This window comes from Lactococcus petauri, assembly GCF_023499275.1.
Classification (GTDB): Bacteria; Bacillota; Bacilli; order Lactobacillales; family Streptococcaceae; genus Lactococcus; species Lactococcus petauri.
The window spans coordinates 1,210,308-1,267,759 of the sequence record NZ_CP094882.1; the positions used below are offsets into that span (position 1 = coordinate 1,210,308).

Here is a 57,452-nt window from a genome sequence, read left to right on the forward strand (position 1 = left end):
AAGGGCTAAAGCACCGAGCACTTGTTCATCTGTAGGATATAAACCTAGCACCCTTCGATCTGCTTCGCGAACTACCGCAAATGCCTCGGCAATAATATCAATTTCTTTCTCATTATTTAAAATACGTTTTTTTAATTCATCGGTTTTATTCCTGAGTTCTTTGTCACTAAATTTCATTACAATTTCTGATAAATTATTTATTTTTTTTAGCAGCTTCTTGTACACTCTCTACTCTTCCTTCTTTAACTATTTATTCACTCGCATTTTTTAGACAAACCTTAATTTTATTGCCAATTAACCTGTATAAATAAAAAAATATACAGAAAAAATGAAATAAAATTCACTTTTTTGTATATCTATTCACGATATTTTTCTCAAATAATAATAGAAAAGTTATTTTGAAAGAGAAAATCATATAATTCAATAAAAAATGGGCTAAAAAATAAAAAAATATTGAAAAAAGCCCCTGAAAACAGGAGCTTCTTTCAATAAAATTAAGGTTTTTTTTACAGATGTTCATAAGAAAATTTTGTAGCGAAATATTATTTCACAAAAAACTTCTCATTTATCTCACACTTACATAATATCATATATTTAAAATGAACACAATAAGCAAATCTTTCCAAAAAACAAAAATACGAAAGTCCTTTTCTTATCCAAATATTTTTTTGCACTTTAACAGGATCAAAAATACAACAAAATTCGCTTTTACCTTTCTGACTTATAGGTTGTATGTCAAATGGAAACAAGGTTCTTCGAGACTGTTATTTAAAAATTAAAAAAGCCCTCGCAATACGAGGACTTGGGAGTTTTATGAAAAATTTTGGAACAAGTAAAGTATAACCTTTCTTTCTTAAATCAAACAAAGGATACTATTTTTTAACCACAATAACATTGCAAGGTGCGTGATTAATGACGTAATTTGTTGTTGAGCCTACTAAAAGGCGGTCAAACATATCTGTTCCGGTTGCACCAATGACGATTAAGTCAATATTTTTATCTTCTTCTTCTGCAAAATTAACAATTCTTAGTTTTGGCTTACCTGCGATTTCGTAAGTTTCATATTCAACTTGTTCGCGGATAATATCTTTACAGTTTGCCAAAATATCTTGCGCAAGTTGATCCAATCCTGGTGTTTCTACAATACCTTTATGCACAGCACCATAATATTTATTGATATCTTTTACAGTCAGAACATGTAGTTTTGCATGATTGAGACGGGCAATGCGAATCGCTTCATCTACTGCTTTGTAAGATTGTTCAGATCCGTCCACAGGAACCAAAATATTTTTATAATAGTCAGTCATAAACATTCCTCCTTTTATATCTTTCTCTACTTCTATTGTACATTTTCTTCCCCTAAAAACGAAATCATTTCCTTGAAAGCAATGCTCGACCGAAAAAGGCATAAAAGAAATACGCCCACAAAGTGAGCGCATTGAAGTGATAAGATAAACATCTTACTGGAATACTTGTATTATATCGCCACTTTCTTAAGTAACACTAAAAATTAATGCTTTTAAATAAGACTATGACAAGCTACTTTTTGGATCTATTTAACGACCAAGACATTACATGGTGCATGATTTACAACAAACTGGGTGGTTGAACCTAACATGAGTTTATTAATCATACCTGCTCCAGTTGCGCCAATAACAATCAAATCCATCTTCTTATCTCCGGCAAATTGGACAATCATATGTTTGGGCGCACCAACAATTTCATAACTGTCATAAGATACTTCTTCACCAATAATCTCCGCCGCTTTCTTCAAAATATCTTGTGCCATTATATCAATTTCAGGATTTTCGACGACACCAAAGCCTGTCATGCCATAATGATGCTCCATATCCTTAACAGTCAAAACATGAAGTTTTGCGTTGTTTCTCTTTGCTAAAGTAATTGCTTCGTGCACTGCATTATAAGATTGATCTGAACCATCTAGTGCAACTAAAATATTGTGATATTGTTTTTCCATCATTAGTACCTCCGCTTCATTCTTTCCTTAAGTCTATTATCGCTCTTTCCTCGTAACAATTCAAATATTTCAGTGAAAAATTAGAGCAAATGTTCAGGTTTACTTTTAAAAGTAGCTTTTTTGTACTTTTTAAAAGAATGTGTTACAATGATTATGGAATTTCGTTATGTACGTTATAGTGTCCTTTCGTCGATATAATATAGAGAAAGGAGAATGCATTATGACATTCACTAACAAAAACAAAAATTTCAAGTATACTGTATCTTTGGATACTTCAAAAGATATTTTTAAAGTATTTTTGGCTAATGATCCAGCTGTTTTTGGGCTTGGTCGTACCATCGAAGAAGCAATGCAAAACTTGGAAGAATTAGCATAAGGAGCTCATAGCAATGGATGAATATTCCTCGTGATGGTATCTACTTCACACGTTTAAGTAGATGCCTTTTTTTGTACTCAAAAATCTAATTCTCTTCCCCTAAATATATCCTCAAAAATTTACTTCTTACCCAAATTATGGTTTAATGGCATCATAGACATCTGAATAGAAAAGAGATTGTACACATGATTTCAAAAAATATTCAAAGAGCAATGCTCAAAGCAAACCATATCGGCGCTGAATCTAAGGGCTTCCCCTATCTAGCCGAATGTTTAAGGCAGGAAGGAATTGTAAAAAATATATGGTACCTCCCTTCTGGAGACAGCTTCTACTTTTCGCAAGCTGGCTCACTTGTAAATCCGGGGAACCCTTTAATTGGACGTGTTGGGCCTTGCCCAGATTTTGATCAAATTGCTCTGATCAAAAATATTCGTGCAAACCAAGCTGGTAAAATTTCCTTCCCTGAATTCTTGGTTTCACTTTGGAAAGCGGGCGTAATCCGATATGAGATTGATTTCACTACACGACAGATGAGTTATTTTGGCGCATTTGACCAAGTCTATCAAGAAAACTATCCCACTGTTGAAATCGAGACTTCATCTACCGAATCTTTTCTCCCCTAATTAAAAAGCTCTTGAAATATCAAGGTCTTTTTTTATTACCGACTATGCAGAGTGTGATGTTTTTTCATCTTCATAAGATAAACCATTATCACAGAAGTTTTGCTTCTCGTTGCCATTTTTGTTAAAATTCATCTATGATAAAAATTTATTTTAAGGCATTAATTCAAGCACTGCTTATTTTAGCAGTTTGCCTCTTTCTTCTTATTTATGTAGGCACAAAAATGCTGGCCTTCATTGCTTAAAAAATTTTAAGCTTCTTTTGCTTATCTTCTTTCTTTTTGATAGAATTAAGGAATGGTTAAAATTTTATTTACCTCAATTATTAAAGTAGCGATTGCTCTTTTCATCATTATTTCTTTTGGAATGATGATGTTAACTTCATTCTTACCTATCATGTAAGCAAAAAAGTACCGGTAAATTACCGGTACTTTTTTATTCAGGAAAAGGTTCTACGTGTACGTCAATATCAAAAACTTCAAACTTTTCGGACAGTTGTTTTTCAATTTCCTCAGTAATCATGTGGCTTTCCGCAACTGAAAGTTGAGCATCCACATAGATAACGATATCTAGAAAAATATTGGCACCATAAGTTCTTCCTCTAAGAAAAGGTACTCCTTTCACACCAGGAATTTTTAAAATATCCTTCTTATATTTTTCCAAATCTTCCTCAGGAAAACCATCAGATAAAGTAAAACTACTCTCTCTGAAAATTTCAGCGGCCGTTTTGATAATGATAATACCAATAATAAAAGCCGCTACTGTATCTAAAATATAAAAGTGAAGATAAGAAGCCGCAATTGCTACAGCCGCACCAATTGATGTATAAGCATCACTTAAGTTATCCTTTGCTGCTGCCATCAAAGCTTGCGAATTAACTTTTTTTGCTAATCTACTATTATAAATGTACACAGCCACCATGATCAAAGCAGAACCAATACCGACTAATGCAGATAAAGGATTTGGTGGTGTAAAAGAATTATTGACAATCTTTTCAAAAGAAGAATATAAAACTTCAAGCCCAACCATTAGCATGATAAAGGAAGTAATCATACTCGCAATATTCTCAAATTTCCAATGTCCATAACGATGATCATTATCCTTTGGTTTGCGGGCAAGTTTCAAGCCTATGAGTACGGAAACTGAAGCAATCACATCTGTAAAATTATTCAAACCATCCGCACGCAACGCTTCCGAATTTGCAAATATCCCCATAAATATCTTTGTAAAAGCTAAAATAATATATGCTGAAATACTAACCCACGCGCCCTTCTCAGCGATTTTCAGTTCTTTATATCTCTTGTTTTCCATATCCTTCTCCTTCTGAAAAAAGTAACCTTTCTATTGTATCATCGACTATTGTAAAAACAAAATGAAATGTTGTTTTAATTTAATCAAGAAAGTTTAGAGCATTATTTTTAGGTTTCTCACATCTTTTTTCCTTTTATTCTATAAAATTACTCTTTTACAGTAAAAGAAAGCGTACTCTTTCCATCTATGATATACTGTAACCAGGAGATTAATTTATGAAAAAAATTATATTAGTGCTTATTCCACTACTTTTACTTGTTGGTTGTGGAGCGGATAAAAAAGAGGATACTGCCAATTTTGCTCAAGATAAACAGTCAAGTGCTCACAGTTCCTCCTCTACATCCACTCCTAGTTCTTCTCAGAATACTGTCGCATCAAGTGAGCAGCAAAATAATTATCCTGAAGCTTTAGAACAGTTTGCTAAAGGAGACTATTCAAACTTTCATGGGCTCTATAAAAACAGCAACAATGACTTTCTAATCATCACCAAAGACCACATTGAATATTATTCTCATACCGGAAAAGATATTGGCTCTGTCATTATCAACGAAAGTACTTTTAAATCTAAGACCGAAAATCAACCCTTTAACCAAATTTATCTTTTTAATCAAGGCCAGATAGAGATCAACTTTAATGCAACAGCAGATAAGATTGAAACAATTCAGATTACAGATAATGCTGGTACTACTGCTGATTTTACTTTAGCTGCCCAACTTGACAGCAATAATTTTACTAAGGATACTGTACTTAATTATTTTAAGAGCTATCTTTCTAATCCAGATGATTATTATTTTGATACTGTGAATACGCAAGATTCTTTTGTAATTCAAGTTTTTTCAAAAGAAATGCGAGCAAATGGTGGGAGCGGAACCGTTGGTTTATACAAGGTTTTACCTGATGGCACTATTTATCTTGTAACTTATGATGTAGCAACAAATACATACCCCAAAGCCGAGTAACCAATTATTCCTACATTATAAATAATAAATAAAAAATCTACGTTCTTAGACCGTAGATTTTTTATAAGTAAATTTTTCTAAATTTTATTCTGTACTTTTTGAGGAATATCTTGCTTCTGAACTTCCTCCCAGCTGGTTACGCCTTTCTTATCGTTATATACTAGCCTTAAATAAGCATCATGTCTGAGATTATGACTTCCAGTGAATTCCATTTCTTTGGCTTCACCCTTTTCATTATAACCGGTCAACGTATAATAGTACCTCGTAAATTCTTGCCCTGAATCGTCTTTTTCTTTTTTAGCAACACCATCTTCTTGAATATGAACGTAGTAACTGTCGCCACCATATGCTGTGTGATACCAAGCATAACCTCCGCCGACAACAATTAATACAAGTGCCATGATTCCTACTAATACTTTTTTCATATTTCATACCTCATTTATTTTTCTTCTATAAAATTATTTTACCTTTATTTTTGCAGTTACAACTTACATTTTCTTAAGAAAGTAATGTTCATTTTTTATTAAATTTGAAAAACCCACTATTCATCAAGTTTATCTAATGCCGATCTAGGGATTTCATACTCTTTCCTGATTTTCCAGCTGGTTGCGTCCTTTTTGTTGTCCGCGTGAATTTCTAGATAAGCCCCAGCGTGGAGTTGTTGATCCGTTTCAAGATGAATCTCCCTAAGAGCTCCTCTAGAGCTCACTCCCTTTACCGTATAATTATAGTGACCTAAGGTACCAGCCGAATTTTTAAGTGTTTTCGTATTTACCTTCCCTTGAACATGTGCAAAGTAAATCGTTTGTGTATAGCTAATATTTTCCCAAAAAAAGCCAATGTCTAAAATTAAGAGTACACCTAAAAAACCAAACAATATTTTTTTCATTTTATTTTTCCATTCAACTCACAACATTAAGTTGCTAGCATTATTTTACTCCAAATTTGTCTAAAATAGACTTACATTATTGTAATAATCAAATTTGAGCCCCCTTAACTCTGGGCGAATTCGCCCACACAAACTCTTGATTTTATTTATGATTCTATAATTATTTCTTCTATATAAATGTCTCTTTTTTGTGTCTTTATTTTAGAAAATATTTTTAAAAAAATTATCAAAAATATGCAACTTTAGTCGTATAAAAAATTGCATAATCGGTATTTTTTATCTATAATACAGGTATAAAAGCCCAAGATTAAATAGACAGAAAATGTAACTCATTTTATCTCCAAGGGAATTTTCTGTTCAGTTTAAATATGGGACCACTATACTTATGGGAGTAATCATTCTTGATAAAGAATTCAAAAAAAATAATCACTAAAAAATTTTTTCTATATGAGGCACTATTTGTAGCAGCTTTTCTCTTGAGTTCTTTTTGGCTTTTCAGTGCTATTCGTTCAGAAAATTTTTCTTTAGAGCAAATTTACTCAAAAAATGGAGCTTATATCTTCATACTTAGCTTAATAGCATTGATCGTATCTTATCTGAATCGCGATAATTTAAAACATGGGTTATCCTCTGTTATAAGATTTTTAGGTAATAATATTGTCGCAGTATTTGGGATTATGGTTCTCTTTCAAATAGTTACCCTTTTATTTGCTTCAGGCCTCTCAGGATATGATGTTTATGGAGTATATCATGCTGCTATGGGCGATATAAATTATCAAAAATGGACCTATCTCCAGAACTATCCTAATAATTTTTTACTTTTCTTATTCATGAGAGTCGTTCATAGTCTAACTCTTTTACAACTTTTAAATATCATAGCAATAGATTTTTCTATAGCAATGTCATATTTTACAGCAAAGCATCTTTTCGATAAACAAACCGCTCGATACAGTATCTTAATTTTTATAGCAACACTCGGTTTTAGTCCTTGGTTTTTAAACACATACAGTGACACCTTTGTGTTGCCTTTTGTGAGCTTAGGGATGTTCTTTTTGACTCGATGGAACCAAGACAATATTTCGGCTCACTACAGACTTATATCTTTACTCTCTGCTGGTTTTTTCAGCTCCATAGCTTACTATCTAAAGCCCTCTGCAATTATTTTTGTGATAGCATACTTTTTAATTTCTATACTTAAGCTAAGAAAACTCAAACCTTTCTTTATCTCCTTCTCAGTCTTTATTATTGGTGCTTTAGTGTTTGCAATGCCTTTTACACTTTATAAAAACAATCAAAACTATGTTCAATTTGATAAAAATAAAGCGTTTCCTATGACTCATTTTTTGATGTTAGGTATCTCTAAAAATGGTATGTATAATGTACCTGACGTGAGACTTACCAGATCAGCCAAAACTGCTAAGGAAAAGAAAGAGGTGAATATTGACGTCTTCAAGCAAAGACTAAAACAATTAGGAACTCTAGGATATGTCAAATTCCTATATGGAAAGTATTGTAAAACTGTCCGTGATGGTGCCTATGCTTGGGGCGCAGACGGTGGAGGTAAAACTGGTTTCCTTGTCACACAGAATCTCAATCCAAGCAAAAAACTCTCACCTTTTATTCATTCAAATTTCGGAAAGTTTTTAAGAAGCTTTATTTATACTGATAGCAATGGTAAAGGTTATGCCAATGGAAAAAATACTTTTTTCTACAGGTTCTTTGCACAAATTATCTATATCGTTATGATTTTTGGGATTTTACTTTCAACTCTAAAATCAAGCTATGATTTTAAAGTTATGTGGTTACTTTTATCTATGATTGGACTTATACTCTTCTTGCTTCTCTTTGAAGGTGGGAGAAGTCGCTATCTTATTCAAGCCTTGCCTGTATTTGTTATCTTAGCAGCTTATGGATATCATTCAAAATTTAGCACTCAAGATTTAAAAAAGGATTAATAAGTAAATAAAAATCTAACAGTCAAAAACTCTGCTTACTCCTTATACAACTCACAACTTCATAAATAGATAAACTCCTACTGTGTAGGGGTTTTATTTATGAAGCTTTAGTACACAATCTTGCAAAGATTTTTTGTTAAAATATAAATTATATTAAAAGGAGTCATTCTATGTTTTCATTTACTATCCCTAGCGCTTCTCTTCAGGAAATAATTTTTCAAAGTATCTGGTATGGCTTTATTTCAGGTATGATTTCTGGAATGGTTAAGATTGGTTGGGAAGCAATCCTTCCACCTAGAACCTCTGAAAGGAATGCCACTAATCCACCCCAACGTATGCTGGAGCAATTTGGAATACCTTCTTCACTTACTCATGCTTATGTTTTGTATTCGCGTGATCAAAAAGTGTATTGGTTTTCTTTAATTTTGCATTTTAGTTTTTCCATAGTCTTTGCTACATTATTTATTTTCATTGCACAATATTGGCCATGGATTGCCCTTTGGCAAGGTGCTGCTTATGGAATCATCATCTGGTTCGTTTGGCATATCGTTTTATTGCCTGTGATCAAAACCATCCCTGCACCTTGGAAACAGCCTTTCGCAGAACATTTCTCAGAGTTTTTTGGACATATCGTTTGGGCATGGTCCATCGCTGCCTGTCTATATTATTTAATATCAAAGGATAGCAGTGGAATTTTAACAAACATTTAAGTAAATTAAGTTTGTGTTTTAAGTTTATTGTGCTACAATAAGGATAGAATTTCGTTATATTCGTTATAGTGTCCTTTCGATGAGAAACAAGAAAGGGGAATGCATATGACATTCACTAATAACACTAAAAACTTCAAATACACAGTATCTCTAGATACTTCAACGAATTTATTTAAAGCTTCTATGGTAGATGCGACTACTTCATTAAGTAGTCTCGGCAACACCATTGAAGAAGCCGTGTATAATTTAGAAGCGATAGCATAACTAACAGCGCCTATTTGATTAGGCGCTTTTTTGTATGAAAAAAAACCGCTCAATAGAGCGGTTTTCTAGTCTATAAGAATCTATATAAACTGGTCAATGGAGGCGAGGGGAGTTGAACCCCTGTCCAGACACCTTGCTACATCAACGTCTACAACCATAGGACTTTCTCTAGTTTAACAAATTTCCAAAGCCAGTCTCAAACAGCAGAAATTTGCGGTGCTTTAAAATCTCTTTTTTTATGTAAAGCCACCATAAAAACGTATCCGACTGAGGTTTAGAGCTTCAGGCCGCCATCGGCGAACGATCATCAGCTACGCAAGCTGGTGTTTAGGCAGCGAGTGCGTAAGAAGTGTTATTTTTAGCAGTTATATTTATCTGCGATGGATTTAGGTGACATCACCACCAGTTGCAGTTCATGCGCGACAATGCCTGTCGAATCCGTAACGCCCCCGTTACGGTGGAATAACTTCCAGACATTAATTATAGCACAAGTCATTTAATATTTCACGCGCAATGGTCGAACCAAGATAGCAATAATTGAGAGTACTATAATGCCAACGCAAATGCTGACAGTACCAAAATTAACTTGCCCTGGCGCATTTAACACATTAATTGGAGAAAGCAAACTTAGAGGCAACCAGTCGGAAATATCACTCAGTGTCTGAATAATCGAACTCACTACCATCAGTACTATTGCGGAAACAACTGCTAGAAATGCCTTCCGTGTCCAGACAGCAACAGCACTGCCAAATATGACCAAGGTAAGTAGAGCTAGACTTTGGAGCAAACTCGCTGAGAGCACTCTGCCCAACTCAATTTCAGGAAAGAAAACCCAAGTTACATATGTGGCACTTACCACACCTACCAAATTGCTCACTAGGGTTACTAAAAAGGCGAGGATAAGCTTAGGCGTCCATAGAATAAACGAATTACGAGCTACTGTTGAGTAGTAGAGTCCGAGAGAGCTCTCCTTTTTCAGCTTAAAAGTATCAGCAGTAAAGTAAACCAAAACAAAAAGGCCGATCTGAGAAATATTACTAAAATACGACTCCATCAAAGCTTTCCAGTTGGGATCGGGCATGAGAATAATCGTCCCTTCTGTCCCACCAAAAGTCGCCAGAAATTCCTTCATATAATAAATCAAGACAGGTGAGGTAATACCAAAAAAAGCAAATAAAAAGAAAAGAATGAGGAGCCGGCTATTGCGCCACCACATTTTCGTTTCCAAAAGAATTAATCTTCTCACTTTTCTCCTCCTGTAATCGCACGCTCAAAAGCCATCTCAAGACTGTTGCTCGTAGCACGATAAGTACTTATTTTTTGCCCAATATCCGGGAAAATTTGTAGCAGTTTCTCTGTGTACTCACTTTTAATCATCAATTTTCCCGTAATTTCAGGATAGAATTCAATATCATTTACCTGAAGAATATCCATGACTTCTTGTTTGACTTGCTCACTTTTAATCTCTAGTTCTGCAAACTCGTCCATCTGACTATTTTCAATGAACTGATAAAGTGTGCCTTGAAAAATAAGTTCCCCATGATTTAAAACAAGGAGACGATCAGCAATATTTTCAATATCTGCAAGAAGGTGACTGGAAACAACCACTGTTTTTTCCTGTGATACTTTAGTAATCAGTTGCAAAATCTCAATTCGTCCAATAGGATCTAGAGCACTTGTTGGTTCGTCTAGAAATATCAAAACGGGATCAAGTAAGAGTGCCACAGCTATTCCCAGACGTTGCTTCATCCCCCGCGAATAGCCACCCACTTTCTTATTGGGATACTCTGATAAACCGACTTTTTCGAGTGTCGACTCAATTTGTTGAAGGTCTTCTGCTTTTTCGTTCAAGGCGCAACTTTGTTGCAACACCTCTGTTGCGGTAAGGTAGGCAGGAAATTCAGGTGTGTCCGGACAATAAGCCAAAGCTTGATTCGCAAGCTTAATTTCTCCCTGACTAGCTTTATGTTGACCTAAAATCGCATGAATTAAAGTTGTTTTTCCGGCACCATTAGGACCAATTAACCCAATAATTCCTGGTTCTGCACTAATTGAGCATGTCACGTTTTTTAAAGCGTCAAAATTACCGAAAGAAACCGTTAAATCTTCTATTTCAATGATTTTATTCATATGTGTCCCTTCCTACAATAAAATAAAGAATTCCGCCTAAAGGAATCGAAATGATACAGACAAGTGCCCAAGCCCATCTTGGCAGGTACTTAACATGTGCACTTTTAAAAATATTGTAAAAACAAGCCCCTAAGTAGAGACAAACTAGCAAAATTAAAGGAACAATTATACGTGTATCCATTTTTTACACTCCATTCTTTGTCTTTTAAAACTCATCTTCATCGATTTTTTGAATTTCACGCAATATTGTTGTTAGGTGTTGATCCGATGCGTACTCTGCTAAAAGCTCATCAATCAACTGATTGCGCACCACATAATTAGAAAAAAGATGCAACTTCTCCTCATAACCTTCCAATACTTTTTCTGTTCGCTTAATATTATCATATACAGCTTGACGACTGACATTGAATTCCTCAGCAATCTCAGCTAAGCTATAATTATCTGCATAATAAAGTTCAATATAATTCATCTGCTTGTCCGTCAAAAGAGTCGCGTAGAACTCAAATAGCGTGTTCATACGATTTGTTTTTTCGATTTCCATAATTTCCTAATATTCTAAGAAAACACCTGATTTTTAATCGCTGTTTTCATCCTTATTTATAACTTAATTGTCCGTTATCTTTTATAATTTTATCATAATTATCGCCGTAATCATAAGGACATCTTCCCAGATTTGTAGCTTTGTTTTGAGATAGAAACTTGTCATGAACCTCAATGTCCCTAATAGATCAGAAAATCTCAACATAAATTTATGCAAGTCACGCAACTTCATCCTCTCTCAAAAATAGTTTTGCTTCCCTCAGTCGAAAACTCTCTTTGTCTTGTTATCAATATGTTATAATGGAGGAATGAAAAAGATTTTAATTGCGGATGATGATCGTTCGATTTTAACCTTACTTTCTTATAATTTTAGGCAGAGTGATTTTGAAGTGACCACAGTCAGTGATGGCAAACAAGCTCTGGATAAAGCTAAGAGAAATCATTACGATTTAATTTTGCTGGATTTAATGATGCCCGAACTCTCTGGTATTGAAGTGACAGAAATTTTGCGAAAAAAGCAAAACTTCACGCCAATTTTGATACTTACAGCGCGTGATGACGAAGAGATGAAACTGACTGGTCTTAATTCAGGTTCTGATGAATACTTGGATAAAGCAACTCCTATGAAGGAGATTATTGTCCGAGTAAATGCACTCATTCGACGCCACCAGCACTATAATAAAACGATTGAAAACGAAAAATCCGCGGAAAAATCTGGTATTAAATTTGACCGATTGGAGCTTGATTTCACTAAAAAAGTTTGTATCTTTGATGGACAACCTTTAGAGCTAACTAAACGTGAATTTGAAATTTTAGAGCTTTTAATTGAACGCTCAGGCGATGTGATTTCGCGTGAAGAATTGTTGCAGCACTTTTGGGGCATTTCTTCCGCTGCCGAAACGCGAACCATTGACGTTTTAATCAGCAAAATTCGTAAAAAGTTAGACAATCAATTTATAAAAACAAAACGAGGATTTGGGTACTACTTCTCTGATGAAAAAGATTAAGCTAAAAAATATTGTCATCTCGACAATCATTTATCTTGTTGCGACTGTGATTCTGCTTGTTTTTCTCAACATACAGATTCTAAAAACCGACACCAATCGTGTCTTGCACACTATCGACACTACAAAAACACTCCTCGCAGAAAATCCAAATTCTGCGCTTCCTAACAAGTTTCAGTATCTTCCAGCAGGTACACACAACCAGGAGACCGCAAAAATTGAAGAGGGTGCAGACTATGCACAGTCTGTCAGCCGTCATACTATTGAAATTACAAGCCCTATCCGTGTTGACGGTGTGATAACAGGTTATCTTCATGCTGAAGACAGTCGAACTTCGCCTTGGTTTACCAACTTAATGGTCGGTGGTTTTGCTTTAATTGTTTATCTTGCTTGTGCTTCTTACGTCTTTGTTCATGCCAGACGTAATTATCTTTTCACTCAAGATATTGTTGCTAAAATTAAAAATATCGAACGTAGCCCGCTCACGCAGAGTTACTTGATGAGCGAAAACGATGATAAAGTAACTCTGGCGCTAAACTCTCTAGGCGAATACATCCAAAATCAGATTTTATCGCACAGTGAAAAGAAAGAGAACATTTACGAATTCATTGAACTGTTTCAATTTCCTATTTTCATTTACAATGCTAAAGGAAAAATTCGTAAAACAAATGCTGCTTTCAAAAATGAATTTGCGGATACACATAACCTTGATATTTTCAGTCCTTATGCTGACTTTTTAAGTTTCTTAGTGGATAAGATGCTCAATCCGACAACACAAGAAAAGAACTTTTACTTTGAAAACATCAACGCTTATTATCAGGTACGTATTTCTCCTCTGCCAGACTTGGACAATCGTTTTTTAGTCACTTTACTTGATATAACTGCGTTTAAACGAACACTAAATGCCCACAACGAACTGATTGCTAATGTTAGTCACGAACTGAAGACACCTCTAACTTCAATTAAAGGATTCGCTGAGTTACTAAAAGACGACACACTTTCGGAAGCAGACCGTCACGAGTTTTCTCATATTATCAGCAAAGAAAGTTCACGCTTGATTGCTTTGGTTCAAGACACGTTACTCCTAACCAAGCAAAACATTCATATTGACAAGAAAAAAATCAATCTCTCCGCCCTTGTCGAAGAGATCTTAAACACTTCACAACCCTTGCTTGATGAAAAGCACCTGTCACTTCAGACAGACATTGCTCCTATCTCTCAAGTTACCAACCGTCAGATGGTGCATAGTATTTTTGAAAATTTGATTGAAAACGCCATCAAATATACAGATGACCATGGAAAAATCTACGTTGGTCTCCATCAAAACAAGAAAAAAGTTGTTTTCACCGTCACAGATAACGGTCCTGGTTTAACAGAAATTGAAAAATCACGTATCTTTGAACGCTTCTACCGCGTAGATGAAAGCCGTGCCCAAGTCACAGGAACTGGTCTAGGATTGTCTATCGTGGATAAAAACGTCAGAGAACTTCAAGGACATATTGAGGTAATCAGCGTGCCTGGTAAAGGAACGACATTTACTGTTACTTTATGAAAAGAAAAAAGACTTCTCTAAAGAGAGTCTTTTTTTCTTTTAGCGTTCCAAATAAAACTCAAAACGCTCCCCAACATACTGAGAGAGGACATACTCAAATGCGCGACCATCGGACAAATAAGAAATTTGCGTCAATCCTAAAATAGCATCGCCCGACTTAATCTTAAGGTATTCAGCAACTTCGGTGCTGACTTTTTTGGCAGAAATAATCTGTTGACTGCGATCAATTTCATAACCTGCTTGTGTCAGTGTATTAAAAAAGTTAGAGGTAATATTTTTCTTCTCGAAAGATTTTACCAAATCATACGGAATGCTTGCAACTTCATAACAGATCGGTACTTGATCTGCATAACGCACACGTTCCATCCGGATAATCATTTGTTCTTTCGAAATTTCCAGCTTCTCGCACTCGACTTCGTTAGGCAAAGTTTTGAGGTAACTTAAAACTTCAGTTGACGGTGTTTTTCCCTGAGCAGTAATAATTTCTGTGAAGGATGTTGTGCCCCGCATCTTTTCGCGCACTCGGCGGCTGGCAACATACGTCCCACTCCCCACACGGCGCTCTAGGATTCCTTCCTCTACAAGTGACGTTACTGCTTGTCGCGCAGTCATTCGACTTACACCAAAGCGCTCAGCCAAATCTCGTTCACTCGGCAGCCGCTCACCAATCTTCCAAACTGTTTTTTCAACTTCTTCTTTTATCGCGTCATGAATTCTTATATAATTTGGAACATTGCTTCTTTGCATGGTGTCTCCCTCTGCCTTGTTTTTTTATTATTATATACCAATTTCAAATAAAAAACCAGCTATAATAGCTGATTTACATAATTGGTATAATTATTTTGCAGGGACTGTGATTTCACCATTGATGATTTTTTCTTTAGCAGTTTCAACAGCTTTCCATGCTTCATCTGAAGTATTGTTACGAGCGAGAGCTACACCTGAGTTTTTCAAGTCGTACTTAAGAATTTCACCACCAGGGAATTTGTCGTCTTTAGTTTTGTTTGAAACGTCTTTGACAACATTACCTACTTCTTTAAGTGTAGAAGCTAATACGAAGTTAGATTCTTTACCATCTTTAGATTTAAATTTACCTTCGTCTTCTTGGTCACGGTCAACACCGATAACCCAAACTTTATCTGCTTCGTTCTTTGTTTCGTTAAGAACACGTGCTTCTGTAAATACACCTGTACCTACACCACCGGCTGCTTGATAGATAATATCTGCGCCACCAGAGTACATTGCTGAAGCGATAGTTTTACCTTTACCTGCATCGCTAAATGAACCTGCATATTGAACATCTACTTTGATGTTTGGATTGACAGATTTAACACCTTCTTGGAAGCCAACTTGGAAGGCTGTGATGATATCTGACGCAATCCCTCCGATGAAGCCAACATGGTCAGTTTTTGTTGTTTTTGCTGCTGCAACACCGGCAAGATAAGCTGATTCTTGGTCAGCAAATGTTGCTGAAACAACGTTTTCTTGATTTTCAATCACAGAGTCAATAATTGCAAATTTAGTATCTGGATTGTTTTTAGCAGCTTGTGAAGTTGCTTCTTGGAGGCCGAATCCAATACCAAAGACTAAGTCATATCCACCAGATACAGCTGAGTTGAAGTTAGCTGTGTAGTCAGAAGCTGAGTTAGATTGGAAATAGTTGATACCTTTACCTCTTGAAAGGTTGTTCTCTTTACCCCATGCTTGCAAACCTTCCCAAGCTGATTGGTTGAATGAACGGTCATCAACACCACCAGTATCGGTAATCATCGCTACATTGAGATCTGTTTTGGCTTCACCACCTGAAGCTGCGTCACGTCCACGGCAACCTGCCAGAACTGCTACTGATGCAAGTGCAAGAGCACCAACTGCGAAAATACGTTTATTCATGGAAACGTTTTCCTCCAAATTTAAAAATTTTTAAAACTCTCGCAAGTAAGAGTTTTTATGTATAAGTTCATTTTAAGATATTTTGCATATTAATTCAAGCCAAAAAGAAAGATGTGGGATTTATCCACATCTTTGTTCGGAAATAGCTTTTTTTCTGTCAATTTTAGAATTTTATTCCAGTTCTTTAAAGGAATAAGGCAACAATTGACCCACTGATGTCTCTTTGACTTCTCCCGTTTTTGAGAGAAGATACACTGGCATATCAGCTTCACAAAATTCAGAAACGACTTGGCGACATGCACCACAAGGACTGATTGGAGCGGCAGTTTCTCCATAAATATACAGACTTGAAAATTCCAAATGATCTTCGGATACAGCCTTAAAAATAGCTGTTCTCTCCGCGCAATTGCTCAAGCCAAAGCTCGCATTCTCAATATTACACCCTTGGTAAACTTTACCATCGGTAGTTACAAGCGCTGCACCTACAGGAAAGTTGGAGTAAGGGACATAAGCATGACTGCTCGCTTCACGTGCTGCTTCAATAAGTTCTTTAGTAGCTGGCATTAGCAGTTTCACCTTCCATGATTGCGACACCTGAAGAACAGCCCAAGCGGTTTGCACCAGCTGCGATCATGGCTTTGGCATCCTCAAGATTGCGGATACCGCCTGAAGCTTTGACACCCATATCAGGTCCGACCGTTTCACGCATTAATTTTACATCTTCAACTTTGGCACCAGCTGTTGAAAATCCTGTTGATGTTTTAACAAAATCTGCGCCTGCACGTTGTGCTGCTTGACAAGCTTTGACTTTTTCTTCATCTGTCAAAAGACTTGTTTCGATAATAACTTTAAGGATACGGCCATCTTTAACAGCATTAACTGCTGCAATATCACTTTCCACTAAGTCCCATTTACCGTCTTTAGCTGCACCAATATTAATCACCATATCCACTTCGTCTGCACCTTTTTTGATTGCATCTACAGCTTCAAAGGCTTTGACTTCTGAAGTGTTTGCCCCGAGAGGGAAACCGATAACTGTACATACTTTTGAAACTTCATCTTTAAGTTGTTCAGCAGCAAATGCTACCCATGTTGGATTGATACAAACACTTGCAAACTCGTATTTTTTTGCTTCATCAATGATAGCTTGGACTTTTTCTTGTGTTGCATCTGCTTTGAGGATTGTGTGGTCAATGTATTGATTGATTTTCATTTTTAGGTCTTCTCCTAGTTATTATTTATTATGCGGACTTTCAAGTACGCTTTAGTTGTGAACATTAAAATTTATTTGGGCTTGCGATTTTTAAGGTAAAGCATACCAATAATCGTATAAACCGAGATAAAGATAAGGATAAAAAGTGTAACTTTAAGCAGCGTATTATGTGCCCAAAGATTCATTCCAATTGCGCCAAGTACAGCAGCTGTTACACTTTGGAGAGCTTTTATTCCGTTAGGAATAGGGGGAAGTTCATTTTTCATCAGCGAATAACTTCCAAAATTTCAGGTGCATGGATTTGCTGGTCAGAAATTTCGATATTATCTTTAAACTCCGCAATCAAATCGGAAGAAATTGCACGATTGCTATAAAGTGTAGCAATAAGATCGCCTTTTTGGACTGAATCGCCTACTTTTTTCGCAAGATTAATACCTGCTTCAAAATCGATTGTATCTGTCTTGGTTGCTCTTCCAGATCCTAGCTTCATCGCAACAATACCGACTCCCATTGCTTTTTCTTGTGAGATAAAACCATCACGCTCAGCATAAATCTCAACAGTATGTGCCACATTTAACTCTGCAGTCAAATGGTTAAATGCTGTTGCATCTCCGTGTTGCGCTTCACACATAGCAAGGAATTTACCATAAGCTTTACCATTATCAAGATTTTCAATGATTTCTGGAATGGTTTTTTCTACACCTGCTAATCCAAGCATAATTTGAGCCAGTTCCGCAATAAAGTGACGGAATTCTGGTGTACCTTTGCCATTTAGCGTATTTACGGCTTCCGTAATTTCATTACGATTACCAATAGCATAGCCTAAAGGCTGGTTCATATTGGTCAAAACTGCTACCGTTTCACGGCCAACAGCTTTTCCTAAGTCTACCATCGTGCGAGCCAAGAGACGCGCATCTTCGATATTCTTCATGAAAGCACCGTCGCCGACAGTCACATCAAGCAAAATGGCATTTGACCCAGAAGCAATTTTCTTAGACATGATCGAGCTTGCAATCAATGGGATAATATCTACTGTGGCTGTCACATCCCGAAGGGCATAGAGAAGCTTGTCTGCTTTAACCAACTCATCAGACTGACCAATCACCGCAATTCCGGAATTCTTCACTTGGGTGATAAAGTCTTCTTCTGTTTTTTCAATTTCAAATCCGGGAATGGATTCTAACTTATCTAATGTTCCACCAGTATGTCCTAAACCACGGCCGGACATTTTAGCGACAGGGACATCAAAACTTGCCACTAAAGGTGCTAAAATAATCGTTACTTTATCACCTACACCGCCAGTAGAGTGTTTGTCTACCTTCACACCAGGAATAGCCGATAAATCAAATTCTTTACCTGAAGCAACCATGGCCATGGTTAAGTTGGCTGTTTCTTCTGTCGTCATGCCTTTAAAATAAATTGCCATAGCAAGTGCTGCCATTTGGTAATCCGGAACCTCACCCGTTGCATAACCAGAGATAAGCCAATCGATTTCTGCTTTCTCAAAGTGGCCGCCATCACGTTTTTTTTGAATCAGGTCTACCATTCTGTAGGTCATAGTTTCTCCTTATAACTTTTTAAAATGTAATATCCTTTATCTTTGGCGACAATCTCACAATTGTCAAAGACATCCTTCATTTTCTTTTGCGCACTGGGCGCTCCCTGTTTTTTCTGAATGACGATCGTTAAATGCCCACCGTCATTTAAATGCTCATAGGCGTCGGATAAAATAGTGTGTACCACTTCTTTCCCCGCACGAATCGGGGGATTAGAAATAATAGCATCAAACTTTCCTTCAACCTGATCATATATGTTTGATAAAAAAATATCATTAACTTCTATATTATTTTTATCAGCATTTTTCTTAGCTAAATCAAGAGCACGGCTATTTACATCTACAAGTGTGGCTTTCAAGCCATATTTTTTTGCTAAAGTTAAAGCTAGGGTACCATAACCACAACCGACATCAAGCAAAGTCTTCGCTCCTTCTGGTTGAAAATTATCCAGTAAAACACGTGAACCGTAATCAATAGCGTTTTTAGAAAATACACCTGCATCTGTCAGAAAGTGGAGGGGAAGCCCTAAAAGTTCAACCGATAGTTCCTGCACGTCATGTGCTAAATCTCGATTGTCTTCATAATACATATTTGTTTTTACCATTACAGTTTATTTTATCACAAAATATTTCATTTTTTCTGGGAAAACCTTTACAGATAGAGAGGAAGGATTAGAAAACCCTTACATTATAATCTTGTTTTTTCAAGCAAGTCGGAGCTTCCTACCTTAGATACTGCTTAGGTTTAGGGCTTTATTGATAATTTTATAAAGTTAATCTTGCTGTTAAAACAAGTCTCTAAACACAGCCTACAAGCAAAATATGCTAAAATATCCTTATGAATAAATTCATCAATTATGATGAAATTTCGCGAGAAACTTGGCAAAATCTCTACCTTTCTTCAATCGTGCCTTTGACAAATAAGGAGCTCGATGCCATTCGTTCACTCAATGATGAAATTTCACTCCAAGACGTTATCGATGTATACTTGCCTTTAATTTATCTGGTCCGCCTCTATAAGAAAAATATTGAAGATTTAAGCTTTTCAAAAGGCTTATTTTTACAAAAAATTGTTAAAACGCCGCCATTAATTATCGGAATCTCCGGTTCTGTTGCAGTTGGAAAATCGACTGCAGCACGCCTTGTTCAACTTCTTTTGTCCCGTGAATTTAAAAAATTAAGCGTAGAGCTTGTGACAACCGATGGCTTTCTTTATCCTACAGCCGTTTTAGAAGAGCGAAACATGTTAGACCGTAAAGGATTCCCTGAAAGTTATGACATGGAGCACCTCTTAAACTTTCTTTACCGCGTAAAGAACGGCGAAACTTGTGAGATTCCGATTTATTCGCACGAAAATTACGATATACTCAAAGATCAAACTCAAACAATTGATCAACCTGATATCTTAATTGTCGAAGGGATAAATGTTCTCCAAAATCCACAGAGCGAGCATCTGTATGTTAGTGATTTTTATGATTTTTCTATTTATGTCGATGCGGATGAAGCTGTGATTGAAAGATGGTATTTGGAGCGTTTTGACAGTCTACTCAAACTTGCCGAAAATGATCCAAATAATTATTATCACCAATTTACAAAAATGCCTTACGATGAAGTGATGCAGCTAGCGCGTCAGACTTGGGCCAATACAAATTTGCCTAATTTGCGTGACTACATTGAGCCCACTCGCAATCGTGCAGAAGTCATCTTACACAAAACAGAGAATCATTACATTGATAAAATTTATTTGAAAAAGTTTTGAAAAAACATAACATTAATTTACTCTTTAATTAAAAATGCTGTATTTTTGTATCAAACGTTTTTATAATCCGTTCTTTTATGATAAAATATTTTAATATTAATTTTTAGGAGGCCCACTTGTCTGATAAACAACTTGAAAAAATTATCGTTCTTGACTATGGTAGTCAATATAATCAATTGATTGCGCGTCGCATTCGTGAAATCGGTGTTTTCTCAGAGCTGATGAGTCACAAAGTCACAGCTCAAGAAATCCGTGAAATAAACCCTTTGGGGATTGTACTTTCTGGGGGTCCTAACTCTGTTTACGACGAGGGTTCATTTGATATTGATCCTGAAATTTTCGAACTTGGATTACCTATTTTAGGTATCTGCTATGGTATGCAACTGATTAGTCACAAATTAGGTGGTAAAGTTGAGAGTGCTTCTGAAAGCGAATATGGTGTTGCACCTATCGAACTTAAAGCAAAATCTGAACTTTTCGCTCATACTCCTGAAACACAAGATGTTCTCATGAGCCACGGTGACCGTGTTGTTGAAATCCCTGAAGGCTTCCATGTGGTTGCTACTTCTCCAAACAGCCCATTTGCAGCGGTTGAAAATACAGAACGTAACATTTACGGTATTCAATTCCACCCTGAAGTACGTCACTCTGTATACGGAACAGATATGCTTCGCAACTTTGCTTTAAATATTTGTGGCGCTAAGGGTGATTGGTCAATGGAGAGCTTCATTGACATGCAAATTGAAAAAATCCGCGAACAAGTGGGAGACAAAAAAGTCTTGCTTGGTCTCTCTGGTGGTGTAGACTCATCTGTAGTTGGTGTGCTCTTACAACGTGCTATCGGTGACCAATTGACTTCAATCTTTGTGGACCATGGTTTCCTTCGTAAAGGCGAGGGTGATCAAGTGATGAACATGTTGGGAGACAAATTCGGCTTAAATATTATCCGTGTTAATGCTGAAGAACGTTTCATGAATAAGTTAGCTGGTGTGTCTGACCCAGAGAAAAAACGTAAAATCATCGGTAACGAATTTGTTTACGTCTTTGATGATGAAGCTTCTAAACTTAAAGATGTTAAATTCCTCGCTCAAGGTACACTTTATACAGATGTCATTGAGTCAGGAACAGATACTGCTCAAACAATCAAATCACATCACAATGTTGGTGGCTTGCCAGAAGATATGCAGTTCGAATTGATTGAACCTTTAAATACTCTCTTCAAAGACGAAGTTCGTGCCCTTGGTACAGAACTTGGTATGCCTGATGAGATTGTATGGCGTCAACCATTCCCAGGACCTGGTCTTGCCATTCGTGTTATGGGTGACTTGACACCTGAGAAAATCGCGGTCGTCCGTGATTCAGATGCTATTCTTCGTGAAGAAATCGCTGCTGCTGGATTAGACCGTGATGTATGGCAATATTTCACTGTTAATACTGGCGTTCGTTCAGTCGGTGTAATGGGCGATATTCGTACTTATGACTATACACTCGCTATCCGTGCCATCACTTCTATCGATGGTATGACAGCAGAGTTCGCCAAACTTCCATGGGATGTTTTACAAAAAATTTCAGTACGTATCGTTAATGAAGTGGATCATATCAACCGCGTCGTCTACGATATTACCTCTAAACCACCTGCAACTGTTGAGTGGGAATAATTCCTAGGTAAAACAAATAAAATAGAAATAAAAAATCGCTCAACAGAGCGGTTTTTCTTTTGTCTGAATCATTAAATTTGGCACAAAATAATCCCCCAACCTTATTGCTGAGGGATAGAGTTTATTATTTTTTACACTGCTATTATAACATCAAGAAAGCGTTATCGCAAGTGTTAAATAATTTTATTTTATCAAAGAATTAATGCAAGTTAACTTAAGCTTTTTCAAGTTCGAACAGGGGGTTTTTAGGAATTTCTTGCTTTTTAACTTCTTTCCAACTCAAAACGCCTTTTTTCTTATTGGTTACGACTTTCAAATAGTCATAATGTTTTAAACTATATTGTGCCGTAAGCTTTATTTCTTGCTATTTTCCTTTTTCATCAAATCCAATGACGGAATATTTATATTTTGTAACATGACCATTATCCGATTTTTTCATTTCAATTTTTTCATCTTCTTGAATTTTAACGAATAAATTCTTGCCACCATGCTCTGAATTGTGCCATACAGAATTTCCAACTATTAAAACTATAATTGCAACCAGGCCAAATACAACTCTTTTCATTATAAAATCCTTTTACTTATTTTTCCTGTAAAAACTATTATATAATGCTTCGCCCTTTTTTTTAAGGAAAACGACTCAGAATTCAGAAAAAAATTTTATAAGCAAAAAAGCTCTCCTTGGGAGGGCTTTTTTGCTTATTTGACAACCATAACGTTACAACGCGCATGATCAATAACATATGCTGTTGTAGAACCAACTAATAAACGGTCAAAGGCGCCTTTACCAGTAACACCAATAACGATCAAATCAATATCATTTGCTTGAGCAAAATCTACGATTTCTTTTTTGGGGGAACCTTCCACTCGATATGCCTTAAACTCTACCTGTTTCTTGATAATTTCAGAAGCTCTTTCAATGATTGCCCGTGATTGCTCTTCTAAATTTTCCAAGATAAGTGGTACACCATAAGCTGAACCATAAAGTCGCACATCGTCTTTGACATTCAAAACAAATAGCGATGTTTCATTGCGTGCTGCAATTTTTACAGCTTCACGTACTGCTTTGTCAGATTGTTCTGAACCATCAACAGCTACCAAAATGTTTTTGTATTTTTCTCTCATAAAAAGCCTCCCTTTTCTAAAATTATCAATTTAATTCCTGTATAATTATATTTTAAATTAAAAAGAGAGAAAAAGATAATAATATGGTTGGAAAATTAAAGAAAAATTTAGTTTCTACTTTAATTAGAAGCACTTACTTTGTTGGTCGTGTAATTTCAAATGTATGACCTAAGCTCGTATAGGCTCTCCCTGACAAGCGCGCAATGGGATCAAGTTCTTTCGCTTTAATATAGAGTCTTTCCTCATCAATGACAGAATCATCCATAAGAATATTTTTTACTTCTAAGAGCATTAATTGGCTTGTTTTTCCTACTGGAATATGCTGATGGAGCACAACCTCTAAACGGGCTTTAGCATTTTCTATAGCAGGTACTTTTACTTCTTCTGATGCTGTAATTTTAATGTCGAATTTTTCAATTTCACTTTCTGTAGCAGTGAGAGGTGCTGATGTTTGATTCATAGCTTCAACATTATCCATATTGACCAGATGGATGACACCTTCCTTTGTTTCCAAAAGGTTTCTAACAGAATCTTTCATCTCTGTCATAGCAATGGATACAATGACTGGATCTTTTGATACAACGTTAAAAAAGCTAAAGGGCGCTGCGTTGACAAGCCCTGTAGAATTTTGGGTTGTCAGCCATGCAATCGGTCTTGGAATAACGAGTCCTGAAATTAATTTGTAAGCATCAGTACTGCTCATATCTTCTGGTTTAAATACTTTCATTCTTTCTCCCTATACGACGTTCTTTAATTTTTTCCATGGTCCACAGTGGTTCTAATTTTCTATCTCGAAATGCATCTGACGTATCCAAACGTCGTAAAGCAGCTGCAGTTCGTGCCTTTTCCGCTTCTGCTCCTGGAAAGAGATGCGGAGGCAAACTTAGTGAGAGACCTGCCTCGTCTGAAGTCTCATCTATCCAAAAGCCTGAGGTTACGAGCGCTTCTTCGTAACTATCAACCTTGGCTTGCCCGGATCGTACCATATCTAAGGCAGCAATACCCGGAGTATCTGTAGCGATTTCGAAAAGCACACCGGGTGCAACATTTACATATTCACTGGAAAAATAAAAACGTTCTACGAATCCCGAGTGAGGCATCATATAAGATTTGACACGCTCAATCCAATATCTAAGGGTATCAGGATTAGCTGTACGAAATGCGACATGATGAACCGTGCCATAGCCTTGATATGCTCTCTGTGCTTCTTTATCCTGATCAATGATAATAGAAGCACCATTGCCCCCCTTCGCTACCTCAAAAAGAGTGAAATTATTTTCAGTAGCACTCTTGCGAAATCCAAAAACTTCTGCGAGCAATTGATGGATAATATTTACTTCTGCGAGCTTAATGAAAACAGGTCCTAAGCCTACAATAGCATGCTCAGCTTCTACATTTGAAAGTTGCCAAGGTTTACCTGGAGCAAGGACACCTTGATTTTTTTCGTCGGAAATCAATTGGTACCGCTGACCATCAAAATCCTCAAACTCAAGATATTTTTTACCAAAGCGTTCTGCCACCAAACTATGTGGCACAGCTGCCGCTTCAAATCTTTGATGCCAGTATTCTAAAGATATATCTTGAGCAACACGAAAAGAAATACGGTCAATGCTATTGATACCGTGGCTACCTGCACCTATTCCAGGGAAATCAAAAAATGTCATATCCGTTCCAGGATTGCCCTCTTCATCCGTAAAATAAAGGTGATAGGTGTCGTAGTCATCCTGATTAACGGTAAGTTTTGCCAGTCGCAGTCCTAAAATATTTGTAAAAAAATCATAGGTCTTTTGGGCACTTGAAGTAATCGCCGTAACATGGTGTATCCCTCCCAGTGCAAATTCCGAATTTAGTTTTGTCATAATTATTTTCCTTGAGTTAGTGTTTACACTTGTAAATCTTATCTTCATTATATCATGTCTTACATAATTTTCAAGCAACTTGCATTAAAAAAATGCCTCTCTTCTGAGACACATTTTCTATATTTTAAAATAATTTAATAGGAGCTGGCAAAAGTACAGTTCTGATAAGCTTCCTACCACTTGTTCTTGCTTTATCTTTTTAAGAAGCTCGTTGAGCACTTCTTCTTTTTTATAAGAAGATATTGTATCGATTCCTTTTTGAAAAAGCTCCTGGTCTTCAGATATAGGGATACTTTTCGTTTTTTCTAAAAGAGTAACAACCCTAGAGGCCTGGTTTCTTAAGTCAGTGTGTCGCGTAACATTGCTAAAGATTTCTGCTAATTTAGTGGCTGCCTCGATACATAGATTCTTTCCCATCACTCCATTTAAGTTTGAACGTATTATCCCTTGTTCCCAAACGTTTAAAACTCGTGCTGCAGCTGAAGTGAAGAGCAGACTAAACTGACAAATTTCCTCTGTCCGTAAATAAAAGATATAAGCCATCTGTAATGTATACGCTAACTGATAAATTTCCGAGCAACTTAAAGGATTGCACTTTGTTTTTAAAGAAGAATAATTTGCATTGATAAACTCAAAATGTAGCTTTAATAAGTGGACGATAATATCCCTAATTTTTTCATCATGTGAAGCCAGCGGTACAAATAAAGTTGCCTGCATAGCGGAATGTTGTAGCCAGAAAGTTGTCTCTCCTTGAAACAAAAGACCACGCTTCATTTTCTCTTGCTCTTCTAAATAACTTACCAGTCTATTTTTGAATGTCCTGCGAAAAATAAGTGTCCATTCGGGATTTATTTCTTCACTCAGCGTTTCGATTCGAAAAATTGTTTTTCGACTTTCCATCGACAGCCTGATTGTGTGCATCCTCTTCTTCCTTCCTGTAAATCATTCCCATATTTTTAAACGGGATATTTCTTTCAGACTTTCTGTAAAATCATCTGTCAGTATCGTCACATGACCCATTTTTCTGTCAATCTTCGCTTCTAGCTTTCCATAATCATGAATATGCCATTCAGGCCTTTTATGAGCCAATTGCTCCATTTGGGGAACATCTTGTCCCAGAATATTGAGCATAATGGCTTTTTTCAATAGGCGAGGTTGCGGCAATTCCTCGCCGAGAATTCCCTTGATATGTAAGTCAAATTGTGAAAAATCACACGCCTCTATTGTATAGTGTCCAGAGTTATGAGGACGTGGGGCAAGCTCATTTACATAAATCTCGCCCGCTGCTGTCAGAAACATTTCTACACAAAGTGTCCCTGAAAGCTGGAGCTCTTTAGCTATCGCCAGCGCCAAAACTTTAGCCTTTTCGCTGACCTCAAGAGGTACGGGAGCAGGAGCAATGGTACGGTGTAGAATATTATTAATATGTTCATTTTGACAAAGGGGGAAGGTCACAAAATCCTTACCATTCCCACTAATAATTAAAGAAATCTCACAATCAAAATCAACAAATTCCTCCAGTACACATTCTGCACTCTCTGCTAACTTCATGGCCTCTTTCAAATCCTCATCAGATTTCAAAACAACTTGACCGTGTCCATCATAGCCGCCCATTGTTGTTTTTAATACTTGTTTTTTTGTTACTTGCTCTGGAAGATCTTGAGCATTTTCTACGAGTTTCCACGGGGCTATTTTCACGCCACATTGTTCTAAAAACTCTTTTTCTAACCGACGATTTTGCGTAATTTCTAATAATCGAATGCCTTGCGGAATAGCGACACAGGCATCAAGCTGATGTAAAGCGCTAGCCGATACATTTTCAAACTCATAGGTTATCAGATCACAAGCATAAGCTAGCTTAAGAAGCGCATCAACATCATCATATTCCGCAATAATCAACTCATCCGAACACTTTGCTGCGGAACAGTTCGGATTTGGATCGAGTGTAATCACTTTATGGCCCATATATTGTGCAGAAATAGCCATCATTTGGCCCAACTGCCCACCACCAATAATTCCAATTGTTTTTTTCTTATGTTGCATATTCTTATTATAGGCCATTTTTCTTTGTTCTCCCTATTCTTTTCGGATAGTTTAAAAATAAATCCGCATATTATCCGGATTTTTGTTTACTAAAATCAAAATATTTTTACAAATATTACGCTCGTTTTTAAATTAAAAGTTTACAACAATTCTTTAGTTGAAGAGACTGATATATCGGCTGCTTCTTTTCTATATTTTTTCAATTTTTCTACTAAGCTTTTATCAGCAAGTGCCAAAATCTGAATAGCATAGAGAGCTGCATTTTTGGCTCCTGAAGTGCCTATAGCCATACTAGCAACAGGAACTCCACCTGGCATCTGGACGATGGAGTAAAGGCTATCTAAGCCAGATAAGGCACGTGACTGAATAGGCACACCAATAACAGGAAGAAGTGTCATTGCAGCAACCATTCCAGGTAAATGTGCCGCACCTCCTGCGCCAGCAATTATGAGCTTATAGCCTTGTTGCTCCGCATTTTTCGCAAAATTCATCATAATTTCTGGTGTCCGGTGAGCGGAAATGACCTTTTTATCAACATCGATACCGAACTCTTCCAAAATATGAGTCGCTTGTTTCATTGTCTCCCAATCTGAAAGTGATCCCATAATTACTGCAACATCTGCCATTTTTATACTCCTTTATTTCCAATGTCTTTACGATAAAACATCCCTGTATTGTCTAACTTATCTAATTTCTCGTAAAGTGATTTTTGAATACTTTTTATCTCTTTGCCGGTTTCGGTAACCATGTATATGCGTCCCCCTTTTGAAAGGAGCTGACCATCTTTTCTTATAACCCCAGCATAATAACAGTTCAAATCCTGTAGCTCTGGTAGAACAACACTCTTTGTTGAAGCATCGGGATAGCCCTGATTTGCTACAACTACTCCTAAGGTAACTTCTTCAGTATTACAGATCAAGTTTGGCTCACGTCCTTGTAAGATATCCATTATATTTTCAAAAAAATCACTGGTAATTGTTTCTAAAACCACTTGCGTTTCTGGGTCACCAAAGCGAGCATTAAATTCAATCGTTTTGACACCTTCGGATGTCAATATTAATCCGGCATAAAGAATACCAGTAAAAGGCTTATTCTCCGCCTCTAACCCAGCCACAGTTGGCTGAACAATTTTTTCTATGGCTTCTTGTACTACAGCTTTTGGAATATGAGGTACAGGTGCATAAGCACCCATCCCGCCTGTATTTGGCCCTCGATCGCCATCAAAGGCACGTTTATGATCTTGCGCAATAGGTAACGGGTATATCTTTCCATCATGTACTAAGCTAAAAAGTGAAAACTCTTCGCCATCAAGATATTCTTCTACCACAACTTTTGCTGCTTTTGTCTGGAAGATATCTTCTAAAGCAGCTTTTGCTGCTTCTAAATCCATGGCAACTGTGACGCCTTTTCCTGCAGCTAAGCCATCTGCCTTGATAACAATAGGTGCACCTTTTGTCTCAACGTAATTTAGAGCCTTTCCGAGATCCGTAAAACTCTCGTAGTCTGCTGTGGGTACGCCGTATTTTTTCATTATTGACTTAGCAAAAGTTTTACTGCCTTCGATTTGAGCAGCTTCAGCTCTCGGTCCAAATATAAGCAACCCTTCGTCTAAGAAAGCATCCACAATGCCGTTCATCAATGCTGTTTCTGGACCAACAAAAGTCAAGTCTACTTTTTTCTTCTTCGCAAAGTCTACCAACAGATGATTTTCAAGTTCGGAAATAGCTACATTTTCCAGCTTTTCCTCCGCCATACCCACATTTCCTGGGCAAATAAAAACTTTCTCTACTTTTTCACTTTTTGCAAATTTTCGTGCAAGTGCATGTTCACGCCCACCTGAGCCAACAACTAAAACCCTCATATTTCCTCACTTTCTTCTCACTTCTATCTTAAGATATTTAGAGAAAAAGAAAAAGCCCCAGGGGGCTTTTCTAAATATATTCTTATTCCATTGTTCGGAATTATCAAGCGAGGACAGGTAGAGAAGGTATTTCTAATAAATCTTCGATAACACAATCTGGTGTTAAATCTTTTTGCGCCTCTAAGTGTTTAGGATTATACCAAATTGTTTTAATACCTGCATTTTTTCCGCCTAGGATATCCGTAGCTAAGGTATCACCAACAATCGCAAAATCTTTATCCGCAGCATGATCGATATGTTCAAATACATAATCAAAGAATTCTTTTGATGGCTTGTGTTTTCCAATTTCTTCACTGATAAATATTTCTTTGAAATATCCGGCAATGCCAGACTCTAAAATTCGTGGACGAGAAACTTTTGATGTACCATTACTAACAATGTACATTTCTGTTGCTTCTTGCGCCAGGCAATCCAAAAGTTCCATTGCGTGGTCCATCAATTCATGACCTTGAGCCAAGTGAAGTTGGTAAGCTGCATCAACAGCCGAAGCATCGTAAGCTTCTTTAACTCCCAAAGCTCTAAAAGCATTAGCAAAACGTGTAGAAAGAAGCTCTTCACGACTGATTTCTCCTGCTTCATGACTTCGCCAAAGTGCTTTATTTTCACGTGAGTAGATGGCTCTGTTTTCTTTTGTATCTTCAATATGGTATTGCTCAAAGATTTTGCCTAAAGCCATGTACTCTGCCTTATCAAAATCAAGAAGTGTGTTGTCTATGTCAAAAAGTAATACAGTCATTTTCATCTCTTTCTAAAAATTTATGATAGCTCTAGTTTAACGATTTCATCGTATTTTTTCAACAAAAGAGACTTTTATAACGGTCACTATCTGGCTAATAAAGCAACCGACTGATAAGGTGCCAGTGTTTCAGACTTATATGAATCATAGTTATTAACGAAGACTTCTGCATCTTCAAAACCCTGTGGCAAAGTAAAGTTCACGCTGTGATTGGCAAAGTTATTCAGTACAAGTAAAAGTTGGCCTTTATATTCACGTACAAAAGCATAAATGTGCTCTGAATCTTTAAGTGCAGCTTTATAATCTCCCTCAGAAATAATTTTTTCCGTTTTTCGTAAACGAATCATTTCTTTATAGAAATTATAGATTTCTCCGTTTTTATCTCTTTTCAGATTAATGTCGGTATGTTTGCCCAACTTCAGCCATGGCTCTCCTTTGCTAAAGCCCGCATTTGCGCTATCGTCCCATTGCATCGGTGTTCTTGAATTGTCACGTGATTTACTGCTGATTATTTCAAACGCTTCGGATTCTGTTTTTCCTTGTTTCAAAAGTCTTTCGTAAGCATTCAAAGCTTCTAAGTCTTGGTAATCGGCAACAGAATCATAATCAGGGTCAATCATACCAATTTCTTCACCCATATAGATAAAAGGTGTGCCACGGCTGAGGTGAATCGCGGCTGCTAGCATTGTTGCTCCTTTTATACGGAAATTTTTCACATCCACAAAACGATTGAGCGCTCGAGGTTGATCATGATTATTCCAAAAAGTAGCATTCCAGCCGCCACCTTGTGACATTTTTTCGCCCCATTCATGGAAAAGCTCTTTGAGCGCTTGAAAATCAAAGGGAACTTTGGTCCATTTATCACCATCTTTGTAATCTGTTTTTAGATGATGGAAATTAAAAACCATACTGAGTTCTCTTCGCTCCGGTTGTGTATAGAGAATACTGTTTTCAATTGAGGTTGAGCTCATTTCTCCCACAGTTATGGCATGTTCATCTTGGCCAAAAGTAGCAGCATTGAGCATTTTCAAATATTCATGCGTGATTGGTCTATCAGTATACTCAAATTTCCCATCAAATTCTGGATTGTTTTTAAGTATTTCGTCTTTTCCAATAACGTTAATCACGTCAAAGCGAAAGCCTGATATACCTTTACCACGCCAAAAATTAACAACTTCAAACAGTTCTTTGCGAACATTGGGATTACGCCAATTTAAGTCGGCTTGAGAAATATCATAAAGATGAAGATAATATTTACCAGTATCGCCAAATGGCGCCCAAGCATTGCCACCAAATTTCGACACCCAATCCGTAGGTTCATCTCTAAGAATGAAGAAATCTTGGTAATATTTATCACCGGCAAGTGCTTTTTTAAACCATTCATGTTCTGTTGAAACATGATTCAAAACCATATCCAACATAAATTCAATACCTAACTCTTTACCACGTGCCACCATTTGGTCAAAATCTTTAAAATCACCAAATACTGGATCTATATTAGTATAGTCAGAAATATCATAACCATTATCTCTTTGCGGGCTGGGATAAAAAGGATTAAGCCAAATCATATCGATTCCTAATTCCGCCAAATAAGGTAATTTTTCCGTTACTCCTCTGAGATCACCAATACCATTTCCTGTAGTGTCTAAAAATGATTTAGGGTAAATTTGATAGATGACTTTTTCACTCAATGTCATAGTTTTTTCCTTTTGTTTCTTATTTATTTACGGCTGATTTAAAGACGTTTTTCTTTTCAAGTCCTGTTCCCATTGTATCTGAATCTTTAAAGCCAAAGAACCAAACCAATGTCATGGATACAACAATACAAACAGCTGTCGCAATCCAAAAGTAGATAAAGTTGTTAGGGTTACCTGCAGCATGAGTCAAAGGATTTGTCGTTGCAGCAAAGTTAGGGAAACCAATAAGTGAGCCTGAGAAGCCGTACATATGCAGATCAAATAAGCCAGCAACCGCAGCGCCTGCAGCTGCACCAATCGAACTCATAATGAAAACACGAATATATTTCAAGTTAATCCCATACATGGCTGGCTCAGTTACCCCACAAAAAGCCGAAATCGCTGCTGGTAAAGCTAACCCTTTGAGACTTTGTTGGCGTGTTTTGAGAAAGACAGCTAGAGCACCAGCACCTTGTGCCAACATTGTAAAGGAAACAATCATATTAATGTTTGATTCTCCTGTTGTTACGATTTGTTGAGTCAAGATAGGAATAACCAACCAATGGAGACCAAAGATAACTAGAACTTGGTAAAGTCCACCAATAATTGCTCCTGCTATAGTGAGATTAAGATTAATCAAGCCTGTAATGACTGAAGCAAGCGCAGAGGAAACAATACTAATTACGGGTCCTACCAATAAGAGTACCAATGAAGCCACAACAAAGAAAGTAATCATCGGTACAAAGATCGAGCGAAGTGCTAAAGGCATGTGTTTCTTAAGCCAAGCACCGATTGGTTTAGCCATCCAAGCTGCTACAATAATCGGGAAAATAGTATAAGCATAATTTGGCAAGCTAACAGGAATATTAAAATAACTTGTATTAAAAGTTACGCCAAATAATTCCATGACGACTGGTGCTTTTCCAGCTACAATCTCTCCTTTCTCAATAACATTTGGTGCTGCAACTAAGCCTTGTAAAGCAGGGTGAATCATAAATCCACCAACTGCAGCCACGACAAATGGGTCTGAACCTAACTGTTTAGCAGCAGCATAGCCGACCAAGACAGGAAGGAAGTAGAATGGTGCCATCGCCATTGTTGAAATAATAATATAGGTTGGATCTGTCGGACTAATAAGTTCAAAAATATGGTTTCCTTTAACAAACATGTTAAGAATCCCGTTAATCATACCACCAGCAGCTAATAAACCAATAATCGGCATCATTGATCCCGTAATTGTTCCAACTACAACTTGAAAAGCACGAATGATTGGATTTTTAGAAACTTTTGTTTCCTCGACTTCTTCACTACTTTCGCCATCCACGACACGACTGCCCAGCTGGGCCACAATTTCGTCATAGACATCCTCAACAGCTTGACCGATAACGACTTGGTACTGCCCCAAATTTGCATTGTAGACAACCCCCGCTACACCATCCATTGCTTCAAGTTTTTTATCGTCTGCTTTTTCTTTGTCGACTAAATAGAAACGTAAGCGTGTGATACAGTGAATCACCTTTGTGATATTTTCCTCACCACCAACAGCAGCAATAATTTCTGTTGCTAATTTTTTGTAATCTGCCATGATTTCTCCTTTTTATTTTGCAGTTGCTTGACCCAACAGATCACCTGCTTGAGCAATTCCTTTTTTAACAGTAAGACTATCGAGCTTTTCATTTGTATTTGTAATTAAAACCATACTCGTAAGTGGTAAACCCGCTGCTTCCACTTCTTTCCAATTGACCTGTCCCAGAGCATCGCCGCCGTCGACTATATCGCCCACTTTAACCTTAATCTGAAAAGGTTGTCCATTTAAACTTACTGTATCAATTCCTAGATGAAGCAACACTTCTAAACCATCTGCGCGCGTGAAGCCGATAGCATGTCCTTGTACTAGACTGACTTCTCCTGCTACTGGACTGACAATGTCACTACTTGTGGGTTCAATAGCATAACCATCTCCCATAACTTTTTTGGCAAATACAGGGTCGGAAACCTTTTCCAAATCAATAACTGTACCCGCTAAAGGTGTATAAAGGTTCTTGTCCTCACTTACACTTTTTTTCTTTCCAAAACCAAACATTTTTATTCTCCTTTAATAAAAATAAACTGCAACTTGTACGTACAAGTTTATAATAGCAAAATGAAAGCGGTTTTGCAAGCGGTTATATTTTTACTTTAACTTAAAGTGCTTTTTTGTTACACTTAGGTTATGAAAAAGTACGAAATTATTCTTCGGGATTTGGAGAAAAAAATTCATGAAGGAAGATATCCCGAAAATGAGCTCTTGCCCAGTGAAAACCAGCTTACAGTGCTCTATCAAACAAGCCGTGCAACGGTACGACAAGCGCTCAAAATCTTGGAAGAAAACGGGATTATTCAACGCCGTCACGGCTTTGGCTCCATTGTTATTCCCAGAGAGAGATTGATGTTCCCCATTTCAGGGTTAACTTCTTTCAAAGAGCTCAAAGATTCTTTAAACTTCAGCTCAACCACTGAAATATTAATTTTTGAAAAAATAACTGTAGATAAAGATCTCTCAGAACTTTCTTTTTTTGAAGAAGGCTCTCAAGCTTTTCATATCCTCCGCCGACGAAATATTGATGAGCAGTTCGTTATCCTAGACCGCGACTATATTTTAGCTTCTGCAGCACCTGATATGACCAGAGAAAAAGTAAAGTCTTCTCTATATGCTTACCTCGAAGATCATGTTCATCTTGATATTTCATATGCTCAAAAAGAAATCACAATTGATTTTGTCAATGATGAAGATAAAACTTATTTGGATTTGAACCCTAAGGATCGCCATGTCGTGAGTGTGCGCAGTCATGTTTATCTCGCCAATAATAATGTTTTCCAGTATACGGAAAGCCGACATCAGGTAGATAAGTTTCGCTTTACTGAATTTTCGAGACGGCAGAAACACTAATAAAAAAGCTAAACTCTCGTCTAGCTTTTTTTATTAGTGACGGAAATGTCTCACACCTGTAAAGATCATTGTGATGCCATACTTGTCACAGGCTTCAATGACTTCTTGATCACGAACGGAACCACCCGGTTGTACAATTGCTTTGATGCCAGATTTGGCAATCTCATCAATATTATCTGCAAAGGGGAAGAAGGCGTCAGAGGCAAGCACAGCATTATCTAGACCTTTTTCTTGAGCGGCTTCGATTGCTATTTTCACTGAAGCTACACGGTTGGTTTGACCAGGTCCAACCCCAAGTGTTTGATGTTCATTTGTAACAATGATACCGTTAGACTTCACATACTTGACCGCTTTCCATGCAAATTTTAGCGCTTCCCATTGTTCCATATCTGGTTGGACTTGCGTTACTACTGTCCAACTTTCTGGGTGTTCTGTAACAACATCTTGTTCTTGTACTAAAACACCGCCAAGCACGCCTGTAATCATCGGTTCTCTTTCTGATGCACCAATTTGTTCAAAATCAAGCGAAAGCAAACGAATATTTTTCTTTTTCGTTAAAATTGCCAGAGCTTCATCAGAAAATGCTGGTGCAATAATGATTTCTAAAAAGATTTTGCTCATTTTCTCAGCTGTTTTTGGGTCAACTGGACGATTTAAAACGACAATACCTCCGAAGATTGAAACAGGGTCTGCTTCATAAGCGTAATCCCAAGCTTGCTCAATCGTCTCCCCTTGACCAATGCCGCAAGGATTCATGTGCTTAAGCGCTACAACAGTTGGTTGCTCCGTAAAATCACGCGCAATTTGCAAGGCTGCATCTGCATCACGCACATTGTTGTAAGATAATTCTTTACCGTGTAATTGCACACTTTGCCCAATCGAATAAGCAGTTGGAAGGGCATTTTCATAAAAATCTGCATCTTGTTGTGGATTTTCACCATAACGCATCCCTTGTTTTAAATCATAGGTCAGTGTCAACTTTTCAGGTTTTTCCTCATGATCAGAAAACTTTTCTGTTAAATATTGTGCAATGAGTGCATCATAAGCAGCAGTATGTCGAAAAACCTTGGCAGCCAAACGTTGACGAAGCTCTAAGCTGGTTTCCCCAGCTTTTTTAAATTCTTGGAGAACTGCAGCATAGTCTGTGGGATCAACAAGAACAGTAACGTCTGCATGATTTTTTGCTGCAGAACGTAACATTGAAGGACCACCAATATCAATATTCTCGACAATTGTTTGATGATCAGCTCCTGACAAGAGTGTCTCTTTGAAAGGATAAAGATTGACAACAACCAAGTCAATGGGTGTAATATTGTGCTCTTCTAAGGCAGCTAGATGGCTGTCCAAATCACGTCGTGCCAAAAGTCCACCATGAATCATTGGATGTAATGTTTTCACACGTCCATCCATCATTTCCGGAAACTGCGTCACTTCTTCAATCGCTAAGGTTGCAATTCCTGCTTCATCCAAAGCTTTTTTAGTTCCGCCAGTTGAGATAATTTCAAAACCGAGTTTACTTAAAGACTCAGCCAATTCAACAATTCCATTTTTATCCGACACACTGATAAGCGCACGTTTAGTCATTTTTATTCCTTTTCTATTTTTAAGTTTATAATAGCTTTTACTATTTTTTGATAAGCTCTTCTACTACTTTTATATACAATTCATGCTCTATTTGATGGAGCTTTTTTTCATATTCGGCGAGTTCTGGGTAATAATCAAGCTGCTGCTGGGCTAAAATTTCTCCTGTATCGACTCCAGAATCCACCCAATGCACTGTGATTCCTAAGCCTTCTTGAGCCTGCCAAGATTCCTCTAAAGCATGAGCTGAACCCGCAAAAGCTGGCAGATATGATGGATGAATATTAATGATCCGACCTTCATAAGCTTGCAAAAGAGTAGGACCAACAATTTTCATATAACCTGCAAGACAAATCAAATCAATCTGATGTTCACGGAGCAAAGCAACTAAGGCTTCTTCATAACTTTGCTTATCAGCAAAAGATTTTAAGGTAAAGCTGACAGCAGCTATCTTGAGCTGCTGTGCTCTTTGTAGAGCATAAGCCTCAATCTTATCCGAGAATAAGAGCTGAACTTCAGCGGGAAAAGCTTGAGCAAGAGCTTCAAAGTTAGATCCTGAGCCAGAGGCGAAAACGGCAATCCTCATTTTATAATTACCGCTTGTTTCACACGTGGAGTAATTTTTCCGATTTCGTAGCATTTTACTCTTTGCTTCACTTCCTCAGCCTTTTCTGGGGCCACCGCAAGGACCATACCAATTCCCATATTGAAAATCTGGAACATTTCGTCATGAGGAACTTGACCGTATTTCTCCAAAGCTTTGAAAATAGGCAAAATCTCCCAGCTATCTTCTATAATTTCAGCTGTTAATTGATCACTAAACATTCGCGGAAGATTTTCATAAAAACCGCCTCCTGTAATGTGCGATATTCCTTTAATCATATTGTCCTTTATGAGCGGTAAGAGCTCTTGGACGTAGATATGAGTGGGTTCAAGTAACTCTTCTCCAAGGGAGCGTTCCAGCTCAGGAAGAATTTCTTGTTTATCAAAATCTTTAAAGATTTTCCGGACGAGCGAGTATCCATTCGAATGAATACCGGAGGAAGGAAGCCCTAATAAGGTATCACCTGCCTCAACATTCTTGCAGCCATCAATTAAGGCTGACTTTTCGGCAATACCGACAGCAAAACCTGCAAGGTCATAATCATCTGTATCATACATATCTGGCATTTCTGCTGTTTCACCGCCAATCAGGGCTGCACCTGACTGCAAACATCCTTGGGCAACACCTGCGACTACTTTTTCGAGCTTTTCCGGATGGTTTCTCCCGGTAGCGATATAGTCAAGAAAGTAGAGAGGTTCTGCTCCAGCTGCAACGATATCATTAACACACATGGCCACACAATCAATCCCAATCGTGTCATGTTTGTCTGCTTCAATAGCCAGCATCAACTTTGTGCCTACTCCGTCTGTTCCAGAAATAAGCACTGGTTCCTTAACATCAAGTTTTGAAAGATCAAATGCCGCTCCAAATCCTCCAAGTCCTCCAAGAACTCCCAGCCTTTTCGTTTTTTCCGCGTGTTTTTTTATGCGATCAACCACTTGGTAACCCGCTTCAACATCAACTCCTGCCTTTGCATAAGCATTTTTAGACATTTTTTCCTCCTAAAGATTTCAGGTAATTTTCTTCGTAATCGTAAAGTGGCGTCGGATATATACCGTCAAAGTAAGACAGACACAGATTATCATGTCCGATAGCCTCAACTAATCCTTCTTGGCTTAAAAAAGTAAGACTATCTGCTCCAATGATTTGGCAAATTTCATCGACTGAGTGTTCCGCTGCAATCAACTCTTCTCGCTTTTGAATATCGATACCATAAAAGCATGGATAAGCAAGCGGTGGGCTCGCAATTACAACGTGAACTTCAGCAGCGCCGGCATCTTTAAGTAAACGCACAATTCGTCTGCTTGTCGTTCCACGTACTATAGAATCGTCCACCATGATAACCTTTTTACCTTCGACTACACTGGAAACAGCCGAGAGCTTCATCCGTACACCTTGTTCTCTTAATTCTTGCGTAGGCTGAATAAATGTACGCGCCACATATTGATTTTTAATCAAGCCCATTTCGTAAGGTAATCCAGATTCTTCTGCATATCCGGATGCTGCTGAGAGTGACGAATTTGGCACACCAATAACAATATCTGCATCTACCTGTGCCTCACGTGCTAAGATACGCCCTGATTGTTTACGTGCGGTATGAACATTGACACCTGCAATAACACTGTCCGGACGTGCAAAGTAAATATACTCCATTGAACAAATTTGTGTATTGGTCTTATCTGTAAACTGCTCAACATGCAAGCCTTGATCATTAATTTGGATAATCTGCCCGGGTTTGACTTCTTGAACAAACTCTGCACCGATAACATCAAAAGCACAAGTTTCACTGGCTACAACGAGCGCACCGTTAGCCATTTTCCCAATAGATAAAGGACGGAAGCCATTAGGATCAAGAGCTGCAATCATTGAATCTTCTGTCATCAAGAGATAAGCAAAGCCACCTTTAACAGTATTCAAGGCTTCCTTTACTTTTCCCATAAATTCAGGATGATGGCTGCGGCGAATCAGATGCGCCAAAATTTCGGTGTCTGAACTTGAAGAAAAGATAGCACCTTGTGCTTCTAACTCACGTCGTAGCGATACGGCATTGGTCAAGTTACCGTTATGGGCTAGACCAAGCTGTGTGTCTTGAAATTTAAAATGAAAAGGCTGAATATTGTTTAATTCTGCTGAACCTGCTGTGGCGTAGCGTACATGGCCCATGGCTGCTTTCCCTGATAATTTTTGTAAATCTTTTTCGTGACGAAAAACTTCTGTTACCAAGCCTAAATCACGATGCCGCTGAAGTTGCCCATCATTATTTGACAGAATACCGGCACCTTCTTGTCCTCTGTGTTGCAAGGCATGAAGTCCAAAATAAGTCAGTTGTGCAGCTTCAGGATGTCCCCAGATGCCAAAAACGCCACATTCTTCGTTCAAGGACTTTACTTCATAAGGCATGGAATCGCTCCTTCATAAATCGCTTTCGCTTCTTCAGTAGATAGGGAAATTTCACCATCTTTTGCTGAAATTTTAATTTCTGACTTGTCTGTAACATGCCCTAACTTGCTTGCTTTCCCTGCCATCAGTTCTTCAAAATTCTTTTCATCTTCTGGGCGAACTGAGAGAATAAAGCGACCTTGACTTTCAGAGAAAAGTTGTGATACTTTGCCATCAAAATGAACCGAAATTCCTTTATTATTAGCAAAAGCCGACTCGACAAGAGCAACAGCTAAGCCACCTTCAGATAAATCATGCGCGGACTGAATCAGACCGGCTTGGATTGCTTTTAGTACGCGTTCCTGATTTTCTTTTTCAGCTTGCAGATCAAAGTTCAGCGTACCTGAAACCTCGCCTGTCATCATTTTTTGAATTTCAGAGCCAGAGAAATCATCGGCAGTATCCCCAATAATATAAATTAAGTCACCTGTTTCTTTAAAATCTTGTGTCGTAATATGTGCCACATCTTCAATCAAGCCAACCATCCCAATCATTGGTGTCGGTAAAATAGCTTGACCGTTCGTTTCGTTATAAAGGGAAACATTACCTGAGATGACCGGAGTAGATAACACACGGCAAGATTCCGAAATACCATCACATGCCTTGCTTAACTCGTAAAATTGTTCTGGCTTTTCTGGATTACCAAAGTTAAGGCAGTCCGTAATTGCTAAAGGTTTCCCACCTGAAGCAATGATATTTCGTGCTGCTTCTGCGACAGCTATTTGTCCACCAATCTCGGGATTAAGGTAGAGATAGCGCGCATTACAGTCTGTTGTCATTGCTAAAGCTTTATTGGAATGACGGAGGCGAATAACTGCTGCATCAGATCCTGGTGCAACGACTGTATTTGTCATTACTCGACTATCGTAGGTTTCATAAATACTGCGCTTGCTCGCAATTGTTGGTTGATTAAGGAGATCTTTGAGAACCTCTGTTGCATTTACGATTTCCGGGATAAATTTTTCAGCTTTTTCAAATTCAGCAATCCGTGCAGGTTCTTTCATTTCACGATAATAAACCGGTGCATCCTCAGCTAAAGAGTCTACTGGAATTTCGGCAACCTTTTTACCTTGATGGAACAATGTGTACATCCCATCGTCAGTGACTTCACCAATATTTACCGCATCAAGTTCGTATTTTTTGAAGAGCTCAACGATTTCATCTTCATGTCCTTTTTTAATGCAAAGTACCATCCGCTCTTGCGACTCTGAAAGCATCATTTCGTATGGTGTCATATTTGTCTCACGTTGTGGCACTAAATCTAAATTAAGTTTCAAACCTGAGCCAGCCTTTGAAGCCATTTCCGAAGTTGAAGAAACTAATCCAGCAGCCCCCATATCTTGAATACCAACAAGGATATCAGAATGATTATGGATCACTTCAAGACAAGCCTCTAACAAAAGTTTTTCCATAAAAGGATCGCCCACTTGAACGGCAGAACGTTGTGTTTCAGAACCTGAACCAAACTCCTGAGAGGCAAACGAAGCACCATGAATGCCGTCACGTCCTGTTTTCGCGCCGACATACATGATTGTGTTGCCTACACCTTTGGCTTGTCCTTTTTGGATGTGCTTATGCTCAATCAAGCCCACACACATCACGTTCACTAAAGGATTTCCCGCATAAGATTCATCAAAAGCTACTTCTCCACCTATTGTAGGAATACCGATACAGTTACCATATCCTGCTATTCCAGCTGTCACACGGTCAACAATGTGACGTGTTTTAGCATTGTCAATCTGACCAAAGCGAAGACTATCCAAAAGAGCAACTGGTCGCGCTCCCATCGAAAAGATATCACGAATAATCCCGCCCGATCCTGTTGCTGCACCTTCATAGGGTTCGACATAGCTTGGGTGATTGTGTGACTCTGCCTTGAAAACAACTGCCCAGTCATCACCAATATCAACGACTCCAGCACCTTCACCTGGTCCCATAAGTACTTGTGGACCTTCTGTTGGAAATTTTTTCAAGACAGGTTTTGAATTTTTATAACAACAATGCTCTGACCACATCACGGCATACATGCCAGTTTCTGTAAAGTTAGGCAGGCGACCACCAAGAATCTCATTTTTAATTTTAGAGTATTCTTCATCAGTCAAGCCCCATTCACGATAAATTTTTGACGTTTGGATTTGTTCTGGACTCATTTCACCGCTCATTGTGACGCTCCTTCTTCTACAAAATTTTTCAAGATACTGGCAAACATTTTTTTACCATCATTTCCACCAAGTAAGGATTCTACGGCGCGTTCTGGATGGGGCATCATCCCCAAAACATTCCCTTCTTGATTACAAATCCCAGCAATGTCTAAAGCAGAACCATTGGGGTTTCCATTTGCATAAGTGAAAACAATTTGTCCGTTATTTTTTAAATCTGCCAAGGTTTGTTCATCAGCAATATACTTGCCTTCCCCGTGAGCAATAGGCAAGCTAATCACTTCATCTTTAGAAAAGACAGTTGTAAATTTTGAATTATTATTTACTTTTAAGTTTTGCCACTTTGAAACAAACTTTAAGCTGTCATTTTGAATCAAAGCGCCTGGTAAAAGTCCTGCTTCGATAAGAATTTGAAACCCATTGCAGGTACCAAAGACAGGTTTCCCTTCTGCAGCCAAACGTTTAATTTCAGGCATAACATTCGAAAAAGAAGCAATGGCTCCGCAACGTAAGTAATCCCCGTAACTGAAACCTCCAGGAATCAACACACCATCAAAGCCTGCAAGAGACTTTTCCTCATGCCAGACAAATTCGGCTTCAGCTTGCATCACATCACGAATAGCCCAGAGGAGATCGAAATCACAATTTGATCCTGGAAATTGAATAACTGCAAATTTCATCAATCTACCACCTCAACCTTGTAAGTTTCCATGTTTGGATTTGCTAATAATTTTTCAGCTATCTCTTCCACTTTCTTCACGGCCAATTGAGAATCTCCCTCAACTTCGATTTCAAAATATTTACCAACGCGAATATCTTGAATTTCAGAGTAGCCTAGCTTTTGAGTTGCTGCCTTGATTGCTTGTCCTTGAGGATCCAAAATTGATTTTTTATAGGTTACGTAAACTTCTACTTTGCTCATTTTCTCTTTCTCGTTCACTTTCTTTTATTTGTCTCTGCCATAACGGCATTAAGTCTTAAAGTTCTTTTTCTTCTTGAAGGGCTGTGAGTACACGACTGTATACTTCAATCAAGTCGCCAATATTACGACGGAAAACATCTTTATCTAAATGGTTCCCCTCCGCATCCCAAAGGCGACAGGTATCTGGTGAAATTTCGTCTGCCAAGATAATTTCGCCATCTGCTGTACGACCAAATTCGAGTTTGAAATCAACCAAACTCAAGCCGATTTCCCCCCATATTTTTTGGAGAAGGGTATTGATTTTCAGTGTTTCTGACTTGATGAATTCCAGTTCTTCTGGTTGAGCAAGTTCAAGAAAATAGACATGTTCATCATTGATAAAAGGATCATCGAGTGCATCAGACTTGTAATAAAATTCAATAATAGGTCGAGGAAGAATGTCACCTTCTTCCAAAGCAAATCGCTTTGCAAAAGAGCCAGCAACACGATTTCTTAAGACCACTTCTAGAGGTATAATCTCAACTTTCCGATTCAATTGTTCGGTTTTAGACAGTTGTGTGATAAAAGATGTTTTGGTTTGTTCGGCATTCAATTTTTGAAAAATCAGGGATGTAATTTGATTGTTCAATGCCCCTTTGCCTTTAATTTCTTCTTTTCTTTTACCATTTAGAGCTGTTGCGTTATCACAATACTCCACCCAAACCAGCTGTTCATCCTCTGTTTTATAAAGCTTCTTTGCTTTACCTTCATAAAGTAAGCGTCCCTTTCTCACGATATGCCTCCTCTTTATTTTATAATTTAATTCTAACCTTATTTAGAGTACAAAAAAAGATATTACTTGTGAAAGTAATATCTTTTTTGAATATCATTCGCTTTTTACGAACATTTATATAAAACTTCAAATTCTTCACAGACAATATCCATATCTGGTGCGTAACAATCTAAATCTCGGAAAAAAGCTTCATGAACTTGCCGCCAATAAGCCAAGCTCCTGTCTCCTTCACCTTCGTTAAAGGCATGATCCTCTGTTACCTTATTAAACTTAGTAATATAGACCTTGCTTGTTTGAATCGCGGCTCGTGGATTTCCTTTGCCATCGAGTAAAATCTCATATCTTCCATCCACAGCAGGTAAAAAATCGTCTGGTCCATACAGGGACAATGCGCTTGCTGTAGCTCTTTTTTTCCCCTCAAGTACAAGTTCTAATAGCTCATCAGCCATTTGAGGAGTGTTACCAAAGGCCCAAGCATCACTGAAGTTATCTGGATTTAGATTAGCCTCTGCGATAAATTTTTCGTACATTTTTCCTTCCCGTCTTTTATAACTTTAATTGCATTTTGTAATTTTTTATATTTTGGTTGCGTCGTAGGACGATTTGTTGCTCTAAAATCTCATAGCCACGTTTTTCAAAAAAAGGCCGTGCAGTTAAGGAAACATCAACATTTATTCTTTCTGCCCCCTGCCCCTTACAATATTGTTCAATCTGATTGGCAAGGAGATTTCCTACACCTCGTTTCTGAGAATCCTTATCAACATACAGGCAATCAAATTTGTCTTCGCTTGTCGCATTAGCAAAGCCTAAAATTTTTCCGCTTTCTTCTACAACTATACAATAACTCTCAGCCAGCAGTTTTTCCGGAAAAAAATCAGACTTATCAGATGGCGCCCATGCTTCTAACTCTTCTGCAGAATAATCCGCAGCATTGATTGTATGTACTGTTGTATAAAACAAATCAACAATCTCAGCATAATCGTTTGAGCAGTAATGTCGACAGTTCATCTTAAATCGCCAAATCAAATTTGAGTTGTGGAGTCACAGGTTCATAGTCCACCAATTCAAAATCTTCTGGTTTAATATCAAAGAAATTCGTTCCATCTGGTACATTTAGAATCAAGCGTGGCTCTTTTTCTGAACCCGTGCGTGACAGTAACTCATTCGCTTGTTCAAATTGATTATCGTAAATATGCAAGTTGTTGACAAAGTAGAAAAACTTACCGACTTTCCAGCTGAAGTGTTTAGCCAACATCATTTGCAAAGCCACATACTGCATCGCATTAATATGATGCGCCACAAGCATGTCGTTTGAACGTTGAATCAAGGTTGCATCCAGATAAATTTGTCCATCTGCTTCACGTCTTACATCAAACATCGTTTGAAATGCACAAGGCAAAAGTCCTTCGGTTTCTTCAAAATCTTCATATTGCCAAAGATTAATGATATTCCGACGGTTCCATGGATTTTTTTCCAAACCTTCGAGAAGCTTGCCGATAATGTTATATTTTTTAACGGTTGCTCCATAACGTTGTCCAATGGTACCATCACCGATACCCCATTCAGCCCAATAATTCACACCATATTTTTCTTCTAGAACGTCAAGTGCGCTGGTCTGATCTTGGTAAATCCACATGAGTTCTTTGATTGCCGTCTTGATAGGAATACGACGAAGAGTTGTGATAGGAAATTGGCCTTTTTCAAGATCATAAGTGACGAAAGATCCTGTAATATATTTACTGTTGGCTGTTTGGCCATTTTTATATTTTGGACGCGCATTTTCTGAAAACACGCCATTTTCGAGGATATTACTGATATTTTCTTTGAAGATTTGGTCTGCGTAGGTCATATTTCCCTCTCTTACTTTCGCTTTATTATGACTAACATTATACCATATAAATAAACAAACTTTTAGAGGTTAGTTCCATTCTCTTAAAGTAATTATGACAATCAAAATAGAAAAAGAAACAAAAAAAAGCAAGAACTCGCTTGCTTTTTATATTTTTTCACTGAGCATTTCCCAGCGCTCATATTTTGTCTCAAGTTCTGTCGTTACTTGATCTAATTCTTTTTGAAGAGTAGAAAGCATACCGGCATCTGAACCATTTTCGTTCATTTCAGAATCAATTTCTTCTATTCGTTCTTCTAATTTTGCAATATCTTCTTCGATGGTTGCCCATTCTTTCTTCTCGGCCCAAGTCATCTTTGGTTTTGCATCTTCGCGTACGCGTGTATCAACTTTCGGAGCTGCTACTTCCACAGGAGCTGCCACTTTTGTCGCCAAGTAGTCACTATAAGCACCAAAAAGATGGTTAATTTTTCCATCCTCAAAAGCCAAGAGCTCATTGGAAACCTTGTCTTGGAAATACCGGTCGTGACTTACGGTAATTACAGCGCCAGGGAATTTTGCAAGAAAATCTTCTAAAACTGTCAAAGTTGCAATATCCAAATCATTGGTTGGCTCATCCAAGAGCAGAACATTAGGTTGTGTTAATAATATTTTTAAGAGGTAAAGGCGCTTCTTCTCACCACCAGAAAGTTTACGAATCAAAGTCCCATGTGTACTTCTCGGAAAGAGGAATTGTTCCAAAAGATTAACAATCGAAATTGTCTCACCGCTTGTATTTTGGCTAGCGGAAGCTACTTCTTCCAAGAAATTAATGATGCGTTTATCCTCTTCAAGTCCACGTATTTCTTGACTGAAGTATCCAATCTTAACAGTCTCACCGATATCCATCGTTCCTGACGTCAACTCAAGTTCTCCGGCGATAATATTGAGCAAGGTTGATTTACCTACACCATTATCACCAACGATACCAACACGACTTTTATTCTGTACAATCCAGTTCATGTCAGAAAAGATTGGACGATCAGGAAATGCAAAAGCTGCATTTTCAAAATTAATGACTTTTTTTCCTAAACGTGTCGTCGCCAAGCTGATGTCTACATCACCCAAGTCTTTATCTGTACGTACATCTTCTTTTAAGCTTTCAAAACGGTCAATACGTGCCTGTTGTTTAGTTGCTCGTGCTTGCGGAGACTTGCGTATCCAAGCTAATTCTGATTTGTAAAGCTGTTGGTTTTTATGCAAGCTTGCAGCTTCACGTTCCTCTGCTTCAGCACGTTGCGCCAAATAATCTTGATAATTCCCTTGGTATTCTTTGAGTTTTGACTTGTCTAGCTCAAATATACGCGTCGCCACATTGTCCAAAAAATAACGATCATGTGTCACAAAAAGCACTGTTCTCTTACTGTTTTTGAGATAGTTTTGCAGCCATGCGATAGTATCCACATCAAGGTGGTTGGTAGGTTCATCCAGCAAAAGTAAATCAGATGGATTGACGAGCGCTTGGGCTAATTGCACACGGCGCTTTTGTCCTCCTGAAAGCGAGCCTATCTTTGAAGAAAAATCTGGCAATTTGAGTTTTGTTAAAACTGTTTTCACATCTGCTTCTACTTGCCAAGCGTTTAAAGCATCCATATCAGATTGGGCACGTTCAAATTTGCTTAAATCTTCAATATTTAAAAGTGCAGCTTCATATCTTTTTATGGCCTTCATTTGGGGGAGTGAATCATCCAGAACAGTATCCATGATACTTGCTTCATCATCAAAATCTGGCTCTTGAGTCAAATAGGTAATTTTATAATCTTGGGGGTGAGTAAATGGAGAAACATCTCCATCAAAACCTTGAATGCCCGCAATCGTATTAAGCAAGGTTGTTTTACCTGTACCATTTGTGCCCAATAGCCCTATGCGATCGAGGTTATGTATAATAAATGAAATTTTATCAAAAAGTGTTTTATCTCCTACGCTTTTTGTTAATTCTGATACTAAAAAATCTGCCATGTTCTATCTAAATCCTATCTTTTTCTCTGAATACTCTTATTTATTATAGCACAAGTTAAGAAAGGCAAAGAGCCTTGACCCTTTGCCTTTCAACATTAAATACTACACATTAAAACTAGAAAAACTATCTGAGCTCAGATCTGTTAAATCTGCATTTCCTAAATCTAATAAGTAAATGCGAATTTTCTGGGCAAAGCTCATACCGCTTTGCGTATTTTCGATAGTTTTCTTGACTACCGGTATATCATCTGTGATTAAGCCATCAACATCGTATAGACGCATACGTTGTACTGTATTGGCATCATTAACATCCCAAGCATAAACTTTTTTACCATAATCGTGCGCTTTTTCCACAAATTCCGAATCCAATGTCGATATTTCAACTGAAAATGCATCAACATTACTTTTCGGTACTCCGATAAGGTTGTAGGTCATAATGTAAGATACAAAAGCAGATGAATCATGATTTTTTAGACTGCGTGACAAATCAAAGCTTAAAGATTGTACTTGATGTTTTCTTGCTTCAATATCTTTTTTATAACGTTGCAAGAAATTTCTACTTACTGCATTGACATCTTCCTTAAGCGGGATTTTAATTTCAATCAGTAATTTTTGATCAAGCCTATCTGCTTCTTTCAAGTATTCATCAAAGCTTGGTAAAGGGGCAGATTTACCATTTTCTCGGACAGTGAGTTTGGTGAGTTCAGCTAAAGTCAATTCATTTACTTTCTTGTTCACTCCAGCTAAGTGACGTAAATTTTCATCATGCATGACAACAAATTGCTTGTCCTTTGTTTCACGTACATCCATCTCAACATAATCTGGATGATAGGTTTGGCTAGTTTCAATCAAGGCGGGAATTGTATTTTGAACACCATTTTTCTCGGACACACCACGATGTGAAATAATAAGTGGATTTGATAAGGTATCCTGGCTGAGGTAATAAACGTTAAAAACACCAATGAGCGCAATAAACAGGACTGTAAAAAACCCCAATAAACTTCGGCTCACCCAACGCCAACCTTTAGGCAATAGTTGAAAAGCTTTTAGCTCAACATAGATTTCTTCTGGTGTTAATTCCTCTAACAAATTAATGACCACATAGAAAATCAAAATTAGTGACAAAAGCATGTGTAGTAAAGCTGAAACTTGGATAATAAACATAATCATCGTCGCAGATGCTAACGCTATTTGAGGCATGTGATGATCAATTGCGGATTGCAACAGAATCAAGAGTTGACTGATTACCCAGAAAGAAGCCAGTAAACTGATGAAAATTGCTATAAAGCGGAAAAAGAAAACTTTAAATTTTCCTTTGCTCATCTGCCAGCTGACACTCAATGAGGTCCTAAGTTTTTTCTGCTGCAAAATCATGAGCGGCAGAACAAAAATTAGACGGTATCCAATAAACATGGATAATAAAGTCAGTAAAATGTAGGCTGTCAAAAGCCACCAATTGTTAGTTGCAATAAACTCCAAGATGAAATTAGGCACTTGAATAGCGGAAATAATGTCTATACCGCTGGCAAAACCACTTAAAGGCAAAACTAACATAAAATAAAACAAGAAAAATAAGATAAGAGAAGGTCTGAGATGTCGCAACCGTGAAAATGTTGCATAAAGTAACTCAGGAATTGTAACTTTTTCTTTTTGCTTCACAAAGTGAACCAGTATCGTTAGAAAAGTAAATTCTAAGAATACCGAAACTACAATCAGGACCAAAATACCTACTAGAGCAAACGCTGTGAGTGGATGTTGACTGAAAATCGAGATTACATTATCATAAGCCAGATAATCAATCTCCTTACGGTGAAGTAAAAAATTAGTGGTCGCTGTTAATGTCGGAACTACAACGAGTAAAAGTAAGAGGTGAAAAAAGATGACGGGACCAAAATAATGAAACGTATTTTTAAAAAAGTCTTTTGTTGATTGGAATGTTTTACGCATTTTCCTTGCTTTCTTTTTAATAAATTAAAATGTAAGATAAATTTCTTCTTTTTATTTTAGCACAATATGTTTTGAAAACTAAGAACCTACTTTACGCTCGTTTAGAGGATAGACAGTTTTTAGTATTTTGTATAGGGCACAAAAAAAAGCACATAAGTGCTTTTTATCAGAATTAATCGTTGAAATCATAACGGAGTTTCATGCGATTTGAACCTGAAATTACCATACGTCCCAGCATTTCAGTCATTGCTTTTAATGCAAACGCTGCTAATTCTTCATTTGCTGCTTGTAGGTCTGCTGCAGCTCCCGCTTTATCCGTTTTATTTTGGATTTCACGGAATTTACCTACAGTTGCCAATTCATAGGTATCACGTAAATCAACGTACTTGCTGTAATCTGTATCACCAAGAAGTGCTGCTGTACAACTGAGCCAGTACATATTATTCAAGTCAAATGTCGCTGTTGCATCACGATAGCAAGCTGGTGTATCATCAACATTTGTGTAGAAAGGTACGACATGGTTGAAGGTATTTGCCCCAAATGCCAACCATTGAATACCTGCAAGTTTTTCATCAACATGATTACGGATTTGTAAAATGTGTACACTGTGGTTACGGTTGATCCCAATTGGACGGAAAAGTTGTGCTTGTTCCGGCGTATTTGTTGTACCGTAAGTATCAAATTCAGTATTTTCAAAGTGGCTTGAGAGCACAAATTTCATGTCTTCTACTGAAATTTTACGTGTGGCTTTACAGATGAATGGCAATTCTGGATTTTGAGGATCGTCACTTGGCGTTCCCAAAGCGTTTTGACCATACCAAGTACGTGGATTGTTATATACACTATCTTTAACTGAGCTGGAACCAAAGATATGACGTAAATTATAACCTTCAAAATCTGGGTTAAGATGGTTTTCATCAATCAGTGCTTTCAAATCTTTTGAACAAAGTGTATCTTCACTTTCAAAATCAAAATGATCAATGTTCATGCGGTTAGGCGCAACCACATAAGAATCATCTGGAATACGTACTGCTGCCCAATGATGGCCACCAATTGTTTCCAACCACCAAACTTCTTCCTTATCAGCAAAAGCAATACCGTTAGGTTCATATGTTCCATATTGATCAAGAAGGGCACCTAAGCGTTCAACACCTTCACGCGCACTGTGGATGTAAGGCAAGACAAGAGTAACATAGTCTTCTTCTCCCATGCCGCTTTCTTCATTGTAAGGGTCAAGTCCTAAGATACGTGGGTTTGTTGTAATTGTTTCTGTAGCTGACATTGCAACATTTGCAGCATTAATCCCTGCAGCAGCCCAAGTTCCGCTTGTTAAAACAGCATTTGGTGTAGCAGTATAACGCATTGGGTTTTCTGGAAGGTCCAGTTCCAAAGCACTTAACACAGCTTTATAATGACGCGGTTGTTGATCTGGTTGAACCACAACAAAGCGTTGTGGATCCAGTGCTTCATGTCCATCGTCATTACGAGCGATAAGTGTCGATCCATCAATTGAGGCTTTTTTCCCCACCAAAATAGTAGTACATGAACCTTGTTTACGAGTAATCATAGAATCTCCTTAATATATATTAAAATTTTGTTTCTATCATTTTTTAATTGGTTGTTAACGACTTGTTCTTCAATCTGATGTAGCAGCTTCCCTAAAATTGGACCTGGCTTGATATTAAATGTTTGAATAATGTCATTTCCAGTTACTGCAAGCTCTGACTTGCTATGTATCTGGAGCTTTGCATCATAGATATAAGCCTGATCACAATCAACATCTTGCCCTGCGGCAACTTTTAGCTGATCAACCAGCAGAGCTTTTTCTAACCCATAGCGATAAATGCTCTCTAAACTCCAACTTTCAAGCTTATAGGCTTCTGTCAAATCATACACATATTTGATAAAGTCATTCGACACCTTCCATTTTTTCAAGAAAGCTTTAACATTTATCTGATCACTATGCACTAAGAGCGCAGCCCAAGCTTGCTCTGAATTGACAAAAGTAAAGTGCGTCTCTAGAGTTTGAAGTAAAGCTTGTATAGCTTTTTCTTGCAAGTCCGGCAAAAAAGTATAAGCTTGCGAAGTTAACAATATTTCTAAGCCTTTTTTCCAATTTTTAGCCAAAAGCAACTTGTCGAGCTCAATGAAAATACGTTCAATAGAGATTTTGCTTAAAAGATGAGCACGCGATTGCATAGCTTTAAAGGTTTCTTTTTCAACATCGAAATTTAAAGTTGCAGCAAAACGCATTGCCCGCATAATCCGAAGCGCATCTTCATTAAAACGCTCCGTTGCAATTCCAACAGCACGCAAGCGTGACGCAGATAAATCAGAAAGACCATTGAACAAATCAATAATCTGTCCCTCAGTATCCATAGCAAAGGCATTAATCGTGAAATCGCGGCGTTTTAAATCTTCCGAAAGTTCTCGGACAAAATCTACAGAATCTGGGCGGCGATAATCTGTATAAGTGCTTTCTGTACGAAAAGTAGTAATTTCATAGTGTTCAGCTTCAGATTGACCAGCTAAGACTAACACGGTACCGTGATCAATTCCCACATCAATGGTATGCGGAAATATGGCTTTGGTTTCAGCCGGATATGCACTGGTTGCAATATCCACATCATGGATTGGCCTTTGCAAAAGCGCATCCCGTACGCTTCCTCCTACAAAATAAGCCTCAAAACCATGTGCCTGTATTTTTTCCAAAACCGGCAAAGCTTGTACAAATTCTGACGGCAAATTCTCTAGTTTCATACTACTATTTTAGCACTTTTCATCTGAAAAAGAGTTACTGAGCAAATCTTTTTTAAATATAAAAACTTTTACTGCCAAAGAGTAATGAGAATACGGATATTTTAGAAGAAAAAGTTATTGTTATTCAACTTTCTTCTTATTTTATAATAAAAAATGATTCTAAGGAGAATCATTTTTTATGGGGCATGCTTACTTCACTGCACATAAGCGATATATAGCTTCAGCATATATTTCCATCGTTTTACGCATGTCAGTAATTGCCCATTGTTCATTAGCTTGGTGCATATAGTCGGGTGTTTCAGGGAACATGGCTCCAAAGGCTACACAATTTTGCATCGTCCGAGCAAAGGTAGCCCCTCCAGAAACCATTGGCTCCGTCATATCTCCTGTAATTTCACGATAAGTAGCAAGAAGCGTTTGGATAAGTTCACTTTCTACCGGCACATAGAGAGGATTTAACCAATCATATTGCTTATATTCAAGTTGATAATCCGCTGCTTGAGCAGCAAGCTTTCCAGCCAGTTCATCTTTATCAATAGTTACAGGGATACGCATATCCACACCGATTTTTGTATGTTCAGGAGTGATCTCAACATCTGTGAAATTCATGGTTAATTCACCAGATTGTTCATCCATAACTTTGCCCACAACATTTTCACCTGTGGCATTTTCCTGAACAAGTTTACCCAAGAAATCAAGTGGCTTGAAGTCAAATACTTCTGCTAAGGCAATAGCCAAACGTAAAGTGGCATTTATCCCTTCTGGTGCAGCCATAGCATGTACGCTTTTGCCCTGTACGGAAATTCCTTTTTCGGTTTCTTCATAAGAAAAACCATGCGCTGCCAAGGCTGCTTTTACTTCTGCTAATTTTTCTGAAGTGTAAGCCGCACGATCGGGGACGACATTTAAAGCGCCGGGCGCATGTAATGTGAATTCGTTTGTGCCAGGCCCAGTAAGATAGGCTTGAAGCAACCCTTTTTCAGCAAAGTTGAGCGGAAAATGAGAATCAGGTGCAAAGCCCATGGTGATTGCTTCTTCTTTTTCATTATATTTATCCAAACAACGCCAAAGTGTTTCTTCATCTGTGCCAAAGATAAAACGAATTCGTCCGTCAAATGTCACACCAGCATCCATTAAAGCCTTCACTGCGTAGAGTGCAGCCATACTTGGTCCTTTATCGTCTTGGGTACCCCGCCCAATTAAAAGACCATCACGCTCGACCATTTCAAAAGGCTCAGTTTCCCAGCCTGCTTGGTCCGCTGCAGGTACAACATCCATGTGACAAAGTAAGCCAAAAAGTTTTTCGCCCTCGCCCGTCTCAGCGTAACCATAATAACCTTCAGGATCTTGGAAAGTCTTAAAACCTAATTCTTGACAAAGTTCCAAGACTTCTTCTAAAGCACCTAAAACTTTTTTCCCAAAAGGATGCCCTGGGCCAGAATCACTCTCGTCTAATACAGAGGCATGTTTGACTAAACGTCCTAGTGATTGCACAGCTGCTGTTTGATATTCATCTGTAATAAAAGTTTTCATGTGACCTCCAACAAAAGCTCCCCCGATGGAAAGCTTTTTATTCATTTTTTATAATACTGCGGCAACTCCAAGGATAATCATGATTACAACCAACTGAATCACAATCAACTTGGCCATAAATTTCCACCATGTTCCGATATTAAAGCGGGCAATAGCAAGTGCACCCATAACAACAGCGGATGTTGGTGTGATAAGGTTCAAAATACCTGATGCAGATTGATAAGCAGTAATGACCAAATCTTTTGAAACATTGGCGAATTCGCCCATTGGACCCATGATCCCCATGGTAGCAGCTGCTAAACCTGACGTTGATGGAATCAAGAAACTCATTGGCAAATAGAAGATAAACGTTAAGATAATAAATAGACTTGATGAAAGTCCTTGAAGTCCTTGTTCACCCCAATGCAAGATTGTATCTGTAATCATCCCGTTGTTCATCACAACCTGAATCCCACGTGCCACAGCTACGACGATAGCAACACCGATCATGTCTGATGCACCTTCGAGAAAGGCAGAGATAAATTCAGATTCTTTCATACGGTAAACGAAAGCAACCACAACGGCCATGACGATGAATAGCATTGTAATTTCTGGGAAGTACCATGCACCAAACGGCACCATGCTCTTACCAAGAACAACACCTAAGCCTGGAATTGATGTTAGCCAAGTAGTAAAGTCATTAAAGAAAGTAAAGTGTTCATTCAACATATCCCAGGGTACAAGTGACATGATCATAATGACAAAACTTCCGAAGAAAACAACATTGACCCATTTTTGACGTTGCGTAATATTTTCCTGTTTTTCAATAGAAGCAATGTCGAAATGTTGGATATCTGCTTCGCGATTTTTATAAACTAAAGACTTTGTAGGATCTTTTTCAATCTTTGAAGCATAACGATAAACATAGAGAATTGAAATCCCTGTAAGTACGACTAGCATGAAGAAGCGAAGTCCCATACCTTGTCCCATGGAGATACCAACTGCTTGAGAAGCTACACCTGTAGCAAATGGATTCACTGTAGAAGCCAAACAACCAACTTGAGAGCCAACTAAAACGATGGCAACTGCCACGACCGTATCGAAACCAACCGCAATCATGACAGGGATAATCAAAGCATAGAAAGCCAATGTTTCTTCCGCCATCCCATACGTTGATCCCCCAAGTGCAAAGAGAATCATTAAGACCGGAATCAGCATCTTCTCCTTACCTTTAAAACGCTTAACGATTGAGGCAATACCTGCTTCAAGTGCACCGGTTTTATTTACTACACCTAAAAAGCCACCTACCATTAAAATAAAGAATGAGATAGGAATTGCGGCTGGCGTAGCAGGTACATTTCCATTTGCTTCAATACCTAACATCCCATTAACGGGAGCCATAAGCATGTCCCAAATCCCTTGAGGGTTTGAAGCTACCTGTGTAAATGATCCAGCAATAATATTGCCAGCATCATCTACTTTGTAATGTCCTGCTGGAATAAACCAGGTCAGGATTGCAATAAGGACAATGATGATGAAAAGAATCGTGTATGCCGATGGCATTTGGAATTTTTTCTTTTCAGTTTTTGCTTCCATTATATACCTCCTAATGTATATTTATGCGTATAATAACAACTTTAGTTTAATATTTTTTTAACTTAAAGTCAAACAAAACTTGAAATAAATAGACAATTATTTCTCAACGTTTATATGATTGCGTTTACACTTCCTTAAAAATAACTATTTTATAAAACGCCAAAAAAAAGAGAAGGAATGACTAAAATGTTTCCTTCTCTTTTCACAATTAATTTTTATACAATAAATTATTTCTTAGGTGAGAACCCGTAAGCAATCGCACCCAAGCCTAGGTGAGTTGCAATAACAGGTCCAAATGTTACGATTTCGACATCATCGTAGCCATGAGCTTTGGCAAAATCATAAAGGTCTTTCGCACGATCTTCCGCATCAGCATGGAGAACGTAGACCTTGTGCGACTTTGGATCACTATTCGCAAGCATCAGTTTCTTTAGCTCTGACACAGCTTTCTTGCTTGTACGCACCTTATCATATACAACAACTTTACCATCTTCTGAAAACTGTAAAATAGGTTTGATATTGAGGAGTGTTCCTAAAAGTTCTCCACCTCTCGACAGGCGCCCCCCTTTAGCTAACCAATGAAGGTCATCTACAAGCATGAAGGCATTGTCATTTTCTCTTTGATACTCAAACTGAGCAATAATTTCGTCAAATGACTTTCCGGCATCCGCCGCATCAAGTGCTGTCTCAATCATATAGCCAAGTGGACTAGAGGTGATAAAGGTTTCAGGAAACTTGACTACCATATCTTCAAATTCACTTTGTAGATAAAATGCATTTTGATAAAAACCTGAAATTCCTGAACTCAAAAAAGCACCTAAAACATGAGTATAGCCCTCTTGTCTTAGTGTTCGCAGTAATTCTTCTAATTCAAGAATGCTTGGTTGTGATGTTTTAGGCGCCTCTGAAGTTGCGGCCATCAACTTATACCACTCTTGGTGTGTCATTTCACTTGGTTTATATTCTTTTCCCTCAATAGATATGGGAATTTCCAAGACAAATAAATCGTCACGATTTTTATATTGTTCGGCAAAGTCTGCCGAAGTATCTGTAATAATAGCTAATTTCATAATAAATAATCTTGAAAAAATCCTTAAAATTGGAGGTTGATGCCCGGTTGGTCAAGGGCAACCTCTGTTGTTTCGTACACCAAGCGCTTCAAAAGATCAAAAAGTGGGTCAGCAATTTGAGCCATTTCTTCTTGTTCTAATTCAGATTGCTCTTTCACTTGGCGACCACGAATGTAGTTAAGTTGGCTGAGCATACCTGATAAGACAATATTCTCCAAAGGAATCATATATGTCAAGATAGCATAAATTGCTGTATCTTCTGCAGCAACTTTTCCGTCAGGTACTTGATCGTGAGGCACTAACTGAAATTGTACATTGATATTTGTTTCAGGTGTTCCGTTTTCTTTTTCCCATTCGTAATTACGTGCATCATAGTGAAATTGATTTACAAATTCTTTATCACGTTCTAATGTTAATGTCATTTCCATTCACTCCAATTTTTTATTTTCTTGTCGGCGATATCTCCAAAATATGCTTTCTCATCTAAAAGCAAAGTGGCTACACCTGCGTTTATACCTGCTTCAATATCAAGAGGACGATCACCAATCATGACTGTTTCTTCTGGCACCAACTTATATTTGTGAATCAAATATTCCAAAGCTTCTGGACTTGGTTTCCGTGCAAAATTTTGCTGACTGGTAATGACTTCCGTAAAGTATTTTTTTAGTTCACCCAGATATTCAAAGGTGGCATCATCACGATGACTGAGGACAAAATTTTGTCCGCCATTTTCTACAATTTCTGACAAAATTTGTGGGATTTCAGGGTAAACCTGAGGATTGACTTGCATCTCTGCTTCTATTTTATGATACAAATCAAGAAAGTCATCGTCTGCAAACTCAAAAGCGAATTTACGAATAGAGAAGCGTTTGATATAAGCTTCTAAATCGCCCGGAAATTCTACTGAAGATTGCTTCATTGCTTCACGCAAGGCCTCTAACATTACAGGATAGGTATTGAAGAGTGTTCCATCAAAATCCCAAATATAATTTTTCCAAGCCATCAAGATTTTTCTCTTTCCATCTTTAGCTGTTTCAAAATCTCCTCTTCTTCTGCATTTGTCTCGTACTGCTCCAACAAATCCGGACGTCGTGCTAAAGTTTTTTTCAAGCTCTCCGTCAAGCGCCATTTACGAATATTTTCGTGATGACCGGACATCAGAACGCTTGGGACCTTCTTCCCACGAAACTCTTCTGGACGTGTATATTGCGGATACTCAAGTAATCCTGAAGAAAAAGAATCATCCTCATGACTGGCTGCTTTACCTAAAGCTCCAGGCAGCAAGCGTACTACAGAATCAACAATAACAGTAGCTGCTACTTCTCCGCCTGTTAAGACAAAGTCGCCAAGCGAAATCTCATCCGTCACTAGATCTTTAATTCGTTCATCATAACCTTCATAATGTCCACAAATAAAAATTAGATGCTCTTCTTGGGCAAGCTCTTCAGCCATTTTTTGATTGTAGCGTTTGCCTGCAGGATCAAGGAGAATCACACGCGCCTTTTCATGCGGAATCTTATCCATTGTATCATAGATAGGTTGCGGCATCAGCAACATGCCTTGACCTCCGCCATAAGGCATATCATCCACA

Annotated in this window: 60 protein-coding genes, 1 other RNA gene and 1 pseudogene (2 of these 62 cut by a window edge); 11 read left to right on the forward strand and 51 right to left on the reverse strand. The window is 37.8% G+C overall.

The window, feature by feature from the left end; genetic code table 11:
- From secA to lgb_RS05895, 3 genes are all read right to left on the reverse strand, one after another.
- Nucleotides 1–225 carry the 5' portion of a preprotein translocase subunit SecA gene (gene secA / locus lgb_RS05885; RefSeq protein ID WP_064305316.1) on the reverse strand. It extends 2,103 nt beyond the left edge of the window, so only the first 225 of its 2,328 coding nucleotides appear in the window; the start codon lies at nt 223–225; its stop codon lies beyond the left edge, outside the window.
- Between the two features lie 647 nt (nt 226–872).
- Complete coding sequence (locus lgb_RS05890) at nt 873–1,307, reverse strand: universal stress protein (RefSeq protein WP_004256982.1); 435 nt, start codon at nt 1,305–1,307, stop codon at nt 873–875.
- A gap of 245 nt (nt 1,308–1,552) precedes the next feature.
- Entirely contained in the window at nt 1,553–1,978 is a 426-nt protein-coding gene (locus lgb_RS05895) for a universal stress protein (protein ID WP_029345858.1), read from the reverse strand.
- A gap of 220 nt (nt 1,979–2,198) precedes the next feature.
- Between lgb_RS05895 and lgb_RS05900 the strand changes: the two genes are divergently transcribed.
- Nucleotides 2,199–2,354, forward strand: a complete 156-nt coding sequence (locus lgb_RS05900; protein WP_225210226.1) for a hypothetical protein — start codon at nt 2,199–2,201, stop codon at nt 2,352–2,354.
- 185 nt (nt 2,355–2,539) lie between these two features.
- A complete protein-coding gene (locus tag lgb_RS05905) occupies nt 2,540–2,977 on the forward strand; it encodes a DUF1398 family protein (RefSeq protein WP_019294075.1) in 438 nt (145 codons plus the stop codon).
- Nucleotides 2,978–3,409: 432 nt separating this feature from the next.
- Here lgb_RS05905 and lgb_RS05910 read toward each other — a convergent pair whose 3' ends face one another.
- A complete protein-coding gene (locus lgb_RS05910) occupies nt 3,410–4,285 on the reverse strand; it encodes a cation diffusion facilitator family transporter (RefSeq protein WP_019294076.1) in 876 nt (291 codons plus the stop codon).
- Nucleotides 4,286–4,500: 215 nt separating this feature from the next.
- On the opposite strand from lgb_RS05910, the gene lgb_RS05915 reads away from it, so the two are divergent.
- On the forward strand, nt 4,501–5,244 hold the full coding sequence (locus lgb_RS05915) for a hypothetical protein (RefSeq protein WP_019294077.1): 744 nt from the start codon (nt 4,501–4,503) through the stop codon (nt 5,242–5,244).
- A 77-nt stretch (nt 5,245–5,321) separates the two neighbouring features.
- Here lgb_RS05915 and lgb_RS05920 read toward each other — a convergent pair whose 3' ends face one another.
- Nucleotides 5,322–5,669 carry a YxeA family protein gene (locus lgb_RS05920; RefSeq protein WP_019294078.1) on the reverse strand — a complete coding sequence of 116 codons (348 nt, stop codon included), beginning with the start codon at nt 5,667–5,669 and terminating at the stop codon, nt 5,322–5,324.
- A 116-nt stretch (nt 5,670–5,785) separates the two neighbouring features.
- Nucleotides 5,786–6,133, reverse strand: coding sequence for a YxeA family protein (locus lgb_RS05925; RefSeq protein WP_019294079.1), 348 nt, complete (start codon nt 6,131–6,133; stop codon nt 5,786–5,788).
- A 401-nt stretch (nt 6,134–6,534) separates the two neighbouring features.
- Here lgb_RS05925 and lgb_RS05930 point away from each other — a divergent pair, with 401 nt between their 5' ends.
- From lgb_RS05930 to lgb_RS05940, 3 genes are all read left to right on the forward strand, one after another.
- Nucleotides 6,535–8,088, forward strand: a complete 1,554-nt coding sequence (locus lgb_RS05930) for a glycosyltransferase family 39 protein (RefSeq protein ID WP_064305317.1) — start codon at nt 6,535–6,537, stop codon at nt 8,086–8,088.
- A gap of 170 nt (nt 8,089–8,258) precedes the next feature.
- A complete protein-coding gene (locus lgb_RS05935) occupies nt 8,259–8,798 on the forward strand; it encodes a YagU family protein (RefSeq protein ID WP_019294081.1) in 540 nt (179 codons plus the stop codon).
- A 105-nt stretch (nt 8,799–8,903) separates the two neighbouring features.
- A complete protein-coding gene (locus lgb_RS05940; protein ID WP_165716880.1) occupies nt 8,904–9,062 on the forward strand; it encodes a hypothetical protein in 159 nt (52 codons plus the stop codon).
- A gap of 94 nt (nt 9,063–9,156) precedes the next feature.
- On the opposite strand, the gene ssrA is transcribed toward lgb_RS05940, so the two are convergent.
- The 5 genes from ssrA to lgb_RS05965 all read right to left on the reverse strand — a co-directional run bounded on the left by ssrA (nt 9,157) and on the right by lgb_RS05965 (nt 11,733).
- Nucleotides 9,157–9,513: a transfer-messenger RNA gene (gene ssrA, locus lgb_RS05945) on the reverse strand.
- A gap of 45 nt (nt 9,514–9,558) precedes the next feature.
- On the reverse strand, nt 9,559–10,308 hold the full coding sequence (locus lgb_RS05950) for a hypothetical protein (RefSeq protein ID WP_019294082.1): 750 nt from the start codon (nt 10,306–10,308) through the stop codon (nt 9,559–9,561).
- Nucleotides 10,305–11,192 (reverse strand): ABC transporter ATP-binding protein, encoded by an 888-nt coding sequence (locus lgb_RS05955; RefSeq protein ID WP_019294083.1) that lies wholly within the window; start codon nt 11,190–11,192, stop codon nt 10,305–10,307. The genes lgb_RS05950 and lgb_RS05955 overlap by 4 nt, the downstream gene beginning before the upstream one ends.
- On the reverse strand, nt 11,185–11,373 hold the full coding sequence (locus lgb_RS10320; RefSeq protein WP_019294084.1) for a PLDc N-terminal domain-containing protein: 189 nt from the start codon (nt 11,371–11,373) through the stop codon (nt 11,185–11,187). The genes lgb_RS05955 and lgb_RS10320 overlap by 8 nt, the downstream gene beginning before the upstream one ends.
- Nucleotides 11,374–11,397: 24 nt before the next feature.
- Complete coding sequence (locus lgb_RS05965; protein WP_019294085.1) at nt 11,398–11,733, reverse strand: putative DNA-binding protein; 336 nt, start codon at nt 11,731–11,733, stop codon at nt 11,398–11,400.
- Nucleotides 11,734–12,040: 307 nt separating this feature from the next.
- Between lgb_RS05965 and lgb_RS05970 the strand changes: the two genes are divergently transcribed.
- Nucleotides 12,041–12,739 (forward strand): response regulator transcription factor, encoded by a 699-nt coding sequence (locus lgb_RS05970; RefSeq protein ID WP_004256833.1) that lies wholly within the window; start codon nt 12,041–12,043, stop codon nt 12,737–12,739.
- Nucleotides 12,708–14,288: a sensor histidine kinase gene (locus tag lgb_RS05975; protein ID WP_019294086.1), complete on the forward strand. Its 1,581-nt coding sequence runs from the start codon at nt 12,708–12,710 to the stop codon at nt 14,286–14,288. Before lgb_RS05970 ends, lgb_RS05975 begins: the two co-directional genes overlap by 32 nt.
- A 39-nt stretch (nt 14,289–14,327) precedes the next feature.
- Here lgb_RS05975 and lgb_RS05980 read toward each other — a convergent pair whose 3' ends face one another.
- From lgb_RS05980 to lgb_RS06010, 7 genes are all read right to left on the reverse strand, one after another.
- The gene (locus lgb_RS05980) at nt 14,328–15,035 is read right to left on the reverse strand and encodes a GntR family transcriptional regulator (RefSeq protein WP_064305318.1); all 708 of its coding nucleotides are present in this window, start codon (nt 15,033–15,035) and stop codon (nt 14,328–14,330) included.
- Between the two features lie 90 nt (nt 15,036–15,125).
- Nucleotides 15,126–16,178, reverse strand: coding sequence for a BMP family lipoprotein (locus tag lgb_RS05985; RefSeq protein ID WP_019293371.1), 1,053 nt, complete (start codon nt 16,176–16,178; stop codon nt 15,126–15,128).
- Between the two features lie 171 nt (nt 16,179–16,349).
- Complete coding sequence (locus tag lgb_RS05990; RefSeq protein ID WP_019293372.1) at nt 16,350–16,742, reverse strand: cytidine deaminase; 393 nt, start codon at nt 16,740–16,742, stop codon at nt 16,350–16,352.
- The gene (deoC, locus tag lgb_RS05995; RefSeq protein ID WP_019293373.1) at nt 16,729–17,391 is read right to left on the reverse strand and encodes a deoxyribose-phosphate aldolase; all 663 of its coding nucleotides are present in this window, start codon (nt 17,389–17,391) and stop codon (nt 16,729–16,731) included. Before deoC ends, lgb_RS05990 begins: the two co-directional genes overlap by 14 nt.
- A gap of 71 nt (nt 17,392–17,462) precedes the next feature.
- Nucleotides 17,463–17,657 (reverse strand): hypothetical protein, encoded by a 195-nt coding sequence (locus lgb_RS06000; protein WP_019293374.1) that lies wholly within the window; start codon nt 17,655–17,657, stop codon nt 17,463–17,465.
- Nucleotides 17,657–18,949, reverse strand: a complete 1,293-nt coding sequence (locus lgb_RS06005) for a pyrimidine-nucleoside phosphorylase (protein ID WP_019293375.1) — start codon at nt 18,947–18,949, stop codon at nt 17,657–17,659. The genes lgb_RS06000 and lgb_RS06005 overlap by 1 nt, the downstream gene beginning before the upstream one ends.
- Nucleotides 18,946–19,551, reverse strand: coding sequence for a class I SAM-dependent methyltransferase (locus lgb_RS06010; protein WP_019293376.1), 606 nt, complete (start codon nt 19,549–19,551; stop codon nt 18,946–18,948). Before lgb_RS06010 ends, lgb_RS06005 begins: the two co-directional genes overlap by 4 nt.
- Before the next feature lie 233 nt (nt 19,552–19,784).
- Here lgb_RS06010 and coaA point away from each other — a divergent pair, with 233 nt between their 5' ends.
- Together coaA and guaA are read left to right on the forward strand one after the other, a co-directional pair.
- A complete protein-coding gene (coaA, locus tag lgb_RS06015; protein ID WP_019292344.1) occupies nt 19,785–20,705 on the forward strand; it encodes a type I pantothenate kinase in 921 nt (306 codons plus the stop codon).
- A 116-nt stretch (nt 20,706–20,821) separates the two neighbouring features.
- Nucleotides 20,822–22,363, forward strand: coding sequence for a glutamine-hydrolyzing GMP synthase (guaA, locus tag lgb_RS06020; RefSeq protein WP_017370164.1), 1,542 nt, complete (start codon nt 20,822–20,824; stop codon nt 22,361–22,363).
- A 214-nt stretch (nt 22,364–22,577) separates the two neighbouring features.
- On the opposite strand, the pseudogene lgb_RS06025 reads toward guaA, so the two are convergent.
- From lgb_RS06025 to lgb_RS06080, 12 genes and pseudogenes are all read right to left on the reverse strand, one after another.
- Nucleotides 22,578–22,928, reverse strand: a pseudogene (locus lgb_RS06025) (YxeA family protein).
- Between the two features lie 134 nt (nt 22,929–23,062).
- Nucleotides 23,063–23,488 carry a universal stress protein gene (locus lgb_RS06030; protein WP_014024946.1) on the reverse strand — a complete coding sequence of 142 codons (426 nt, stop codon included), beginning with the start codon at nt 23,486–23,488 and terminating at the stop codon, nt 23,063–23,065.
- 133 nt (nt 23,489–23,621) lie between these two features.
- On the reverse strand, nt 23,622–24,215 hold the full coding sequence (locus lgb_RS06035; protein ID WP_019292346.1) for a flavin reductase family protein: 594 nt from the start codon (nt 24,213–24,215) through the stop codon (nt 23,622–23,624).
- Nucleotides 24,202–25,347: a VOC family protein gene (locus lgb_RS06040; RefSeq protein ID WP_285120326.1), complete on the reverse strand. Its 1,146-nt coding sequence runs from the start codon at nt 25,345–25,347 to the stop codon at nt 24,202–24,204. Before lgb_RS06040 ends, lgb_RS06035 begins: the two co-directional genes overlap by 14 nt.
- A 117-nt stretch (nt 25,348–25,464) precedes the next feature.
- Nucleotides 25,465–26,247, reverse strand: a complete 783-nt coding sequence (locus lgb_RS06045; RefSeq protein ID WP_050813457.1) for a glycoside hydrolase family 125 protein — start codon at nt 26,245–26,247, stop codon at nt 25,465–25,467.
- A 42-nt stretch (nt 26,248–26,289) separates the two neighbouring features.
- Nucleotides 26,290–27,408, reverse strand: a complete 1,119-nt coding sequence (purK, locus tag lgb_RS06050; RefSeq protein ID WP_019293379.1) for a 5-(carboxyamino)imidazole ribonucleotide synthase — start codon at nt 27,406–27,408, stop codon at nt 26,290–26,292.
- 122 nt (nt 27,409–27,530) lie between these two features.
- The gene (purE, locus tag lgb_RS06055; RefSeq protein WP_019293380.1) at nt 27,531–28,016 is read right to left on the reverse strand and encodes a 5-(carboxyamino)imidazole ribonucleotide mutase; all 486 of its coding nucleotides are present in this window, start codon (nt 28,014–28,016) and stop codon (nt 27,531–27,533) included.
- Between the two features lie 2 nt (nt 28,017–28,018).
- On the reverse strand, nt 28,019–29,251 hold the full coding sequence (gene purD / locus lgb_RS06060; protein WP_019293381.1) for a phosphoribosylamine--glycine ligase: 1,233 nt from the start codon (nt 29,249–29,251) through the stop codon (nt 28,019–28,021).
- Between the two features lie 103 nt (nt 29,252–29,354).
- The gene (locus tag lgb_RS06065) at nt 29,355–30,047 is read right to left on the reverse strand and encodes a YjjG family noncanonical pyrimidine nucleotidase (RefSeq protein ID WP_019293382.1); all 693 of its coding nucleotides are present in this window, start codon (nt 30,045–30,047) and stop codon (nt 29,355–29,357) included.
- A gap of 86 nt (nt 30,048–30,133) precedes the next feature.
- Nucleotides 30,134–31,744, reverse strand: coding sequence for an alpha,alpha-phosphotrehalase (treC, locus tag lgb_RS06070; RefSeq protein WP_019293383.1), 1,611 nt, complete (start codon nt 31,742–31,744; stop codon nt 30,134–30,136).
- 19 nt (nt 31,745–31,763) lie between these two features.
- Entirely contained in the window at nt 31,764–33,308 is a 1,545-nt protein-coding gene (locus lgb_RS06075; protein WP_019292355.1) for a PTS transporter subunit EIIC, read from the reverse strand.
- Nucleotides 33,309–33,320: 12 nt separating this feature from the next.
- Nucleotides 33,321–33,806 (reverse strand): PTS sugar transporter subunit IIA, encoded by a 486-nt coding sequence (locus lgb_RS06080; protein ID WP_019293566.1) that lies wholly within the window; start codon nt 33,804–33,806, stop codon nt 33,321–33,323.
- A 129-nt stretch (nt 33,807–33,935) separates the two neighbouring features.
- Between lgb_RS06080 and treR the strand changes: the two genes are divergently transcribed.
- A complete protein-coding gene (gene treR / locus lgb_RS06085; RefSeq protein WP_019293567.1) occupies nt 33,936–34,652 on the forward strand; it encodes a trehalose operon repressor in 717 nt (238 codons plus the stop codon).
- Between the two features lie 33 nt (nt 34,653–34,685).
- Here treR and purH read toward each other — a convergent pair whose 3' ends face one another.
- The 21 genes from purH to trmD form a co-directional block, all read right to left on the reverse strand.
- Nucleotides 34,686–36,236 (reverse strand): bifunctional phosphoribosylaminoimidazolecarboxamide formyltransferase/IMP cyclohydrolase, encoded by a 1,551-nt coding sequence (gene purH / locus lgb_RS06090; protein ID WP_019293568.1) that lies wholly within the window; start codon nt 36,234–36,236, stop codon nt 34,686–34,688.
- Between the two features lie 40 nt (nt 36,237–36,276).
- Nucleotides 36,277–36,819 (reverse strand): phosphoribosylglycinamide formyltransferase, encoded by a 543-nt coding sequence (gene purN, locus lgb_RS06095; protein ID WP_019293569.1) that lies wholly within the window; start codon nt 36,817–36,819, stop codon nt 36,277–36,279.
- Nucleotides 36,816–37,829, reverse strand: coding sequence for a phosphoribosylformylglycinamidine cyclo-ligase (gene purM / locus lgb_RS06100; RefSeq protein ID WP_019293570.1), 1,014 nt, complete (start codon nt 37,827–37,829; stop codon nt 36,816–36,818). The genes purN and purM overlap by 4 nt, the downstream gene beginning before the upstream one ends.
- On the reverse strand, nt 37,822–39,237 hold the full coding sequence (gene purF / locus lgb_RS06105) for an amidophosphoribosyltransferase (protein WP_019293571.1): 1,416 nt from the start codon (nt 39,235–39,237) through the stop codon (nt 37,822–37,824). The genes purM and purF overlap by 8 nt, the downstream gene beginning before the upstream one ends.
- Nucleotides 39,222–41,438, reverse strand: coding sequence for a phosphoribosylformylglycinamidine synthase subunit PurL (gene purL / locus lgb_RS06110; RefSeq protein ID WP_019293572.1), 2,217 nt, complete (start codon nt 41,436–41,438; stop codon nt 39,222–39,224). The genes purF and purL overlap by 16 nt, the downstream gene beginning before the upstream one ends.
- The gene (gene purQ, locus lgb_RS06115) at nt 41,435–42,115 is read right to left on the reverse strand and encodes a phosphoribosylformylglycinamidine synthase subunit PurQ (protein WP_019293573.1); all 681 of its coding nucleotides are present in this window, start codon (nt 42,113–42,115) and stop codon (nt 41,435–41,437) included. The genes purL and purQ overlap by 4 nt, the downstream gene beginning before the upstream one ends.
- Nucleotides 42,115–42,357, reverse strand: a complete 243-nt coding sequence (gene purS / locus lgb_RS06120) for a phosphoribosylformylglycinamidine synthase subunit PurS (RefSeq protein ID WP_019292365.1) — start codon at nt 42,355–42,357, stop codon at nt 42,115–42,117. Before purS ends, purQ begins: the two co-directional genes overlap by 1 nt.
- Nucleotides 42,358–42,412: 55 nt before the next feature.
- Nucleotides 42,413–43,129, reverse strand: a complete 717-nt coding sequence (purC, locus tag lgb_RS06125; RefSeq protein WP_019293574.1) for a phosphoribosylaminoimidazolesuccinocarboxamide synthase — start codon at nt 43,127–43,129, stop codon at nt 42,413–42,415.
- Nucleotides 43,130–43,233: 104 nt separating this feature from the next.
- Nucleotides 43,234–43,659 carry an ASCH domain-containing protein gene (locus lgb_RS06130; protein WP_019292367.1) on the reverse strand — a complete coding sequence of 142 codons (426 nt, stop codon included), beginning with the start codon at nt 43,657–43,659 and terminating at the stop codon, nt 43,234–43,236.
- A 16-nt stretch (nt 43,660–43,675) separates the two neighbouring features.
- Nucleotides 43,676–44,137 (reverse strand): GNAT family N-acetyltransferase, encoded by a 462-nt coding sequence (locus lgb_RS06135; RefSeq protein ID WP_029345759.1) that lies wholly within the window; start codon nt 44,135–44,137, stop codon nt 43,676–43,678.
- A 1-nt stretch (nt 44,138) separates the two neighbouring features.
- Complete coding sequence (locus lgb_RS06140) at nt 44,139–44,978, reverse strand: thymidylate synthase (RefSeq protein ID WP_019293576.1); 840 nt, start codon at nt 44,976–44,978, stop codon at nt 44,139–44,141.
- A gap of 147 nt (nt 44,979–45,125) precedes the next feature.
- Complete coding sequence (locus tag lgb_RS06145; protein ID WP_019293577.1) at nt 45,126–46,976, reverse strand: ABC-F family ATP-binding cassette domain-containing protein; 1,851 nt, start codon at nt 46,974–46,976, stop codon at nt 45,126–45,128.
- A gap of 102 nt (nt 46,977–47,078) precedes the next feature.
- A complete protein-coding gene (locus tag lgb_RS06150; RefSeq protein WP_019293578.1) occupies nt 47,079–48,923 on the reverse strand; it encodes a glycerophosphoryl diester phosphodiesterase membrane domain-containing protein in 1,845 nt (614 codons plus the stop codon).
- A gap of 172 nt (nt 48,924–49,095) precedes the next feature.
- On the reverse strand, nt 49,096–50,490 hold the full coding sequence (locus lgb_RS06155) for a C69 family dipeptidase (protein ID WP_019293579.1): 1,395 nt from the start codon (nt 50,488–50,490) through the stop codon (nt 49,096–49,098).
- Nucleotides 50,487–51,683 carry a CCA tRNA nucleotidyltransferase gene (locus lgb_RS06160; RefSeq protein ID WP_019293580.1) on the reverse strand — a complete coding sequence of 399 codons (1,197 nt, stop codon included), beginning with the start codon at nt 51,681–51,683 and terminating at the stop codon, nt 50,487–50,489. Before lgb_RS06160 ends, lgb_RS06155 begins: the two co-directional genes overlap by 4 nt.
- A gap of 189 nt (nt 51,684–51,872) precedes the next feature.
- On the reverse strand, nt 51,873–53,216 hold the full coding sequence (locus tag lgb_RS06165; protein ID WP_029345760.1) for a M20 family metallopeptidase: 1,344 nt from the start codon (nt 53,214–53,216) through the stop codon (nt 51,873–51,875).
- A gap of 48 nt (nt 53,217–53,264) precedes the next feature.
- Nucleotides 53,265–54,791, reverse strand: a complete 1,527-nt coding sequence (locus tag lgb_RS06170) for a YfcC family protein (RefSeq protein WP_019293582.1) — start codon at nt 54,789–54,791, stop codon at nt 53,265–53,267.
- Between the two features lie 227 nt (nt 54,792–55,018).
- Nucleotides 55,019–55,861, reverse strand: coding sequence for a DegV family protein (locus tag lgb_RS06175; RefSeq protein ID WP_019292376.1), 843 nt, complete (start codon nt 55,859–55,861; stop codon nt 55,019–55,021).
- 23 nt (nt 55,862–55,884) lie between these two features.
- Nucleotides 55,885–56,283: a DUF1149 family protein gene (locus tag lgb_RS06180; RefSeq protein ID WP_050810949.1), complete on the reverse strand. Its 399-nt coding sequence runs from the start codon at nt 56,281–56,283 to the stop codon at nt 55,885–55,887.
- Nucleotides 56,280–56,864, reverse strand: coding sequence for an HAD-IA family hydrolase (locus lgb_RS06185; RefSeq protein WP_017370132.1), 585 nt, complete (start codon nt 56,862–56,864; stop codon nt 56,280–56,282). The genes lgb_RS06180 and lgb_RS06185 overlap by 4 nt, the downstream gene beginning before the upstream one ends.
- Nucleotides 56,864–57,452, reverse strand: the 3' portion of a protein-coding gene (gene trmD / locus lgb_RS06190) for a tRNA (guanosine(37)-N1)-methyltransferase TrmD (protein WP_019292379.1). Its footprint extends 140 nt past the window's final position; the window shows 589 of its 729 coding nt (coding positions 141–729); the start codon falls outside the window, past its right edge; it ends in the stop codon at nt 56,864–56,866. The genes lgb_RS06185 and trmD overlap by 1 nt, the downstream gene beginning before the upstream one ends.

Excerpts from the sequence above, each read along its gene's own strand:
- lgb_RS05890 (WP_004256982.1), bottom strand. The coding sequence starts at position 1,307 with ATGACTGACTATTATAAAAATATTTTGGTTCCTGTGGACGGATCTGAA.
- lgb_RS05895 (WP_029345858.1), bottom strand. The coding sequence starts at position 1,978 with ATGGAAAAACAATATCACAATATTTTAGTTGCACTAGATGGTTCAGAT.
- lgb_RS05900 (WP_225210226.1), top strand. The coding sequence starts at position 2,199 with ATGACATTCACTAACAAAAACAAAAATTTCAAGTATACTGTATCTTTG.
- lgb_RS05905 (WP_019294075.1), top strand. The coding sequence starts at position 2,540 with ATGATTTCAAAAAATATTCAAAGAGCAATGCTCAAAGCAAACCATATC.
- lgb_RS05910 (WP_019294076.1), bottom strand. The coding sequence starts at position 4,285 with ATGGAAAACAAGAGATATAAAGAACTGAAAATCGCTGAGAAGGGCGCG.
- lgb_RS05915 (WP_019294077.1), top strand. The coding sequence starts at position 4,501 with ATGAAAAAAATTATATTAGTGCTTATTCCACTACTTTTACTTGTTGGT.
- lgb_RS05920 (WP_019294078.1), bottom strand. The coding sequence starts at position 5,669 with ATGAAAAAAGTATTAGTAGGAATCATGGCACTTGTATTAATTGTTGTC.
- lgb_RS05925 (WP_019294079.1), bottom strand. The coding sequence starts at position 6,133 with ATGAAAAAAATATTGTTTGGTTTTTTAGGTGTACTCTTAATTTTAGAC.
- lgb_RS05935 (WP_019294081.1), top strand. The coding sequence starts at position 8,259 with ATGTTTTCATTTACTATCCCTAGCGCTTCTCTTCAGGAAATAATTTTT.
- lgb_RS05940 (WP_165716880.1), top strand. The coding sequence starts at position 8,904 with ATGACATTCACTAATAACACTAAAAACTTCAAATACACAGTATCTCTA.
- lgb_RS05955 (WP_019294083.1), bottom strand. The coding sequence starts at position 11,192 with ATGAATAAAATCATTGAAATAGAAGATTTAACGGTTTCTTTCGGTAAT.
- lgb_RS10320 (WP_019294084.1), bottom strand. The coding sequence starts at position 11,373 with ATGGATACACGTATAATTGTTCCTTTAATTTTGCTAGTTTGTCTCTAC.
- lgb_RS05965 (WP_019294085.1), bottom strand. The coding sequence starts at position 11,733 with ATGGAAATCGAAAAAACAAATCGTATGAACACGCTATTTGAGTTCTAC.
- lgb_RS05970 (WP_004256833.1), top strand. The coding sequence starts at position 12,041 with ATGAAAAAGATTTTAATTGCGGATGATGATCGTTCGATTTTAACCTTA.
- lgb_RS05980 (WP_064305318.1), bottom strand. The coding sequence starts at position 15,035 with ATGCAAAGAAGCAATGTTCCAAATTATATAAGAATTCATGACGCGATA.
- lgb_RS05985 (WP_019293371.1), bottom strand. The coding sequence starts at position 16,178 with ATGAATAAACGTATTTTCGCAGTTGGTGCTCTTGCACTTGCATCAGTA.
- lgb_RS05990 (WP_019293372.1), bottom strand. The coding sequence starts at position 16,742 with ATGCCAGCTACTAAAGAACTTATTGAAGCAGCACGTGAAGCGAGCAGT.
- deoC (WP_019293373.1), bottom strand. The coding sequence starts at position 17,391 with ATGAAAATCAATCAATACATTGACCACACAATCCTCAAAGCAGATGCA.
- lgb_RS06000 (WP_019293374.1), bottom strand. The coding sequence starts at position 17,657 with ATGAAAAATGAACTTCCCCCTATTCCTAACGGAATAAAAGCTCTCCAA.
- lgb_RS06005 (WP_019293375.1), bottom strand. The coding sequence starts at position 18,949 with ATGACCTACAGAATGGTAGACCTGATTCAAAAAAAACGTGATGGCGGC.
- lgb_RS06010 (WP_019293376.1), bottom strand. The coding sequence starts at position 19,551 with ATGGTAAAAACAAATATGTATTATGAAGACAATCGAGATTTAGCACAT.
- coaA (WP_019292344.1), top strand. The coding sequence starts at position 19,785 with ATGAATAAATTCATCAATTATGATGAAATTTCGCGAGAAACTTGGCAA.
- lgb_RS06030 (WP_014024946.1), bottom strand. The coding sequence starts at position 23,488 with ATGAGAGAAAAATACAAAAACATTTTGGTAGCTGTTGATGGTTCAGAA.
- lgb_RS06035 (WP_019292346.1), bottom strand. The coding sequence starts at position 24,215 with ATGAAAGTATTTAAACCAGAAGATATGAGCAGTACTGATGCTTACAAA.
- lgb_RS06040 (WP_285120326.1), bottom strand. The coding sequence starts at position 25,347 with ATGACAAAACTAAATTCGGAATTTGCACTGGGAGGGATACACCATGTT.
- lgb_RS06045 (WP_050813457.1), bottom strand. The coding sequence starts at position 26,247 with ATGGAAAGTCGAAAAACAATTTTTCGAATCGAAACGCTGAGTGAAGAA.
- purK (WP_019293379.1), bottom strand. The coding sequence starts at position 27,408 with ATGGCCTATAATAAGAATATGCAACATAAGAAAAAAACAATTGGAATT.
- purE (WP_019293380.1), bottom strand. The coding sequence starts at position 28,016 with ATGGCAGATGTTGCAGTAATTATGGGATCACTTTCAGATTGGGAGACA.
- purD (WP_019293381.1), bottom strand. The coding sequence starts at position 29,251 with ATGAGGGTTTTAGTTGTTGGCTCAGGTGGGCGTGAACATGCACTTGCA.
- lgb_RS06065 (WP_019293382.1), bottom strand. The coding sequence starts at position 30,047 with ATGACTGTATTACTTTTTGACATAGACAACACACTTCTTGATTTTGAT.
- treC (WP_019293383.1), bottom strand. The coding sequence starts at position 31,744 with ATGACATTGAGTGAAAAAGTCATCTATCAAATTTACCCTAAATCATTT.
- lgb_RS06075 (WP_019292355.1), bottom strand. The coding sequence starts at position 33,308 with ATGGCAGATTACAAAAAATTAGCAACAGAAATTATTGCTGCTGTTGGT.
- lgb_RS06080 (WP_019293566.1), bottom strand. The coding sequence starts at position 33,806 with ATGTTTGGTTTTGGAAAGAAAAAAAGTGTAAGTGAGGACAAGAACCTT.
- treR (WP_019293567.1), top strand. The coding sequence starts at position 33,936 with ATGAAAAAGTACGAAATTATTCTTCGGGATTTGGAGAAAAAAATTCAT.
- purH (WP_019293568.1), bottom strand. The coding sequence starts at position 36,236 with ATGACTAAACGTGCGCTTATCAGTGTGTCGGATAAAAATGGAATTGTT.
- purN (WP_019293569.1), bottom strand. The coding sequence starts at position 36,819 with ATGAGGATTGCCGTTTTCGCCTCTGGCTCAGGATCTAACTTTGAAGCT.
- purM (WP_019293570.1), bottom strand. The coding sequence starts at position 37,829 with ATGTCTAAAAATGCTTATGCAAAGGCAGGAGTTGATGTTGAAGCGGGT.
- purF (WP_019293571.1), bottom strand. The coding sequence starts at position 39,237 with ATGCCTTATGAAGTAAAGTCCTTGAACGAAGAATGTGGCGTTTTTGGC.
- purL (WP_019293572.1), bottom strand. The coding sequence starts at position 41,438 with ATGAGCGGTGAAATGAGTCCAGAACAAATCCAAACGTCAAAAATTTAT.
- purQ (WP_019293573.1), bottom strand. The coding sequence starts at position 42,115 with ATGAAATTTGCAGTTATTCAATTTCCAGGATCAAATTGTGATTTCGAT.
- purS (WP_019292365.1), bottom strand. The coding sequence starts at position 42,357 with ATGAGCAAAGTAGAAGTTTACGTAACCTATAAAAAATCAATTTTGGAT.
- lgb_RS06130 (WP_019292367.1), bottom strand. The coding sequence starts at position 43,659 with ATGTACGAAAAATTTATCGCAGAGGCTAATCTAAATCCAGATAACTTC.
- lgb_RS06135 (WP_029345759.1), bottom strand. The coding sequence starts at position 44,137 with ATGAACTGTCGACATTACTGCTCAAACGATTATGCTGAGATTGTTGAT.
- lgb_RS06140 (WP_019293576.1), bottom strand. The coding sequence starts at position 44,978 with ATGACCTACGCAGACCAAATCTTCAAAGAAAATATCAGTAATATCCTC.
- lgb_RS06145 (WP_019293577.1), bottom strand. The coding sequence starts at position 46,976 with ATGGCAGATTTTTTAGTATCAGAATTAACAAAAAGCGTAGGAGATAAA.
- lgb_RS06150 (WP_019293578.1), bottom strand. The coding sequence starts at position 48,923 with ATGCGTAAAACATTCCAATCAACAAAAGACTTTTTTAAAAATACGTTT.
- lgb_RS06155 (WP_019293579.1), bottom strand. The coding sequence starts at position 50,490 with ATGATTACTCGTAAACAAGGTTCATGTACTACTATTTTGGTGGGGAAA.
- lgb_RS06160 (WP_019293580.1), bottom strand. The coding sequence starts at position 51,683 with ATGAAACTAGAGAATTTGCCGTCAGAATTTGTACAAGCTTTGCCGGTT.
- lgb_RS06165 (WP_029345760.1), bottom strand. The coding sequence starts at position 53,216 with ATGAAAACTTTTATTACAGATGAATATCAAACAGCAGCTGTGCAATCA.
- lgb_RS06170 (WP_019293582.1), bottom strand. The coding sequence starts at position 54,791 with ATGGAAGCAAAAACTGAAAAGAAAAAATTCCAAATGCCATCGGCATAC.
- lgb_RS06175 (WP_019292376.1), bottom strand. The coding sequence starts at position 55,861 with ATGAAATTAGCTATTATTACAGATACTTCGGCAGACTTTGCCGAACAA.
- lgb_RS06180 (WP_050810949.1), bottom strand. The coding sequence starts at position 56,283 with ATGACATTAACATTAGAACGTGATAAAGAATTTGTAAATCAATTTCAC.
- lgb_RS06185 (WP_017370132.1), bottom strand. The coding sequence starts at position 56,864 with ATGGCTTGGAAAAATTATATTTGGGATTTTGATGGAACACTCTTCAAT.